Annotated in this window: 51 protein-coding genes and 7 pseudogenes (1 of these 58 running past the window's edge); 34 read left to right on the top strand and 24 right to left on the bottom strand. The window is 38.2% G+C overall.

The features are described 5' to 3' along the window. The 9 genes from AC0VZ4_RS20590 to AC0VZ4_RS20550 all read left to right on the top strand — a co-directional run. Positions 1–239, top strand: partial view of a DsbA family protein gene (locus AC0VZ4_RS20590; RefSeq protein ID WP_475441989.1) — the final stretch only. 376 nt of this gene lie to the left of the window's left edge; the window shows 239 of its 615 coding nt (coding positions 377–615); its start codon lies off the left edge, out of view; it ends in the stop codon at positions 237–239. Positions 240–470: 231 nt separating this feature from the next. Continuing rightward, positions 471–1,223 (top strand): DUF3450 domain-containing protein, encoded by a 753-nt coding sequence (locus tag AC0VZ4_RS20585; RefSeq protein WP_007377602.1) that lies wholly within the window; start codon positions 471–473, stop codon positions 1,221–1,223. A gap of 10 nt (positions 1,224–1,233) precedes the next feature. Beyond that, the gene (locus tag AC0VZ4_RS20580; protein WP_475441988.1) at positions 1,234–2,601 is read left to right on the top strand and encodes a MotA/TolQ/ExbB proton channel family protein; all 1,368 of its coding nucleotides are present in this window, start codon (positions 1,234–1,236) and stop codon (positions 2,599–2,601) included. Between the two features lie 3 nt (positions 2,602–2,604). Beyond that, on the top strand, positions 2,605–3,132 hold the full coding sequence (locus AC0VZ4_RS20575) for a MotA/TolQ/ExbB proton channel family protein (RefSeq protein ID WP_007377600.1): 528 nt from the start codon (positions 2,605–2,607) through the stop codon (positions 3,130–3,132). A gap of 51 nt (positions 3,133–3,183) precedes the next feature. Next, a complete protein-coding gene (locus AC0VZ4_RS20570) occupies positions 3,184–3,594 on the top strand; it encodes an ExbD/TolR family protein (protein WP_007377599.1) in 411 nt (136 codons plus the stop codon). Between the two features lie 9 nt (positions 3,595–3,603). Beyond that, positions 3,604–4,209, top strand: a complete 606-nt coding sequence (locus tag AC0VZ4_RS20565; RefSeq protein WP_457934748.1) for an energy transducer TonB — start codon at positions 3,604–3,606, stop codon at positions 4,207–4,209. 51 nt (positions 4,210–4,260) lie between these two features. Then, positions 4,261–5,601 carry a tetratricopeptide repeat protein gene (locus tag AC0VZ4_RS20560; protein ID WP_306723939.1) on the top strand — a complete coding sequence of 447 codons (1,341 nt, stop codon included), beginning with the start codon at positions 4,261–4,263 and terminating at the stop codon, positions 5,599–5,601. Between the two features lie 298 nt (positions 5,602–5,899). Beyond that, positions 5,900–8,695: a hypothetical protein gene (locus AC0VZ4_RS20555; protein ID WP_475441987.1), complete on the top strand. Its 2,796-nt coding sequence runs from the start codon at positions 5,900–5,902 to the stop codon at positions 8,693–8,695. Positions 8,696–8,769: 74 nt separating this feature from the next. Further along, complete coding sequence (locus tag AC0VZ4_RS20550; RefSeq protein ID WP_475441986.1) at positions 8,770–11,403, top strand: TonB-dependent receptor domain-containing protein; 2,634 nt, start codon at positions 8,770–8,772, stop codon at positions 11,401–11,403. A gap of 57 nt (positions 11,404–11,460) precedes the next feature. Here the strand turns inward: AC0VZ4_RS20550 and AC0VZ4_RS20545 are convergent, their stop codons facing one another. Beyond that, on the bottom strand, positions 11,461–11,919 hold the full coding sequence (locus AC0VZ4_RS20545; protein WP_475441985.1) for a hypothetical protein: 459 nt from the start codon (positions 11,917–11,919) through the stop codon (positions 11,461–11,463). A gap of 268 nt (positions 11,920–12,187) precedes the next feature. Between AC0VZ4_RS20545 and asd the strand changes: the two genes are divergently transcribed. Together asd and AC0VZ4_RS20535 are read left to right on the top strand one after the other, a co-directional pair. Beyond that, entirely contained in the window at positions 12,188–13,327 is a 1,140-nt protein-coding gene (asd, locus tag AC0VZ4_RS20540) for an aspartate-semialdehyde dehydrogenase (RefSeq protein WP_475441984.1), read from the top strand. A gap of 253 nt (positions 13,328–13,580) precedes the next feature. Beyond that, positions 13,581–14,588, top strand: a pseudogene (locus tag AC0VZ4_RS20535) (DUF748 domain-containing protein); the annotation flags it as partial. Between the two features lie 8 nt (positions 14,589–14,596). Here AC0VZ4_RS20535 and AC0VZ4_RS20530 read toward each other — a convergent pair. Beyond that, complete coding sequence (locus AC0VZ4_RS20530; protein WP_475439694.1) at positions 14,597–15,856, bottom strand: IS256 family transposase; 1,260 nt, start codon at positions 15,854–15,856, stop codon at positions 14,597–14,599. Between the two features lie 86 nt (positions 15,857–15,942). Between AC0VZ4_RS20530 and AC0VZ4_RS20525 the strand changes: the two are divergent. The 8 genes and pseudogenes from AC0VZ4_RS20525 to AC0VZ4_RS20490 form a co-directional block, all read left to right on the top strand. Next, positions 15,943–16,086 (top strand): annotated as a pseudogene (locus AC0VZ4_RS20525) (DUF748 domain-containing protein); the annotation flags it as partial. Between the two features lie 98 nt (positions 16,087–16,184). Further along, complete coding sequence (locus AC0VZ4_RS20520) at positions 16,185–16,901, top strand: ion transporter (RefSeq protein WP_008139024.1); 717 nt, start codon at positions 16,185–16,187, stop codon at positions 16,899–16,901. A gap of 145 nt (positions 16,902–17,046) precedes the next feature. Further along, the gene (locus AC0VZ4_RS20515) at positions 17,047–17,259 is read left to right on the top strand and encodes a hypothetical protein (protein ID WP_007377590.1); all 213 of its coding nucleotides are present in this window, start codon (positions 17,047–17,049) and stop codon (positions 17,257–17,259) included. A 17-nt stretch (positions 17,260–17,276) separates the two neighbouring features. After that, the gene (locus AC0VZ4_RS20510; RefSeq protein WP_007377589.1) at positions 17,277–17,558 is read left to right on the top strand and encodes a hypothetical protein; all 282 of its coding nucleotides are present in this window, start codon (positions 17,277–17,279) and stop codon (positions 17,556–17,558) included. 69 nt (positions 17,559–17,627) lie between these two features. Further along, a complete protein-coding gene (locus AC0VZ4_RS20505) occupies positions 17,628–17,819 on the top strand; it encodes a YwbE family protein (protein ID WP_007377588.1) in 192 nt (63 codons plus the stop codon). Then, entirely contained in the window at positions 17,819–18,337 is a 519-nt protein-coding gene (locus AC0VZ4_RS20500; protein ID WP_007583221.1) for a DUF4240 domain-containing protein, read from the top strand. Before AC0VZ4_RS20505 ends, AC0VZ4_RS20500 begins: the two co-directional genes overlap by 1 nt. Positions 18,338–18,706: 369 nt before the next feature. After that, positions 18,707–19,966: an IS256 family transposase gene (locus AC0VZ4_RS20495; protein ID WP_475439694.1), complete on the top strand. Its 1,260-nt coding sequence runs from the start codon at positions 18,707–18,709 to the stop codon at positions 19,964–19,966. A 189-nt stretch (positions 19,967–20,155) separates the two neighbouring features. Beyond that, entirely contained in the window at positions 20,156–20,617 is a 462-nt protein-coding gene (locus AC0VZ4_RS20490; protein WP_475441983.1) for a hypothetical protein, read from the top strand. A 27-nt stretch (positions 20,618–20,644) separates the two neighbouring features. On the opposite strand, the gene AC0VZ4_RS20485 is transcribed toward AC0VZ4_RS20490, so the two are convergent. The 3 genes from AC0VZ4_RS20485 to AC0VZ4_RS20475 form a co-directional block, all read right to left on the bottom strand. Beyond that, on the bottom strand, positions 20,645–21,904 hold the full coding sequence (locus AC0VZ4_RS20485) for a Y-family DNA polymerase (protein WP_475441982.1): 1,260 nt from the start codon (positions 21,902–21,904) through the stop codon (positions 20,645–20,647). Further along, positions 21,892–22,305, bottom strand: coding sequence for a S24 family peptidase (locus tag AC0VZ4_RS20480; RefSeq protein WP_007377584.1), 414 nt, complete (start codon positions 22,303–22,305; stop codon positions 21,892–21,894). Before AC0VZ4_RS20480 ends, AC0VZ4_RS20485 begins: the two co-directional genes overlap by 13 nt. Before the next feature lie 80 nt (positions 22,306–22,385). Next, a complete protein-coding gene (locus tag AC0VZ4_RS20475; RefSeq protein ID WP_475441981.1) occupies positions 22,386–22,805 on the bottom strand; it encodes a MarR family winged helix-turn-helix transcriptional regulator in 420 nt (139 codons plus the stop codon). A 134-nt stretch (positions 22,806–22,939) separates the two neighbouring features. On the opposite strand from AC0VZ4_RS20475, the gene AC0VZ4_RS20470 reads away from it, so the two are divergent. The 3 genes from AC0VZ4_RS20470 (at position 22,940) to AC0VZ4_RS20460 (ending at position 26,111) form a co-directional block, all read left to right on the top strand. Beyond that, positions 22,940–23,683, top strand: a complete 744-nt coding sequence (locus AC0VZ4_RS20470) for a siderophore-interacting protein (RefSeq protein ID WP_475441980.1) — start codon at positions 22,940–22,942, stop codon at positions 23,681–23,683. 141 nt (positions 23,684–23,824) lie between these two features. Further along, on the top strand, positions 23,825–24,814 hold the full coding sequence (locus AC0VZ4_RS20465; protein WP_475441979.1) for an LLM class flavin-dependent oxidoreductase: 990 nt from the start codon (positions 23,825–23,827) through the stop codon (positions 24,812–24,814). Between the two features lie 283 nt (positions 24,815–25,097). After that, on the top strand, positions 25,098–26,111 hold the full coding sequence (locus AC0VZ4_RS20460) for a patatin-like phospholipase family protein (protein ID WP_475441978.1): 1,014 nt from the start codon (positions 25,098–25,100) through the stop codon (positions 26,109–26,111). Positions 26,112–26,212: 101 nt separating this feature from the next. On the opposite strand, the pseudogene AC0VZ4_RS20455 reads toward AC0VZ4_RS20460, so the two are convergent. After that, positions 26,213–26,643: pseudogene (locus AC0VZ4_RS20455) on the bottom strand (Lrp/AsnC family transcriptional regulator). Between the two features lie 171 nt (positions 26,644–26,814). Between AC0VZ4_RS20455 and AC0VZ4_RS20450 the strand changes: the two are divergent. The 4 genes and pseudogenes from AC0VZ4_RS20450 to AC0VZ4_RS20435 form a co-directional block, all read left to right on the top strand. Next, positions 26,815–27,885 carry an ornithine cyclodeaminase gene (locus tag AC0VZ4_RS20450; RefSeq protein WP_475441977.1) on the top strand — a complete coding sequence of 357 codons (1,071 nt, stop codon included), beginning with the start codon at positions 26,815–26,817 and terminating at the stop codon, positions 27,883–27,885. Further along, the gene (gene ctlX / locus AC0VZ4_RS20445) at positions 27,882–28,793 is read left to right on the top strand and encodes a citrulline utilization hydrolase CtlX (RefSeq protein WP_475441976.1); all 912 of its coding nucleotides are present in this window, start codon (positions 27,882–27,884) and stop codon (positions 28,791–28,793) included. Before AC0VZ4_RS20450 ends, ctlX begins: the two co-directional genes overlap by 4 nt. Before the next feature lie 121 nt (positions 28,794–28,914). After that, a complete protein-coding gene (locus AC0VZ4_RS20440) occupies positions 28,915–30,321 on the top strand; it encodes an alanine/glycine:cation symporter family protein (protein WP_475441975.1) in 1,407 nt (468 codons plus the stop codon). A 128-nt stretch (positions 30,322–30,449) separates the two neighbouring features. Beyond that, positions 30,450–31,145 (top strand): annotated as a pseudogene (locus AC0VZ4_RS20435) (patatin-like phospholipase family protein); the annotation flags it as partial. A 9-nt stretch (positions 31,146–31,154) separates the two neighbouring features. Here AC0VZ4_RS20435 and AC0VZ4_RS20430 read toward each other — a convergent pair. Next, the gene (locus AC0VZ4_RS20430; protein ID WP_475441974.1) at positions 31,155–32,414 is read right to left on the bottom strand and encodes an IS256 family transposase; all 1,260 of its coding nucleotides are present in this window, start codon (positions 32,412–32,414) and stop codon (positions 31,155–31,157) included. Between the two features lie 97 nt (positions 32,415–32,511). Here AC0VZ4_RS20430 and AC0VZ4_RS20425 point away from each other — a divergent pair. Beyond that, positions 32,512–32,862 (top strand): annotated as a pseudogene (locus AC0VZ4_RS20425) (patatin-like phospholipase family protein); the annotation flags it as partial. Positions 32,863–33,066: 204 nt separating this feature from the next. On the opposite strand, the gene AC0VZ4_RS20420 reads toward AC0VZ4_RS20425, so the two are convergent. The 12 genes and pseudogenes from AC0VZ4_RS20420 to AC0VZ4_RS20365 form a co-directional block, all read right to left on the bottom strand. Continuing rightward, entirely contained in the window at positions 33,067–33,228 is a 162-nt protein-coding gene (locus AC0VZ4_RS20420; protein ID WP_008139000.1) for a hypothetical protein, read from the bottom strand. 2 nt (positions 33,229–33,230) lie between these two features. Then, positions 33,231–33,413, bottom strand: coding sequence for a hypothetical protein (locus AC0VZ4_RS20415; protein ID WP_008138997.1), 183 nt, complete (start codon positions 33,411–33,413; stop codon positions 33,231–33,233). Positions 33,414–33,417: 4 nt separating this feature from the next. After that, positions 33,418–33,702, bottom strand: coding sequence for a BrnT family toxin (locus AC0VZ4_RS20410; RefSeq protein ID WP_475441973.1), 285 nt, complete (start codon positions 33,700–33,702; stop codon positions 33,418–33,420). Positions 33,703–33,993: 291 nt separating this feature from the next. Continuing rightward, on the bottom strand, positions 33,994–34,401 hold the full coding sequence (locus tag AC0VZ4_RS20405; protein ID WP_475441972.1) for a hypothetical protein: 408 nt from the start codon (positions 34,399–34,401) through the stop codon (positions 33,994–33,996). After that, the gene (locus AC0VZ4_RS20400) at positions 34,402–34,818 is read right to left on the bottom strand and encodes a hypothetical protein (RefSeq protein ID WP_475441971.1); all 417 of its coding nucleotides are present in this window, start codon (positions 34,816–34,818) and stop codon (positions 34,402–34,404) included. A gap of 191 nt (positions 34,819–35,009) precedes the next feature. Beyond that, complete coding sequence (locus tag AC0VZ4_RS20395) at positions 35,010–35,195, bottom strand: hypothetical protein (RefSeq protein WP_475441970.1); 186 nt, start codon at positions 35,193–35,195, stop codon at positions 35,010–35,012. A gap of 80 nt (positions 35,196–35,275) precedes the next feature. After that, a complete protein-coding gene (locus AC0VZ4_RS20390; RefSeq protein ID WP_475441969.1) occupies positions 35,276–36,481 on the bottom strand; it encodes a zonular occludens toxin domain-containing protein in 1,206 nt (401 codons plus the stop codon). Between the two features lie 3 nt (positions 36,482–36,484). Then, positions 36,485–36,802, bottom strand: coding sequence for a DUF2523 family protein (locus tag AC0VZ4_RS20385; RefSeq protein WP_475441968.1), 318 nt, complete (start codon positions 36,800–36,802; stop codon positions 36,485–36,487). 1 nt (position 36,803) lies between these two features. After that, positions 36,804–38,333: a hypothetical protein gene (locus tag AC0VZ4_RS20380; RefSeq protein WP_475441967.1), complete on the bottom strand. Its 1,530-nt coding sequence runs from the start codon at positions 38,331–38,333 to the stop codon at positions 36,804–36,806. A 111-nt stretch (positions 38,334–38,444) separates the two neighbouring features. Further along, complete coding sequence (locus AC0VZ4_RS20375; protein ID WP_475441966.1) at positions 38,445–38,579, bottom strand: hypothetical protein; 135 nt, start codon at positions 38,577–38,579, stop codon at positions 38,445–38,447. Between the two features lie 250 nt (positions 38,580–38,829). Next, positions 38,830–39,153, bottom strand: a complete 324-nt coding sequence (locus AC0VZ4_RS20370; protein WP_475441965.1) for a hypothetical protein — start codon at positions 39,151–39,153, stop codon at positions 38,830–38,832. Between the two features lie 39 nt (positions 39,154–39,192). Next, a pseudogene (locus AC0VZ4_RS20365) lies at positions 39,193–40,989 on the bottom strand (replication endonuclease). 686 nt (positions 40,990–41,675) lie between these two features. On the opposite strand from AC0VZ4_RS20365, the gene AC0VZ4_RS20360 reads away from it, so the two are divergent. After that, a complete protein-coding gene (locus AC0VZ4_RS20360; protein WP_475441964.1) occupies positions 41,676–42,029 on the top strand; it encodes a hypothetical protein in 354 nt (117 codons plus the stop codon). Between the two features lie 92 nt (positions 42,030–42,121). On the opposite strand, the gene AC0VZ4_RS20355 is transcribed toward AC0VZ4_RS20360, so the two are convergent. Beyond that, complete coding sequence (locus AC0VZ4_RS20355) at positions 42,122–42,685, bottom strand: lipid-binding SYLF domain-containing protein (RefSeq protein ID WP_475441963.1); 564 nt, start codon at positions 42,683–42,685, stop codon at positions 42,122–42,124. Between the two features lie 149 nt (positions 42,686–42,834). Here AC0VZ4_RS20355 and AC0VZ4_RS20350 point away from each other — a divergent pair, with 149 nt between their 5' ends. Beyond that, entirely contained in the window at positions 42,835–44,046 is a 1,212-nt protein-coding gene (locus tag AC0VZ4_RS20350) for a tyrosine-type recombinase/integrase (RefSeq protein WP_007583195.1), read from the top strand. Next, complete coding sequence (locus AC0VZ4_RS20345; protein ID WP_475441962.1) at positions 44,046–45,245, top strand: cation:proton antiporter; 1,200 nt, start codon at positions 44,046–44,048, stop codon at positions 45,243–45,245. Before AC0VZ4_RS20350 ends, AC0VZ4_RS20345 begins: the two co-directional genes overlap by 1 nt. A 141-nt stretch (positions 45,246–45,386) precedes the next feature. Here AC0VZ4_RS20345 and ydiJ read toward each other — a convergent pair whose 3' ends face one another. After that, complete coding sequence (ydiJ, locus tag AC0VZ4_RS20340) at positions 45,387–48,434, bottom strand: D-2-hydroxyglutarate dehydrogenase YdiJ (protein ID WP_475441961.1); 3,048 nt, start codon at positions 48,432–48,434, stop codon at positions 45,387–45,389. 145 nt (positions 48,435–48,579) lie between these two features. Here ydiJ and AC0VZ4_RS20335 point away from each other — a divergent pair, with 145 nt between their 5' ends. Next, positions 48,580–48,789: a PGPGW domain-containing protein gene (locus AC0VZ4_RS20335; protein ID WP_475441960.1), complete on the top strand. Its 210-nt coding sequence runs from the start codon at positions 48,580–48,582 to the stop codon at positions 48,787–48,789. 114 nt (positions 48,790–48,903) lie between these two features. Here AC0VZ4_RS20335 and ppsA read toward each other — a convergent pair whose 3' ends face one another. Then, a complete protein-coding gene (gene ppsA, locus AC0VZ4_RS20330; RefSeq protein ID WP_475441959.1) occupies positions 48,904–51,279 on the bottom strand; it encodes a phosphoenolpyruvate synthase in 2,376 nt (791 codons plus the stop codon). Between the two features lie 157 nt (positions 51,280–51,436). Between ppsA and ppsR the strand changes: the two genes are divergently transcribed. Beyond that, positions 51,437–52,246, top strand: a complete 810-nt coding sequence (gene ppsR, locus AC0VZ4_RS20325) for a posphoenolpyruvate synthetase regulatory kinase/phosphorylase PpsR (protein WP_007583184.1) — start codon at positions 51,437–51,439, stop codon at positions 52,244–52,246. A gap of 63 nt (positions 52,247–52,309) precedes the next feature. Here ppsR and AC0VZ4_RS20320 read toward each other — a convergent pair whose 3' ends face one another. Then, complete coding sequence (locus tag AC0VZ4_RS20320; protein ID WP_008134407.1) at positions 52,310–53,659, bottom strand: class II 3-deoxy-7-phosphoheptulonate synthase; 1,350 nt, start codon at positions 53,657–53,659, stop codon at positions 52,310–52,312. A gap of 589 nt (positions 53,660–54,248) precedes the next feature. On the opposite strand from AC0VZ4_RS20320, the pseudogene AC0VZ4_RS20315 reads away from it, so the two are divergent. Continuing rightward, a pseudogene (locus AC0VZ4_RS20315) lies at positions 54,249–55,126 on the top strand (IS30 family transposase). Positions 55,127–55,514: 388 nt separating this feature from the next. Next, complete coding sequence (locus tag AC0VZ4_RS20310; RefSeq protein WP_475441958.1) at positions 55,515–56,390, top strand: DNA replication terminus site-binding protein; 876 nt, start codon at positions 55,515–55,517, stop codon at positions 56,388–56,390. A 66-nt stretch (positions 56,391–56,456) separates the two neighbouring features. Here AC0VZ4_RS20310 and AC0VZ4_RS20305 read toward each other — a convergent pair whose 3' ends face one another. Further along, positions 56,457–57,671 (bottom strand): hypothetical protein, encoded by a 1,215-nt coding sequence (locus AC0VZ4_RS20305; protein ID WP_008134405.1) that lies wholly within the window; start codon positions 57,669–57,671, stop codon positions 56,457–56,459.

Raw genomic sequence — 57,671 nt, 5'->3', positions numbered from 1 at the left:
ATAGTGTTTTAATTTGTTTAGCTGAACAAATAGGTTTAAATAAAAATGAATTTACCGTCGCTTTACTATCGGATGAAGTTAATTATGAACTCAAAGTTGAATTACAATATACACGGAGTTTACCTATTCATGGATTCCCATCTTTAGTATTTCTTCGTGGGGATAAGCTGTATTCAATTGAGATTAATTATAAAGACTGGCGCCACACGTATAATCAAATTATTAAACTGTTAGATTAATTTATCTCTTTATTGTGAGTGTTTGCTCAATAAATGCTCACTCCTTCCTTTTAAGTCTTAATTATTTCAACTGTCATAAAATAGACTTTTTTGCGCAACATCCCTGTCATGTTTTATCTATAAACTTCTGCTCATTGGAAATCTCAAGCCATAAACTATTTGTCTAACAAAGTTTTTGGCCTTGAAAAATAAACTAGCAAATCTGCTAATTAACGAGTGAAGGTGTATGCGATGAAAGGCGTTAAACCATTAATCTTAGCTGGTATTGTGGCCGCAAGTGCAGCAGTACAGGCAAACGATTTAAATAAGGTTATTGATAAAAGCAGTGAAATTAATATATCCGCTGCGCAATCACAAACAAAAATAGACAAGATTGCAGATTCAATGCAGGGACGTTTACAGCAATTTAAAACCCTAAATAAAGAAATTGACGGCTTAGCTGTTTACAACTCTCAGCTAACTAAGCAATTAAATAATCAAATCGAAGAAATGGAATCATTGAATTTATCAATGGATCAGGTTTCGATTATTGAACGTCAAATAACACCTTTAATGATGCGCATGATCACTGGTCTTGAACAATTTATATCACTCGATGTGCCATTTTTACAAGATGAACGTGCAAAACGTTTAACGTCTTTAAAAACGATGATGGATCGTGCTGATATTACTTCCAGCGAAAAGTTTCGTCGTGTTCTCGAAGCGTACCAAGTAGAAGTTGATTACGGCCGTACAATTGAAGCGTACACCGCTTTGTTAGAAGTTAGTGGCAAAGAACGTGAAGTTGATTTCTTACGCATAGGCCGTTTAGAGCTTATTTACTTAACACGTGATGGCAAACAAGCAGGTAGCTGGAATATAGAAACGAAATCGTTTGCAGCACTGCCTGATTCGACAATAAGTCAAATTAACAAAGGTTTGCGCATAGCGCGTAAACAACTTGCCCCAGATATGCTAACTCTGCCAGTACATGCAGCAGAATAAGAGGTTGAAAATGAAATTGTTTACTCAAATGACAAAAATGGCTTTATTCGTTGCAAGCCTTAGCTTTACCGGTTCGAGTTTAGCCGCTGAGCCAATGAACCTTGATTCATTACTTAAAACGTTAGAAGAGGGTAAATCAGCCCAAAGCGTACAAAACCAACAACGAGAGCAAGCGTTTGCAACGCGTCAAAATGAACAAGTGCAAATGTTAAAAAACACACAAGCAAAACGTAATCAAATGCTTGTTGAGTCAGAGCGATTGGAAACGCAGTTTGAAGAAAATGAAGTTAAATTAGCCAATTTAACGGATGCCTTATCAAAGCGTATGGGCTCACTTAAAGAACTATTTGGTGTATTACAGCAGGTTGCTGGTGATTCGAGTAATAAATTTGCGACATCTGTCGTATCGGCGCAAATCCCTGGTCGCAGCGCATTTATGGATGAATTAGCACAAAAAATGGGGTCAACGTCTAAACTTGCATCAATCGAAGATATTGAAAAAGTATGGTACGAATTACAACGTGAAATGACTGAGCAGGGCAAAGTAAGTCGCTTTAATACCACCGTCATAGTCGAAGGTGGTAACAAGGCAGAGCAAGAAGTACTTCGTGTTGGTGCATTTAATTTAATCTCAAATGGTAAATACTTAGAGTACAATCCAGGTACAAACACGTTAAGTGAACTTACTCGTCAGCCTGTTTCACGTTTTACCGCAACAGCGAGTGATCTACAAAATGCTAAAAGTGGTGCAGTTCAGTTTGCACTTGACCCGACAGGCGGTTCAATTTTAGGTTTATTAGTACAAGCCCCAGATACTGCCGAGCAAGTACACCAAGGTGGTGCGGTTGGTTATGTTATTTTAGGTGTAGGTTTACTTGCACTGTTGATTGCGATAGAACGCTTTGTATCTTTACTACTTGTTGGTGGCAAAATTCGTCGTCAGCTAAAAGATAATGTAGCGCGAGATGACAATCCACTGGGTCGTGTTATGAAAGTAAAAGACGACTATCCAAATGTGGCCTACGACACGCTTGAACTAAAATTAAGCGAAGCTATTCTACGTGAAATGCCAAAAATAACACGTAACCTTACTCTCATTAAAATCATCTCTGTTGTTGCACCGTTATTGGGTTTATTAGGTACGGTAACCGGTATGATTAATACTTTCCAAGCAATTACTTTATTTGGCACAGGCGACCCAAAACTCATGGCGGGTGGTATTTCACAAGCACTAGTAACAACGGTTCTGGGTTTAGTTGTCGCGATTCCTACTGTGTTCATATATACGCTGCTTAATACACGTTCAAAAGGGTTACTGCTTATTTTACAAGAGCAGAGCGCAGGTATTATCGCAGAGCGAAGCGAGAAGGGAGCATAAACCATGGTGCTATTGATTGATTCAATCAATGCTATCCGTGATTTTCTCGACACCGGTGGCCAAGTTTTGTTGGTCATCGGGGTGTTAATCTTCGCGATGTGGTTATTGATACTCGAGCGATTTATTTACTTTTTCAATGGTTTTCGCAGTTATAAAAAAGGTGTTAAAAGCACATGGACTATTCGTGATGAGCGTAATAGCTGGAATGCTGAACAAATACGTCAAGCTATGATCTCGCGAGCAAGTATGCGCCTTAATACCAATTTGCCTTTAATTAATGTGATGGTGGCGTTATGCCCGCTACTCGGTTTATTAGGAACGGTAACCGGAATGATAGAAGTATTTGATGTTATGGCAATTACAGGTACCGGTAGTGCTCGTTCAATGGCGTCAGGTGTATCTAAAGCAACTATTCCAACAATGGCAGGTATGGTAGGTGCGTTATCAGGAGTGTTTGCCTCAACGTACTTACAACGTAAAGCTAAGCGCGAAGTAGAGCTTCTTGAAGACAGCATGGTGTTAGACCATTAAATAAATTTTGATAAGCGCCTTACAAGTTCGCTTATCCTAGGAGAATAAAAAATGAGAGCCCCTTTAGGTAATTTAATGCAAGAAGATGAAGCAGAAGAAATAAACATGACACCTATGTTAGATGTTGTTTTTATAATGCTTATTTTCTTTATTGTGACAGCATCGTTTGTCAAAGAAGCTGGTATTGATGTAAATCGTCCAGAAGCTGCAACAGCTGTAAAAAAGGAACGTGCAAACATACTAGTGGCTATTTCAGACAAAGGTGAGATTTGGATCAATAAACGTCAAATTGATATACGAGCTGTTCAAGCAAACATTGAGCGTTTAAAAGCTGAAAATCCTCAAGGCAGTGTTGTAATTCAGGCAGACAAAAAATCTACAACAGATACATTGATAAAGGTAATGGATGCAGCACGTGCCGCAGGTGTGTTTGATGTGTCGATTGCAGCTCAAGAAGCATAAGGGTTAGCAATGCGTTATTTAGTAGCATTAATTATAGCTGGTGTAGTGACTTTCATGCTTTTTTTAGGCATGCAAGCACTTATAACTGGCGGCGATGGAGCGATGAGTGAACCCGCTAAAGGGAACGTACTTGATTTTGTAAGGCTTAAAAAAGAAGAAAGCGTACAAAAAAAAGAACGTAAACCACAAAAGCCACCCACACCAAAAGAACCGCCTCCACCAATGGAGTCACCGCAAATGCAAAGTAGTGATGCTAATGCAAATGCTAACAACTTTGACTTTGGTGCCAATGTTGATGCGGATGTCAATTTATCAGGTGGCTTATCGCTGGACTCAAGTGATGGCGAATATTTACCGATAGTAAAAGTAGCTCCAGTTTACCCGCGCCGTGCATTGTCACGTGGTATTGAGGGTTACGTTATTGTTGAATTCACTGTAACTAAACAAGGTACTGTGCGTGAGCCCCATGTTTTAAAAGCAGAGCCTGAGTCACTATTTGATAAAGCTGCAATGGATGCAGCCCTTAAATTTAAATACAAACCGCGCGTAGTTAATGGCGAAGCTGTTGAAGTTGCGGGTGTTCAGAACAAAATTTCTTTCCAGATCAATGGTTAATTTAGCGATTAATTAAACCTACGAGTAAATGGTTCGAAAAGCGAGGCGACTATGAAATCAATGACAACATTACGACCTGTGGCAAAACTTTTAAAATTAACACTGTTTTGTACCGCAGCGATAAGTACAAGTATTATTACTCCTAGTGCACTGAGCATTTTACCTAGTGTAGATGTAGCTACAGCCAATGCGGCGCAAGAGCAAAAAACTAAACGTGTGCCAGCTTTACGTGAAAAAGTATACAGCCAGCTGGCACGTGCACAAAAGCTCGCTGATGATGGCGATGTTAAGGCAGGACTTGAAGCACTTGATAGCATAAATGAGCGCTCATCGAGTATGAATTCGTACGAAATTGCGATGATGCATAATTTTTATGGTTTCATATATTACAATGAAAATGACTTACCAAAAGCTATTGCAGCGTTTGAAAAAGTAGTTGCTGAGGAAGGTATTCCAGAATCACTGCGTGTGAGCACGACGTTCAGTTTAGCTCAATTGGCAATGGCTAATAGTGACTATGAAAAAGTGATTGCATTTTTAGACCAATGGGATGCTATTAATACTAAACCGATTACTGATGGTTATTATGTATTGAGAGCACAAACCTATTATCAGTTAAAAGATTTTAAGCAAGGCCTTAATTATATTACCCAAGCAATTACTTTAAGCGATAGTGAAGGTAAAACACCTAAAGAAAATTGGCTAGTCTTACAGCGTGCAATGTATTACTCGCTTAACCAAACAGATAAAGTGGTTGATGTATTGGAACGTATGGTAAAGCTTTACAACAAACCTGAATACTGGGTTCAGTTATCGGGTATGTATGGTGAATTAGGAAAAGAAAGGCAACAGCTTAGTGTTATTGAAGCCGCGTACCAGCAAGGTTTTTTAACCTCTAAATCTGATTTACGCCAATTGGCTCAGGTGTATTTATATAATGGCTTAGCGTATAAAGCCGCCACTGTTATGAGTAAAGCTATAGATGCTGGAATTGCAGAGCAAACTGCAAAAAATTATGCTTTTGTTGCTGAGGCGATGATCCAGGCAAAAGAAGATGAAAAATCAATCACGTATTTTGCTAAGGCGGCTGATTTATCGCCAAGTGGTAAGTACGACCAACGTTTAGCCGAAGTGTATGTAAATACTGAGCAGTTTGAAGAAGCCGCCGATGCTGCGCGTAAAGCGCTTGATAAAGGTGACCTTGATTTTGAATCAAACGCTTTTGTTGCTTTGGGAATGGCGCAGTACAATTTACAAAATTTTGATGCATCAATTTTAGCGTTTGAACAAGCCCAAAAGCATAAAAAGTCACAGCGTTTAGCACAGCAATGGATCAAATATGTCAAGCGTGAAAAAGTACATGCAGAAACACTCAGAACAGCGTTACTTTAATTTTTAACTAGCGTGATTATTTGGTAACAGGTATACACGTCAAGCTATTTCATAATCGCACTATGCAAACCGCCTTAAATTTATTTTTGGTGGTTTTTTTCTAATTAACCATTTGAAATTTATGAAAATAACTTTGTCATCTTATGTTTATTAAAGTGTAACGGCTCTGTCATACAGCTCCCGTAAGGTAATCGCAGCTAAGAACTCAAGTGACCTTAATGCATTAAAAAGTGCCTTAAGGTGACTTGAGTTTAATAAAGCGCTAACAAAATAATTAAATACTTTAACGGAGTGAACAATGAAATTATCTGACTTATTCAAGGTCAGCCTTGTGGCTACTGCAATTACATTAGCCGGCTGTGGCGGTGATATAAATCTAAATGTTGAAGAAACGGTTGAACAACCAAATTCATCTACAAATCCAACACCACCAACAGCTGAAGAGTTACCCGGTACATTTAGCCAAAGTTTATCAACTGAGGTATCTACTGCCTTAGGTCGTTCTGTTACTGTTCAGGTTCTTTCTGGTGTTATAACACAAGATACAACACTTTCAACTGATGCAATTTGGGCACTTGATGGCGCTGTTTTTGTTGGTAAAGATAAAGCAGAAAGTGCAACGCTTACTATTGAGCCAGGCGCTGTCGTCTTTGGTAATAATGGAGGCGATTACATTGTTGTTAGTCGCGACTCAAAAATTGAAGCGTCAGGAACTAAAAACGACCCAATTATCTTTACATCTAAGCAAGATGTTTTAGGTGAAACAACTGCTGCAGGTCAATGGGGCGGTATGGTGTTATTAGGCAATGGTATTTCAAATAAATGTCCTGCTGAAGGCGATTGTGCACTTCAAGTAGAAGGTGTTGAGTCTGGTGCTGTGTTTGGCGGTACTGATAACACTGATAGTTCAGGTACTCTTAAATACGTAGTTGTTAAAAATGCCGGTTTTGAGCTTTCTGTTGGTAATGAGTTAAACGGCATTACATTTGGTGCGGTAGGCTCTGGTACAACAGTTGATTACTTACAAGTTCATAATAATGCGGATGATGGCGTTGAATTTTTTGGTGGCGCGGTTAATTTAAAACACGTTGTTTTAACAAGTATCGATGATGATAGCATTGACTGGGATAATGGCTTCCAAGGAAAAATGCAGTTTGTTTACGTCGAGCAAGATAAAAACTCTACTGATGCAAACCGAGGAATTGAAGCTGATAACGACGGTAAAATCCCTTCTAAAGATCCAAAATCGTTGCCTATGATTTCTAATTTAACCATTGTTGGTAATAACTTTAATGGTGAAGACGATGCTGAAGGTATTTACTTACGTGAAGGCACCGGTTTACACCTATACAACTCAGTGATCACAGGCTCTGATGAAATGGGTGAGTGTTTAGAGCTTGAAGGTATTGCATTGGCTGATGATGGCACGGCTTTATTTTCTGATAGCGAAACAGTAAATAATGCTAACGATGGCACTATATTAATGCAAAACACTTTTATGTCTTGTACTAATGGTGAAAACTTTAAAGACCCTAAAGGTGCAGATGGTTCAGTACTTTTAGCGTTAGAAGGGTGGTTTACGGCGCAATCTGGTAACGTTATTAATGACAAACCTATGCTAGGTGTTAATGGTCAGCCTATTGCCGGCTCTCCTTTGTTAGGTGCTGGTCAGGATGTTGCTAATACCGTTGACGCATTTTTCGACACAGTTGATTTTGCGGGTGCATTGAATGATTCTGATGATTGGCGTGAAGGCTGGGCATTTGGTTATGGTGGCGGAATTGTTACCGCACCTGAAGCCGTTGCAGGTTGCCCTACAGGAACAACTTCAATTTCACCAGGTGATGGCACAACGACAACGTGTGAAATATCGGGTCGTATTACAGCTGATTTAACACTAACCGCTGGTAACCTTTATGCACTTGACGGCGCTGTATTCGTTGGGGGTGATAAAACAGACTCAGCTACTTTGACAATTGAACCTGGTGTTACCGTTTATGGTAGAAACGGTAAAGATTATTTAGTTGTTGGTCGTGATTCTAAAATAGAAGCTAACGGCACAAAAGATAAGCCTATTTCGTTTACATCTAGTCAAGATGTAGCTGGCGAAGCAACAGCTGCAGGACAATGGGGTGGTTTAGTGCTTCTTGGTAATGCCCCGTCTAATAAATGCCCAGATACTGGTGATTGTGCTCTTCAAGTAGAGGGCGTAGAAAGTGGAGCGGTATTTGGTGGTACAGAGACGACTGATAACTCAGGTACTTTGCGTTATGTTCGCGTAATGAATGGTGGCTACTTACTTTCACCGGGTAATGAAATAAACGGTATTACTTTTGGCGGTGTTGGCTCTGGTACAACCGTTGAATACTTACAGGTTCACCAAAATGCAGATGATGGAATAGAGTTTTTTGGTGGTAACGTTCAAGCAAAATACGTTGTGCTTACAAGTATTCAAGATGACAGTATTGACTGGGATAATGGATTCCAAGGTAAATTACAACATGTACTTGTAAAGCAAGCTGCGGATAATTCGGATGCAAACCGTGGTATTGAATCAGATAACGATGGTAAATCACCGTCAAAATTACCTAAATCAAATCCGACTATTGCTAACTTAACTATCATAGGTAATACCTTTGATGGTGAAGATGATAGTGAAGGTATGTATTTCCGTGAAGGCACAGGCGCTCAAATCTATAACACTATTGTTACCGGTCCAGTAGGGATGGGTGAGTGTTTAGAAATTGAAGGTATTGCAAAAGATGACTCTGGAACCCCATTATTTACTGAAAGCGAAACAGTGAATAATGCCAACGACGGAACTTTATTGATTAAGTCTTCAGTTATTGCTTGCTCAGAAAACTTTAAAGACCCAAGTGGCGTTACTTTTGATACGCAAAACTGGTGGACGACAACCTTAGGTAATCTAGTTGCAACAGGACAACCTGATGTTGTAAATGGTATTTTTACAATAGATACAACAGTTCCAACAGACGTAAAGGCAATCGATAGCTTCTTTGATACTACTGACCATATAGGTGCAGTTTCAAGTACTAATGATTGGACCGCTGGTTGGACTGTAGGTCTGGAATAACACAGTAAGAACAGGTGTTAAATTTGTTTAACACCTTTTTATAACTTTCTGTTTTATATCAGATAGAGGTAAACATGAAACAATTTTCCAAACATTTTAGTTTATCAGCTTTAAGTACCGCAATTTTATGTAGTCTAAGCATGTCAGTTAATGCTGCTGAAGTTGATGATGAAGCTGTACTCGAAGAAGTTGTGGTTAGTGCTAGTCGTTTAAAAGGCACTGCAACGGCTGTACTTGAAGAGCGTAAGCAACAAGCATTTGTTGCCGATATCATGGGAGCAGAGCAAATATCCCGTAGTGGTGACAGCGATGCTGCGGGCGCTTTGCGCCGTGTAACGGGTCTTACATTAGTTGACGGTAAGTTTATATATGTACGGGGTTTAGGCGAGCGCTATTCGAGTACGCAATTAAATAGTGCTGCTGTGCCAAGTCCTGATCCAACACGTTCAGTTATCCCTTTGGATTTATTTCCTGCAGGTATAATCGAGAGCTTATCAGTACAAAAATCTTATTCACCATCAATGCCTGCTTCATTTGGTGGTGGTAATGTAGATATAAGATTAAAAAGTATTCCGAATCAGTTTGTTTTTGATGTTACAGGTCAGTTAGGTTACAACAGCAACAATTTTGATGATGGCCTTGAATACAATGGCGGTTCTAATGATTGGTATGGTTTTGATGACGGCACACGTGAAATGCCCGATTCGATTAAAGCTATTTATAAATCAGGTCAATCAATTGATGATGTTACACCTGAGCAAAGTCGTGCATTGGCACTTGATTTAAATAGAGGTTATGACCCAACTGAAACAAGTTTAGACCCAAATACTAAATTTACTGTAACACTGGGTAATAGCTTTGAGTCAGGTGATTGGCGTTATGGGTTTTTATCTGCTGTAAGTTACGATAATAAATATTTTGTAGGTGAAGAATACCAAGGGCAAGATTTCCGTCTAGGGGAGTCTACTGCTGCGCTTACGCGAGGTTATGACAAAGTGACCTCTAGTGAGCATAACGTAAAGCTTTCTGGGATGTTTAATTTTGGTATTGAGTACGATAAGTCTCATCGTATTGATATTAGTTCGCTGATACTTCGTGATACTGAAGACAAAGTTAGAGACCGGTTAGGTATTGATGAGAACAACAATCAATCGGATAACAAACGCATTCGTTCTTACGATATTAGCTACGAAGAGCGTGAGTTAATTGTAAATCAGATCAAAGGCACGCATACGTTTGATTGGTTAAACTTTGCAGGCTTTGATTGGAAATACTCTAATGGTCGTTCAAATCGTTATGCACCAGGTAACTTAACAACGCGATTTATTGTTACTGATGAAAACGAAGATGGTAATTATGATGTTCAAAATGAAATCGCTTTAACTAATGCAACAACGGCAGCACGCTATACGTATCAAGATTTAAATGATGAAGTAGAGAATTACGGGTTTAACTTCACGTTCCCTATTATGCTTGATGGCGTTGATATTGAATTAAAATCAGGTGCTGATTTTATATCAAAAGAACGCTCAGCGTCTAATCGTCGTTTTGACATTAATACGCGTGCCTTTAGCGGTGTAGATTTAAATGGCAATAAATTAAACAGCATTTTATCTGACGATGTAATTGCTAATGCTCAGCTTAATTTACCTATTTTAAATGATACGACTGTTTCCGGTGATGATTATAGGTCGGCTCAAAAAACGGATGCTTATTATTTTGAAGCAGATTTTTTCTTTAATAATAAATGGCGTATAAGTGGTGGTATTCGTTGGGAAGACTTTAGGCAAGTGTCTGTCCCTTTAGATCCATTTACAGGGGGTCTTGACTCATCAATTGAGTACGACGAGCTTGCAGATTTAGCTTTTCAAGAAGATGATGTTTATGGTGCGTTAGCATTTACATATGTTTATGATGATGAAACCCAATATCGTTTAAGCTATGGTGAAACAGTTGTACGCCCTGATTTACGTGAGATTTCAGAATCAACATATATTGATCCACTTACAGAATATCCAGTAGGGGGAACACCGGGCCTGCGTACAACACAAATCAAAAACTATGATTTCCGATGGGAAAATTACTACGATACAGGTGAAAACTTTTCAGTAGGTTTATTTTATAAAGATATGACTGACCCTATTGAATCAGTGCAATCACCTTCTCAAGACGGTCCTCCATTAGTACGAATAGCGAATGCTGAGGAAGGTTATGTAGCAGGCATTGAATTTGATTACCTAAAAGATTTTACTTTTTTAGGTGGTATCGGCCAAGATATCTTTTTAAGTGGTAATGTTACATTAAGTGATTCTGAAATAAAGTTAGATCGACAAGCAATTGTGGATCAAACAGGGGTTTCAGCTGCTGTAACAAATACAAAGAGACGTTTAACCGGACACTCTAAATACGTGGTAAATATGCAGTTAGGCTACGATGCGCCAAGTGGAGAGCATGCGGCGACAATTATTTATAATGTATTTGGTGAACGTATCATTATACCGGGTATTGAAGGTCAAGAGGATTGGATGGAGCAGCCATTTCATTCTGTAGACTTAAACTATACTTACTTCCCTGATTTTAATTCGAGCATTAAGTTTAAAGTGTTGAATATTTTAGGCCAAGATCAAAAAATTGAAGCGGATGGAGTATTAACTCGTTCTAAGGAAAAAGGAACTGAGTTTTCGGTTGAGTATAAGTATCAATTTTAACGCATAGCTTTGCCCAAGGAAGGGAATTATAATAACCATAGTTACCGATTAGCCCCGTTATTTAACGGGGCTTTTTTGTGTCAATATTTTTTCTATTTGCACTTTATAGTTGCATAGAGCTGATAACATTGGTTTTTTTTTACTACCAGTACTTTTCATGCCCCATGATTGGTTATACCAATCGAAGTCTCCGTAGGCGCTTTCATCCTCTCCGCAGGTAATTGTGCTTCCAGAAATTTCTTGATTGTGACCACGCTCTTCACAAAATTGATTTCCATTTGTAGAACCCACAAAAAACAGCTCTAAGCGCCCATTTATCCAAACCTGTGGTGCGTAATAGGTTGTTGCAGTATTTACCAATATACCTTGTTGCTGTTCCATATTTATTTCTGCGCGCTCAAAGGATACTTTTTCATTTTCTTTTAGCGTTATTGTGCTTGCTGAAAGCGTAGTATCTGCAAATACATTAAGTGATACTGAACTTAAAGTAAGTAGAGCAAGAGTGAATGTCTTCATTATCTTTTCCTTTAGTTGAATGTAGAATTACACAAAACATCTTTATTCAATGTGTCTATTAAGCGTGGTAAATATAAGTTTCAACAAGGTTAAGCTTTTATTAAAGTTTAAAATAAGCACTGCATGCCTTTGCATTTTTTACACTATGAAAAAAATTTGAGTTCTACTTTATTCACTAGTTTTAGGGGGCTGGTGGTGTTATTTTGACGTTAATGAAAATTAAATCTCACGCAATGAATTTAATTTTTAATGTATTAAGGCATCTTTTATGAACAAAACAGTGGAAAAAACAATGAAAAAAGTAGGATTAGTCGGTTGGCGTGGCATGGTAGGCTCCGTGTTATTAGAACGTATGCAGCAACAAAGTGATTTTGCCCATATCGACACTACCTTCTTCACCACCTCGCAAGCGGGTCAGTTAGGACCGGACATTGCAGGCGATGCAAAACCATTGCTTGATGCAAGTGACATTAGCGAACTTGCTAAAATGGATATTATTGTTACTTGCCAAGGCGGCGATTACACCAATTCCGTATATCCAAAACTTAGAGAATCTGGTTGGGATGGCTACTGGATTGATGCCGCTTCAGCACTTCGAATGAGTGACGATAGCATTATAGTACTGGATCCTGTAAACAAAGATGTTATTGAACAAGGCTTAGCGCAAGGCGTTAAAACGTTTGTGGGCGGTAACTGTACAGTATCGCTAATGCTACTTGCATTAGGTGGTTTATTTGAGCAAGACCTAATTGAATGGGTAAGCCCAATGACTTACCAAGCGGCGTCGGGCGCCGGTGCACGAAATATGAAAGAGCTTATTGCACAAATGGGCGCTATTCATGCAAGTGTCGCAGATAAACTAGATAACCCAAGCTCTGCTATTTTAGAAATTGATAAGATAGTAAGCGAAAAAATGGCTTCAAGTGATTTGCCACAAGACCAGTTTGGTGTGCCATTAGCAGGCAGTTTAATTCCGTGGATTGACGTACCTATGCCAAGCGGTCAGTCTAAAGAAGAATGGAAAGCGCAGGTTGAAGCCAATAAAATTTTAGGCTCATCTAAGCAGCCAGTGCCAATTGATGGTTTATGTGTACGTATTGGTGCAATGCGCTGTCACTCACAAGCAATGACCATTAAATTACGTGAAGATATTAGCGTAGAAAAAGTTGAAGAAATTTTAGCCTCGCATAATGAATGGGTTAAAGTTATTCCAAATGAGCGCGAAATTAGCGCTACTGACTTAACCCCAGTTAAAATAACGGGGACATTAAGTATTCCTGTTGGCCGTATTCGTAAATTAGCCATGGGCCCTAAATACATAAGCGCGTTTACAGTGGGAGATCAGCTGTTATGGGGCGCCGCAGAGCCATTGCGCCGCATGTTACGCATTATTATTGATGATGAGTAAACATTGTTAGTAAATTTTATTTTTCAGGGTTAGCAATTTGCTAACCCTTTTTATTTAACCTGCTTTACCAGTTTATAAATCGGGCTTTATAAACTGGTACATCATTTGCTGTAATTCCCATGTTAACCAGCTAACTACAACAAACCTTATAGAATACGTATTTTACTCGCATTATATGTACTGCTATTACAAAATTGCGTAGTTTTTACATGTTTAAAATACTGCTTTGTAGGTGGAAATAAAGGAAATTACAATGCGTTCATTTTTAAATTCATTACACCGTAAATGGTTCAACTTTCTTGTCGTAATTGTATTGCTGCTAATTACCCTCAGAATAGCTGCGCCTTATGCAGTGCAACAGTATGTAAATTACCAGCTAAAACATACGCAAGGTATTACGGGACATATAGGTGATGTAGATTTGTTTTTATATCGTGGCGCTTATGCCATTGACGATGTAGAAATTTACGCTACTAACGCAACCACAGCACCTAGACCTTTACTTGCGGTAAAAACACTTGATTTTTCACTTGCATGGTCGGCGCTTTTAAAAAGGAATCTGGTAACAAATATGGCTTTTATGCGCCCCGAAATTGTTATTTATGATAAAAACCCAAACGCAGCAGAGCAAAATCAACGTGTAAAAGATGAAACAACTTGGATCGGACTCGCCAACGATTTAGTGTTGTTCTCAATCGATACCTTAACTATTGAACAAGGTAAGTTGTCCCTAGTTAATGCAACTAGTCAGGGTGAAAAACCCACTTTTATATTAAATATTAATGCCAGAATTGAAAACATAACGAATGCGCAAAACCTATCAAAAACACTTGTGACTACTCTAAACGTAGAAGGTGCGTTAATGGGGTAGGCGGCATTAAGGCTTAATGGCAAATTAGACCCTTTTAGCAAGCACGCTAATTTTGATTTTAATGCAGAGGTACAGCGCTTTTCAGTTGAAAATTTAGACACTGTATTTAAAGTATATACACCGTTTGATATTGAAGCAGGGGGTATCGATGGCGCTATGGAACTTGTGGCTAAAGACAATAACTTAAATGGTTATGTAAAAGCAGGCGTTCAAAACTTGCGTGTTTTTTCGTGGCGCGAAGATATAGAAAAAGATGATGACGGCATATTTACTGCCATGTTTGAAGGCAGTGTTGATTTACTCGGCTCTATACTCGAAAACGATGAATCTAAACGTGTTGCTGCACGCATTCCTATTGAAGGTCAACTAGATAATACGGATGTTTCGACGAGTTATTGTCAAATCTGGTGTATGAGCTCATCTTGATGCTCTGTTTGATCTTGAGTTATTCTTTCGCCGTCTTTAAATTTTACCCCTGTAATTACTTCAGCCAGTAACTTAAACCCTCGCAAGCGGTACCATTTTTTCTCTGCCGACTGCGCGAGTTTAAAAACCATCATTAAGGTGGTTGTCCGGCTGCCACAACTCTTCACTTTATGCGTTCTCAGCCTTACCGTCGCAAACGTTGACTCTATCGGATTACTCGTTCTTATGTGCATCCAATGCTCAGCAGGATAATCATAAAATGCCAGCATTTCATCTTTATCCTTCATCAAGCAATCCGTCGCTTTTGGGTATTTGACTGAGTAATTTTTAACAAATAAATCATACGCTTTATAAGCAGAAGCTCGACTCTCTGCCATCCAGATATCTTGTAAATTCGCTTTGATTTTAGGTTGCATTGATTTCGGCACTTTGTTTAGCACATTCGCGATTTTATGCACCCAGCAACGTTGATGTTGGGTTGTTGGCCATACTTTGGTGAGGGCATTCCAAAACCCCAGCGCACCATCCCCTATGGCCAATTTTGGTGGTATTGTTAGACCCTGTGAGCGCAACTGATTTAACACTTCAGTCCAGCTCTGCTCAGACTCACGAACCCCGTCAACCACCGCCAATAGCTCCTTTCTGCCCGTTTCATCTACCCCCATAATTACCAGTAAGCACAGCTTATCATCCATTCGAATTTTACTGTAAATCCCATCGGCCCAGATATACACATATCGACGTTTAGCCAAGGAACGTTTAGACCACTGCTGATACTCCGTTTCCCAGGTGGATTTCAACCGAGAGACACTATTGGCCGACAAACCTTTGGCTTGCTCGCCTAAAAGAGACACTAAAGCGGGCTGCATATCACCCGTCGAAATTCCTCGTAAATAGAGCCATGGGATCAGCTCTTCGATATTTTTTGTCCGTTTCAGATAAGGCGGGATCAAGGCACTATTGAATTTAATGCCTTCCTTTTTTCGATCCCTGACTTTAGGTATTTTGACCTCAATATCACCAAGGCCTGTTTGGATCGTACGCTCAGGCTGGTGACCATTTTTGACGATCCGCTGAAGTCCCTCGACGGTCTCATGCTGGTATTGAGCCAATAAAACAGCCAACTCAGCCTCAATCGCTTGAGCTAACAACTGCTGCGCCCCGCTTTTAAGCAACTGCTCTAACGGATTGTCTGGTTTTTCAATGGAAATAACATTATCATTTTCAGTCATTGCGATGTCTCTCTGGTTAATTGTTGATCTGGTCAAGATCAATTAACAGATTACATCGCAATGACTTTTTCTCATACACCAGAAACGACTATAGCTCTGTTTCGACTTTCCAAGCTGTTATTTCTGTACTAAAAAACGCATTTTTTGATGCCTTTAGCATGAAGGTCGATAACGTCGTTTCTTTCGAAAACTCAAGTAATAGCGAACTTGCTAATAATGAAGGAGATTAAATTACTCTTATTAATTATTTAATAAAATCATGTTGATAGAATTTTAATAACGATTTATGTTAAACTGCTAACTTGAAACTTGTCTAAAGGATGTAGCGGTGGTAGGAAAAGATTTTTTTACAGATTTATTAGATAATACTAATACATTACGAGGAAAGGTTTTCGCTTTACTAATTCAATTCTTAATTATAGTTTCACTTGTTACTTTTTCTATCGATACATTACCTAATTTATCTGAAAATTTAAAATGGATTCTTTATCTTGTTGAAATAATTACAGTCGTTATCTTTTCTTTTGAGTACATACTAAGATGTTTGGTAGCTAAAAAAAAGTTAAAATTTATTTTTAGTTTTTATGGTTTAATTGATTTATTAGCTATCCTCCCTTTTTACCTATCTACTGGTTATGACTTACGATCTATTCGTATTTTTAGGCTCTTAAGGTTAGTTAGAATTTTAAAGTTATTTAAATATAATCAAGCAATTAAACGTTTTCATAGAGCGTTAGTAATAGCTAAAGAAGAACTAATTCTTTTTGGTTTTGTTGCTGCTATTATGCTTTATTTATCTGCTGTAGGTATTTACTACTGCGAAAGTGATGCTCAACCAGAACAATTTAGTTCTGTATTTCATTCTCTTTGGTGGTCCGTAACAACTTTAACTACGGTTGGGTATGGCGATATGTATCCGGTTACTGTCGGAGGGAAAATATTTACATTCTTTATTCTAACAATAGGTCTTGGTATTGTTGCTGTACCGACCGGGTTACTAGCATCAGCATTGTCAGAAGCGCGGAAACAAGATTTTGAGGACTGATATAGAGTATTTATGTCGTTAGCTGGCAATTGTTAGCATCGCTACATAAAAATAATAGTAGAACCTTTGAAAATTAAAATTTTAGGACGCTAATATACAATAATATTTTAACGCTTTTTCGATATCGAAAGTGTAAGGAAATTTAATGTTTATCAATAAACTAAAAAACAGCGCATTACTTATTATCGGATTTTGTATTTTGGCTGGTTGCAGCTCTGATGCACGTTTTCACGAAGTTCAATCTGCACGTCTTGATGAGTGCAACTATAAAGCGGATAAAGAATATTACGAATGCTTAAATAAACAGGACTCTAATTACGAAGAGTTTAAAAAGCAGCAGCAAGCCCAGACTAAATAAGTAGCGCTAGTACATTTATGACTAAAACTCAGAAACAACGCGATAAGCAAATTCGCTCAGTATTGACTATTGCGTGTGAAACAATAAAAGAAACCGTATTTGGCTTTCACTATTTAACGCATTCAGTGGATTTAAATAACGAAACAAACACGTTAAAAGTGCAGTGCTTTTTTAATGATGATATAGCTCTTGAAAGTGCAAAACCCCAGCTTGACGAATTAAAAGATATTATACTAAATCAGCTAGCAAGTATTAAACTGAATATTAAACCAGCACACATCTTATTTTTCGCCAATTAATAGTGGTTTAGTTGGTTTGACAGCACAGTGATGTTTATAATTACATAAATTACTTTAAAGGTTTCAATTATGGCCGTTCCTACGCGTTCGCAAATTTCACCAGGCATAACAGTAAATATTGTATTAAAAGAAGATCAACGCAGCGGTACATTAACCGAAGGTGTTGTTGAGCGTCTTTTAACAAAATCACCAAATCACCCGCACGGTATTAAAGTACGTTTAGAAGATGGTCAAGTTGGCCGAGTAAAAGAGATTTTATAATGGCAGCGTTAACAGAACAGGCTTTTTGGGAATTAGTAACCACGCCTGATTTAGGGCTCGATCCGCAAAGTGTGAGCGATAACCTAAAAACTAAACTTAATGATTTAAGCGATCAACACCTTATTGATTTTGATAAGCACTTTGGCATACATATGCGCAAATGCTTTACCTGGGATTTGTTTGGCGCTGCCTTTGTGATGGCTGGGTGTAATGACGATTACGGTTTTAGCGAGTTTAGATGTTGGTTAATTTCTCGCGGTAAAACAGTATTCGAAAACGCCTTAGAAAATGCTGACTCGATAGCGCAGTGTACACCTGTTTATTACTTAAACGAGCAGCCTTATCCGTATATTGATGAGTATGATTTAATAGCCGGTTTATTATTTGAAGAGCGTAACGAAGACGAATTGCCGTTTATTCCATCAGGCAGCGATGAACCCAAAGGTAAACGTTTTAAAGACAAACCTAAGTTTTTAAAGCAAAGCTACCCTTTATTATTTGCAAAGTACTGGCAATAAAATAAACAGTAATTTTTGTACTACCTAAACAATTTAATGAGTCCAATTTCTCCTTACAAGTAAGCGCATTGATATAAATCGTTTTGTTGTTTAAGTACGTATTAACTAAAGTACTTAACAGCAAAATGGTTTGTAATGCAGTATCTAGGAGGAATCTTTGTGGATTTAAACGTATTCAATCTAGAGGGATTTAATTGCGGCACGAGGTTTGTAACCTAGTGAGCTCGGTAATTGCTTCTGCGTTACCTTATTGGCTTATACACATGTAAGAAGAGCTATAGTCGTTTCTGGTGTATGAGAAAAAGTCATTGCGATGTAATCTGTTAATTGATCTTGACCGGATCAACAATTAACCAGAGAGACATCGCAATGACTGAAAATGATAATGTTATTTCCATTGAAAAACCAGACAATCCGTTAGAGCAGTTGCTTAAAAGCGGGGCGCAGCAGTTGTTAGCTCAAGCGATTGAGGCTGAGTTGGCTGTTTTATTGGCTCAATACCAGCATGAGACCGTCGAGGGACTTCAGCGGATCGTCAAAAATGGTCACCAGCCTGAGCGTACGATCCAAACAGGCCTTGGTGATATTGAGGTCAAAATACCTAAAGTCAGGGATCGAAAAAAGGAAGGCATTAAATTCAATAGTGCCTTGATCCCGCCTTATCTGAAACGGACAAAAAATATCGAAGAGCTGATCCCATGGCTCTATTTACGAGGAATTTCGACGGGTGATATGCAGCCCGCTTTAGTGTCTCTTTTAGGCGAGCAAGCCAAAGGTTTGTCGGCCAATAGTGTCTCTCGGTTGAAATCCACCTGGGAAACGGAGTATCAGCAGTGGTCTAAACGTTCCTTGGCTAAACGTCGATATGTGTATATCTGGGCCGATGGGATTTACAGTAAAATTCGAATGGATGATAAGCTGTGCTTACTGGTAATTATGGGGGTAGATGAAACGGGCAGAAAGGAGCTATTGGCGGTGGTTGACGGGGTTCGTGAGTCTGAGCAGAGCTGGACTGAAGTGTTAAATCAGTTGCGCTCACAGGGTCTAACAATACCACCAAAATTGGCCATAGGGGATGGTGCGCTGGGGTTTTGGAATGCCCTCACCAAAGTATGGCCAACAACCCAACATCAACGTTGCTGGGTGCATAAAATCGCGAATGTGCTAAACAAAGTGCCGAAATCAATGCAACCTAAAATCAAAGCGAATTTACAAGATATCTGGATGGCAGAGAGTCGAGCTTCTGCTTATAAAGCGTATGATTTATTTGTTAAAAATTACTCAGTCAAATACCCAAAAGCGACGGATTGCTTGATGAAGGATAAAGATGAAATGCTGGCATTTTATGATTATCCTGCTGAGCATTGGATGCACATAAGAACGAGTAATCCGATAGAGTCAACGTTTGCGACGGTAAGGCTGAGAACGCATAAAGTGAAGAGTTGTGGCAGCCGGACAACCACCTTAATGATGGTTTTTAAACTCGCGCAGTCGGCAGAGAAAAAATGGTACCGCTTGCGAGGGTTTAAGCTACTGGCTGAAGTAATTACAGGGGTAAAATTTAAAGACGGCGAAAGAATAACTCAAGATCAAACAGAGCATCAAGATGAGCTCATACACCAGATTTGACAATAACTCATGTAAGAATAAGTAATAGTCGAGCAAAGCTTCCGCTAGCTGCTCACGCCTTGGTTCCTGAATACGACTTCTCTCCTTTTATAGTAAATCTCTGTTATAGTTGTTAAAAGTTATAAAAGCTAAGTGATTAGGCATTTTGCTATTATTTAACACGCTGACTCACGAGGATACACCCACGAAATGAAATATTTAACACTCGCTTTATTAACTGTCGCTTTTACAAGTGCAAATGCTTTTTCTGAGCCGAGTAATAAAACACGATTTATACCGCTTTTAAAGTCAAAATTGGGAGCCTACGAAGTTGTGTCGGCCAATTCTGGATTATGTGTTAATAGTAATTTGAGTTTGACAGATGAAAGTGATGCAAGTGCGGGTTTTAAACTAGGTAAGCAAATTATATTTGGGTCGCTCCACAATGGTACCCGAACCATTAAAAAACCAAACTTTTGTTTTATAACCAGCACACTTAAATATAAAAGTGATGGCCTTGAAAACGGTTTAAGAATGAGCCGTTGTGAAGATGCAATAAACGAAAAAACAATTAGCCAAAGTATCCAATTTTTAGCTGATAACACACTAAAGTACACATTGAGCAAACCCAGTGTAGAGTGCACATTTAAAAAAGCAGATGAAAGTAAATAAAGCATCTAGTAAGTAGTAAGTAGCAAATCATTCGCAGTATATTTTAGGGATATCGCGCCAACGCGTGGTGTACTGCGGCGACAAAAAATCACGGTTCATGTGCCACCGGTCATTTAATTTACTACTAGCTAAACTAAGCATTCCTTTCCCATACCGTGTATTTATAGCATCTAGGCAACTCATTAATTGTGGGTTGTCAGTACGTTGGTTAAACAAATCACTTTGTTGAAATTGCTGTGACGTAAGTTCTAAAGCGCCTACACCACACTTGTAAAACCTAACTGCAGGTTGGTATATTTGATCAAATACCTCAGATACAGCATTAGCCATCACGCAGGTGTCGTTAGTGGGTGAGGGGAACTTATACACAAACGACTTTTTATAATATCTATTTTCGTGCGCGCCACTGGCTGCAAAAATATAAAGCTGGTGAGTGAGCGAACGTTGCGCTCTTAGTTTATTAGCCACTGTGGTTACATGGTTAATTAGCGCCGTTTTAAGGGCTGTTGGCTCACATATGCGCTCTCCAAAACTACGGGTCGAAAAAACCTCTCGCTTGTCTTGTCGTACATCATCCCAGTTTAAACATGTTATCCCGTTAAGCTCGCTTACTGTACGTTCAACAACCACACTAAATGCACGGCGCATTGCTTTAGGGTTTTGCTGAGCAAGATCCCAAGCGGTGTGTATATTCATTATTTTAAGCTTTTTAGCTAGTCGCCGGCCTATTCCCCACACATCTTCGCAGCTCATTCTCTGTAAAATAGCTTGGCGAGTTTGCTCGCTATTTATTACTGCTACACCATTAAAACCACTGAGCTTTTTAGCGGCGTGGTTAGCAGCTTTTGCTAAAGTAGGGGTTGGGCCAAAACCTACACCTACAGGAAGCTTCGTTTCGCGCCACACTGTGCGCCTTATTGTATGGCCGTATTGGTGCCAGTCTTTAATTAATGATGTGTAGCCATTAAAGTGCAAAAACGATTCATCAATACTGTATATGTGTTGTGTATCGCAAAAGCGGCCAATAATATTCATCATTTTGTCGCTTAAATCAGCATAAAGCTCGTAATTGCTAGAACGAATAACAACGTTGTTTTGCTCAAGTAAATGTTTAACTTTAAAGTACGGGCCAAATTTAGGAATATTTAAGCGCCGAGCAATAGGGCAAATAGCGCATACACAGCCATCGTTATTAGTAAGTACAACCACGGGTTTGGATCGAATAGCAGGGTCGAATACTTTTTCGGCACTGGCATAAAATGACACAGCATCAACTAAGGCATACATTTTAGTAACTCTGGGCTTTGCCTGTGCATTCTTATTGATAGCGTTACTACGCCTTCGAGCTGAAACTCGTCTGCAGAGGTTAGTTGTACAGGCTTATGTAAAGAGGAAGCTGAAAGCAGCCGCGCATTGGTTTTATCAAGCAGTTTGCATACAAAAAGACCATTTAAGTTAGCAACAATAACGTCACCATTTTTTACCGGCTCTGCACGGTCGATAACTAATAAGTCACCTTCAAAAATTCCGACTTCTTGCATAGAGTTACCCGATGCAATACCAATAAACGTAGCATCTGGATGTTTTATTAAAAGCTCATCAAGGGTTACACCTAGCTCGGTGTACTGCGCTGCGGGTGATTCAAAACCACACACGCCTGCTTCTATATAAATGGGAATGACAAACATAACACGACCTAAAACGCATATACTGTATAAGTGTACAGTATATGCGTTTTGTGTAAGTTATGCCAAGAATGTATGGCTGATCAATCCATGTTTTTGATCATTTGTTGTGCGGTATCTAAAAAGTCTTTGATTTGTTGAGGGTTTAAGTTTTTACACATTTGATTATTTATTTTTTGCTCTGAGGCTAATAACTTATCAAAAAGAACTTTACCTTGCTCTGTGAGCGATAAAATAAAGCAGCGTTTATCGTGCTCACTCGCCTGTTTATTAATTAAATTTAAGCCAATAAGATCTTTAATTAAACGTGCTATTTGCGCTTTATCGCGCTGCGTTTTAGTAACAATATCGTTAGCCGTACAGTTATTTACGTTCGCGATAATATGTATGCAGCGTACGTGCATAGCATTAATACCAAGTTCGCCTGCGTTAATTGCTTCTCGAATTGTTACACGGTAATTTTGCATTAATTCAAACAGCGTATTTGATAAAGGTGTATCCATAGAACTCTCAATATAGTTGACAAAGTCAATTAACTTGTTATAGTTGATTTTATCAACCAATGGGGCGTTGTGCAATGCCTGCTTTTTATAGCAGGTTGGTATTAAAGTCTAAGTTTTGTAAAACGAGGTAATACATGAGTAAACAAGTTCGCAAAGCCAACGTATTAAGTACAGAGCAAATCACACCGCATTTACAGCGCATTGTTGTAGGCTCTGAAGATTTTAACGACTTAACCTCACAGTACATTGGTAACTATGTAAAAGTACTATTTCCAAAAGATGGTGAAGTAGATTTTAACTTAAAAACAGCCTGTATGCGATCATACACAATAAGGCATGTAGATGCACAAACAGGCGCGCTAACACTTGATTTTGTTATAAATATGCACCAAGGCCCTGCAACTGACTGGGCTAAAATTGCAAAAGTAGGCGACGAGTTAGGTATTGCAGGTCCTGGCCCTAAAAAGCTAGATAATTATGAGCATTCGCATTATGTATTGCTCGGCGATTTAACATCGGTAAATGCAATAAAAGGGTATGTACAGCAATTACCTTTAATTTCAAAAATTGATGCCTTTGTACATGTACCCACCGAAAAAGATATTATTGATTTAGAAACAAGCCGCGATGTTAATTGGCTTGTTACCGACAACGCTGACGAAGCGCTACTTAGCGCGCTTCAAAATTTGCACATTACAGCAGAGCCTCCCATTGTATTTATGGCATTGGAAGCTGGGCTTGTTCGTAGGGCAAAAACATTGTTAACAGAGCAATTTAATATACCGCGCGGTAATATTGTTTCCTCAGGATATTGGAAAAAAGGCGTGGATTCAGAAGGCTATAAAAAGCAGCGCCAACGTGATGCACAGCTTGCCTGAATACCTTAGAGCAAAATAACATATACCTATTTTGCTTTAATACCTCTGCCTAACTTGAATTGACCTAATAGCAGACCCATTTAAGTGTTTTATGCTAATGATGTAATCCATTATTAGCATGCATTTTTAGGAGCTGCTATTTTGTTAAATTCCATTCCTTTTTCGTTATTAGAACTTGCCCCCATGATCAAAGGGGACAGCGTTACTAACACTCTTCATAAAAGTACTAAATACGCTCAACGTGCTGATGAGCTTGGCTTTAACCGTTTTTGGCTTGCTGAGCATCATAATATGCCAGGTATAATTTGTGCGGCCACTTCAATTTTGGTTGGTCACATTGCAGGTAATACCAAAAAGATACGCGTTGGATCGGGCGGTATTATGCTGCCAAACCACTCACCTTTAGTTGTTGCTGAACAATTTGGTACGTTAGAGAGCTTATATACAGGGCGAATAGATTTAGGGCTAGGGCGTGCCCCTGGTAGCGACCCTGTAACGAGTCGTGCATTAAACAACGATATGAGCCGTGCAGAAAACTTCCCAGGTGAAGTAACTGAGCTGCAAACATTGTTAGGTCCTTACAATGGTACGCATCCTATACGTGCTATACCGGGGGAGGACACAAACGTGCCTATTTGGTTATTAGGTTCGAGTTTATTTAGCGCGCAACTAGCGGCGCAAAAAGGGTTACCGTACGTATTTGCAGGGCATTTTGCACCGCGCTTTGTGCACGAGGCAATAGCGCTGTATAAGCGCGAATTTAAAGCATCAAGCGTACTTGATAAGCCATACGTAATGCTTGCACTGCCTTTAGTGGCAGCAGACACCGACGATGAAGCGCAATACTTGTCGACTACTTCTAAGCAACGTGTACTCGAACTTATACGCGGTAATGAGCTGTGGTTAAAACCACCCGTTGAAAGTATGGACGGGTTATGGAGCGAACAAGAACGCGCTCATGTAGAGAACTTTTTAAGTCTAAGCGTAGTAGGCGGACATGTAAGTATTAAACACAAGTTAGAGATGATAGCTAAACAGCTAGAAGTTGATGAGTTTATATTTACCAATGATGTATTCGATAGTGAAAAACGCCACCGTGCACTCGAAATTTTAATGGAAATAAAGCACTAAAATATAGTTAGTTAAGCAAGCGTACACTCTGGGCTTGTTAACATACAGACATCATCAAAAGTTAAACTTTTTTAACTCATTTTATTAACTTTAAGTGATGTCTGTATTTGTTATTTAAATATTCAAAGTAAATTTGATTGCTATTTTTAGTACATATTTTACTTTATATACCGTTCTGTTTTTTCAATTGAACTGATTTAAACAATCAATTTTAAGATATCACTTTTGTTTTTTATGATGTAGCTATTAAACCAGACATCATAAAATTAAAGGCAGGTACACCGTGAACTCTCTAAACACCGCAACAGCTAATTCAGTTAACAAAACAGCGCAGCCAAAAGTTGCTCTGATTGCTGAAGGTGGCGGGCAGCGAGGGATATTCACAGCTGGCGTACTTGATGCTTGGTTAGAGCAAAGCTATGACCCTTTTGATTTATTTATTGGTACTTCAGCGGGTTCGCAAAACTTAACTAGCTACTTAGCGCGCCAAAAAGGCTACGCTAAACGCCTGATCAGAGGGCTTTCGCGTAATAAGCGTTTTTTTCAGCTTGGTCGCGGATTAGTGGGTAAGCATATAGTTGATTTAGATTGGTACTTTGACAAAACCACCGAAGTAAACAGAGCTATAGATTTCAAAACAGCGAAAACTAGTTTAGGTGAGCGTGAACTACTTATAACAGCAACAAATGCACGAGACAGAAAAGCTTATTACTTATCGCCTACAGGTGATAGTGGTCAATGGCGTGATTTGTTAAAGGCTTCTAGCGCACTTCCGTTTTTATACAAACAAGGTGTAAAGTTAACACCTTGGTTAAACGCAAAAGCGGCTAACGAAATACACCTTGCTGAAGAGCAAGCACAGAGCGACTTTTATCTAGACGGCGGTTTAGCAGCACCACTACCCGTGCGTGAAGCTTACAACCGAGGCGCTCGTAAAATTGTGGTAATAAGAACAGTTGACGCAAATTTTCAAGCGCAATCTGCATGGGTACAAAAGCTAAGAACACTTGCTATTGCATCAGGTTATTGTCCAAAAACATTGGACTACTTAATACAGCACGAAAAAGCGTATTTAGATGAGCTTGAGTTTATTGCAAATCCACCAAGTGATGTGGAAATAATACAAATTTTTGCAGACGAAAAACTGCATAGCAAATTATTAGGTAGTTCAAATAACGATTTACGTTTTGATCATAAATTAGGCTTGGCTGCAGGTCGATCTTATTTAGCGCAGCAAAGCCAATTTGAGATCAGCAATACGCATAATTACTCACAAAGCGAGTATCGTTACAATTAAGCCAATCGGATACCCAAATCATGAATAATACTGGAACTTGAAGTTGCAGTATTATTCATTCCAAAATTTTTAAATTGAAATATTGAAATATTGAAAATAACTTAAGTTGATGAAAGTAATATGCTTGTTTCACTATTTAAAATACCGTCAATTTCACGTACTTGCCTTAACACTCCATCAAACTCACTTAAATTTGCAGCTTGAAGCTCTGCAACTAAATCCCATGCACCATTGGTGGTGTGTAATTTTATAAGCTCGGGTATTCCGCGCATTGTTTTAATAACTTGTGAGGTAGATTTACCAACGACTTCTATCACATAATTGCGCGCACGGCTTCTGTTTCTATGTGTTCGTGAACCCGTACAGTAAACCCTAATATAGCGCCTGAGCTAACTAATCTATCTAACCTATTTTGCACTGTCCCGCGTGATACATTTAAAGAACCGGCTAAAGCTGAAATAGAAGCGCGGCCGTCTTTTCGTAATTCTGCTATTAAAGCATTATCAAGAGAGTCATAAATATAGGGGGTCATAAATCAAACCTTTAAAGAAGTTACTGACTAAAATACATAAATTGTACATAATTGCATAGCAAAATGATAAAAAATAGTACTATTTGTGTAATTAATTGCCATATTAAATAGCACGTAGCCTCGTTAAACTTGTTTTAAATTAACTAATACATTTATTCAAGAGGTTTCAACATGAGTCATTTTATAGCACAGCCAAAACAAGGCGTTCCATTTGTTAGCGTTCAGGCAATGGCTAAGCTTATAAATAGCTTAGGGGTCGAAAACGTTTTGCTAGATCTAACACATAAATTAGAAACCGACTTTGCCCGTTGGACGGAGTTTGATAAGTCACCTCGCTATGCAGCACACTCACCAGAGGGTGTAATAGAGCTAATGCCAGTGAGTGATGGCCAAATGTTCAGCTGTAAATATGTAAATGGTCACCCAAAAAACACCTTTAGAGAACTTCAAACAGTCGCTGCATTTGGTATTTTAGCCGATGTAAATAGTGGCTATCCGGTTATGATAAGCGAAATGTGTTTACTAACAGCACTACGTACAGCCGCAACTTCTGCAATGGTAGCTAAATATTTAGCGCCTAAAAACTCAACAACCCTTACTTTAATAGGCAATGGTGCTCAATCAGAGTTTCAGGCACTCGCTTTTAAAGCGGTACTAGGTATTACGCATATTCGTTTATACGATATAGATAAAAGCGCCTCTAAAAAAGCATTTGCTAATTTAAGTGCATGCGGATTAAACGTGACTATTTGTAATAGTGTACAAGAGGCAGTAAAAGGGGCAGATATTATCACTACCTGTACTGCTGATAAAACTAACGCCACTATTTTAACAAATGACATGATCCCACAAGGTGTGCACATTAATGCCATAGGTGGTGATTGCCCAGGTAAAACAGAGTTAGATGCTAGATTGCTTGAGCGTGCTAATGTATTTGTTGAGTACGAGCCGCAAACTCGAATAGAGGGCGAAATTCAACAAATGAGTCCAAGCTTTACAGTAACTGAGTTTCATAAAGTTATTAATAAGCAGTCGCTTGGGCGTACTAGCCAAGATGAATTAACCATTTTTGACGGCGTTGGCTTTGCGAGCGAAGACTTTACAGCACTGGTATTTATACGCGATGAGTTAATTAAAACGGGCGAGTTTGCTTTGCTTGATTTAATTACACAACAAGCGGACCCTCGTAATTTATTTTCAGTGCTTAGTGATCAACCATTAGTAAAAGAGCACGTGGCATGAGCGAAGTAAACCAAGCCCCCAGAGCTGTAGTGATGGTAAGGCCGCATCACTTTACATCTAACCCCCACACAATGCTCGATAACGCATTTCAAAGTGAATGTTTAGCACAAAATCAAAGTGAACAAGCATTTAAAGAAGTGACTAATGCCGTACAAATATTAAAAAATGAAGGGGTAACAGTTCACCTTTTTGAAGATGAGCAAACACACACTCCCGATTCAGTTTTTCCTAACAATTGGTTTTCAACTCATCAAAGTGGCCAATTAATAATCTATCCAATGTTTGTAGAAAACAGAAGGTTAGAATATCGAAAAGATATTATTGATTTTTTAACGGATCACTATAAAGTGTCTTCAGTGACTGATTATTCATTTTTATCGAAAGAAAATTCATTTCTTGAAGGCACTGGTTCACTGGTTATCGATCATCAAAATAAACTCGCTTACGCGGTAGAATCAAAAAGAACTACCAAGTCGGTGGTTAATACAATATGTGAGCAATTAAAACTATCACCCATAGTGTTTAACGCATATGACGAGCAAGGAACTGCGGTTTATCACACTAATGTTTTAATGTGTATTGCTACAAAATTTGTAATGATCAGTTTAAATATGGTGCCAATTAATCAACGTGCACAGTTAGCTAAACATTTTTTAAAAAGCCATCACCAAGTTATCGATTTAACGCTTGAGCAAATTAATAACTTTTGTGGCAATGCTATTGAGCTACAAGGTAAAAATGGTCGTATTTTAGCGTTATCGCAAACTGCGTTTAATGCACTTACACCGGCACCAATAACAGTTATACAAAAAACGGCTAAGCTTGTGCCATTAACTATACCTACTATTGAGTCGGCTGGTGGTTCAGTTAGGTGCATGATTGCAGGAGTTCACTTGCAAAATAAATAATGTATAGTTTTAAGGCAGCTTAGCTGCCTTATTTGCATTAAATTTTTAGTCGATGTCGCAAGCAAATGCCGTTATACCCAAAACAGAGTATTAATATAAAAAATATAAGAAGGAATTAGCAATGTTCGATACCGTCGTCAAAAGCGTAAACAACCTTTTATGGGGAGAAGGGCAAGTACTTATTTATATACTCTTGTTTACGGGGGTATGGTTTTCAGTACGACTAAAAGCAATTCAAATACTTAAATTTAAACATATGTTTAGCCTTTTAAAAGGCAGTAGCAAATGTAAAAAAGACGACATTTCATCATTTCAAGCGTTGTGTACAGGGCTTTGTGCGCGGGTCGGTACCGGTAATTTAGCCGGTGTGGCGGTTGCAATTTCACTTGGCGGCAGCGGCGCTATATTTTGGATGTGGGTTATAGCCATATTGGGTATGGCTACAGGCTTTGCCGAAAGTGTACTTGGGCAAGTATATAAAGTGCGTGATAGTGGCGGCGAGTTTAGAGGCGGCCCTGCATATTATATTCAACAAGGTTTGGGTAGCCGGGCGTTTGCCGTTGTGTTTGCCGCGTGTTTATTTTTAGGTTACGGCTTTACGTTTAGCGCAATGCAAACGAACACAATTACCGACGCACTTAATTACGCGTTTGAAGTTCCTACATTTTATTCAGGCCTAGTTATTACAGTACTAGCAGGCTCAATTATACTCGGTGGCTTTAAAGCAATTGCCCGATTTGCAGAGCTTGTTGTGCCAATAATGGGCATTGTGTTTGTACTTGCCGCCGTTATTATTACGATTATAAATTTCACGCAAGTACCCGCCATGCTTAAAGATATATTTTTATCAGCGTTTGGTTTACAAGAAGCAGGCGCCGGTGCAATGGGCGCTGCGATTAAAAACGGTATTCAACGTGGTTTATATTCTAATGAGGCCGGTGCAGGTAGTGTGCCGCATGCTTCAGCAAGTGCCAGCCCAATTCCTAATCACCCAGTAACGCAAGGTTACATACAAATGCTAGGCGTATTTTTCGATACAATCGTACTGTGTAGCTGTACCGCGGTGATCATTTTATTAGCCGATATAGACATAAGCGGTGAAATGGAAGGCATTCGTTTAACACAAAGCGCGATGACCGCTCATTTAGCACAAGGTGGTGTTTATTTTGTCGCAGCTGCTATTACCTTATTTGCTTTTACATCGGTAGTGGCAAACTACGCCTATGCAGAGAGCAACTTGCACTTATTTAAACTCGACAACAAAGTAGGGCGCGGTATTTACACTTTGCTTTATTTATCAATGATGTTGTGGGGCGCGTCGGCCACATTAAAAGAAGTCTGGGATTTAGCCGATATTGCCTTAGGGTTAATGACAGTGGTTAACGTTATCGCTATTATACTGTTAACGCCGACTATTTTGTCTGTCACGAGCGATTACCACGCACAAAGAGACAAAGGTTTAGAGCCCGAATTTAAAGTAAAAGATGTAAAAGTACAGGGCAAATGCGAAGATGGCATTTGGGACTAATTCAGCACACTTAACTATAAAAAGCGGTTTTATGGCAACATAAATCCGCTTTTTACTTTGCATAAATATTCACTTTCAGTATTGTAAAAATAACTGAAGCAACCAAAATAAAAGGCATTATTTTTTAGATGATCGAGATTCACGCAGGGAAAACAGCGGCTAAAATTATTAACGAACAGGGCTTTAAACCTGAACTTTTCACCTCTTTTTTAGGTGCAAGTGGCGGTCCTAAATGGTTTACATTATTTGGCTTAGATAAATATATTTTTGGTGAATTTTTTAAAAACCGCACCCAACCACTTAATTTAATTGGCTCATCTGCCGGCGCTTTTCGATCTGCATGTTTTGCACAAAGCGATCCCGTTGCTGCCATTGAGCGACTAGCAAAATCGTATTCGCAAACCCGATATTCAAGTAATAAACCAACACCAAATGAAATAACAATAAAAGCGCGCGCATTACTTGAAGATGTTTTTGGCGATAACGGCGTAACCGAAATTATAAATAACCCAATATTTAAAGCGCACTTTATAGTAGCAAAATCGAATGGCTTCATTGCCAGCGAAAATAAACTTATACAACTACTGGGCTTGTCAAAAAGTTACATGCTTAACCGCGTTAACCGAAAATTATTAGGCTCACAGTATGAGCGTTTTATATTTGGCCCAGCAACAAGTGACTTATCAATTACCGACAGCTACAATTTTAAAACGCAAAACATAGCGCTTACTCAAAATAATTTAAAAGATGCATTACTTGCATCGGGCTCTATACCACTTGTTATGCAAGGCATAAAAAATATTGCAGGCTCGCCGCAAGGAATAGAGTTATTGTCAAATCTGGTGTATGAGCTCATCTTGATGCTCTGTTTGATCTTGAGTTATTCTTTCGCCGTCTTTAAATTTTACCCCTGTAATTACTTCAGCCAGTAACTTAAACCCTCGCAAGCGGTACCATTTTTTCTCTGCCGACTGCGCGAGTTTAAAAACCATCATTAAGGTGGTTGTCCGGCTGCCACAACTCTTCACTTTATGCGTTCTCAGCCTTACCGTCGCAAACGTTGACTCTATCGGATTACTCGTTCTTATGTGCATCCAATGCTCAGCAGGATAATCATAAAATGCCAGCATTTCATGATTATCCTTCATCAAGCAATCCGTCGCTTTTGGGTATTTGACTGAGTAATTTTTAACAAATAAATCATACGCTTTATAAGCAGAAGCTCGACTCTCTGCCATCCAGATATCTTGTAAATTCGCTTTGATTTTAGGTTGCATTGATTTCGGCACTTTGTTTAGCACATTCGCGATTTTATGCACCCAGCAACGTTGATGTTGGGTTGTTGGCCATACTTTGGTGAGGGCATTCCAAAACCCCAGCGCACCATCCCCTATGGCCAATTTTGGTGGTATTGTTAGACCCTGTGAGCGCAACTGATTTAACACTTCAGTCCAGCTCTGCTCAGACTCACGAACCCCGTCAACCACCGCCAATAGCTCCTTTCTGCCCGTTTCATCTACCCCCATAATTACCAGTAAGCACAGCTTATCATCCATTCGAATTTTACTGTAAATCCCATCGGCCCAGATATACACATATCGACGTTTAGCCAAGGAACGTTTAGACCACTGCTGATACTCCGTTTCCCAGGTGGATTTCAACCGAGAGACACTATTGGCCGACAAACCTTTGGCTTGCTCGCCTAAAAGAGACACTAAAGCGGGCTGCATATCACCCGTCGAAATTCCTCGTAAATAGAGCCATGGGATCAGCTCTTCGATATTTTTTGTCCGTTTCAGATAAGGCGGGATCAAGGCACTATTGAATTTAATGCCTTCCTTTTTTCGATCCCTGACTTTAGGTATTTTGACCTCAATATCACCAAGGCCTGTTTGGATCGTACGCTCAGGCTGGTGACCATTTTTGACGATCCGCTGAAGTCCCTCGACGGTCTCATGCTGGTATTGAGCCAATAAAACAGCCAACTCAGCCTCAATCGCTTGAGCTAACAACTGCTGCGCCCCGCTTTTAAGCAACTGCTCTAACGGATTGTCTGGTTTTTCAATGGAAATAACATTATCATTTTCAGTCATTGCGATGTCTCTCTGGTTAATTGTTGATCTGGTCAAGATCAATTAACAGATTACATCGCAATGACTTTTTCTCATACACCAGAAACGACTATAGCTCCAAGGAATATATCGCGATGGCGGAATAATTGATTACCACTTTGATTTAAAAATTAATAACCCAGGACTTATTTTATATCCGCATTTTAATTCAGAGCCAAAAGCAGGGTGGTTCGATAAAAATTTAAAACGTAAAGTATCACCACTTAATTACGATAATGTGGTGATGATCACTCCATCAAAAGAATTTATAGCAAGCTTACCTTACGGAAAAATCCCAGACAGAAACGACTTTACCGATCTCGATGCAGATACACGTATAAAATACTGGAATACTGTTTTTAGTGAAACTGAGAAATTGGCTGAGACGTTTGACAAGAAATTAAATAACTTAAAGTTTGATATTAAATAGTATTGGTAATTTACACTGAATGAAAACTTTAGAATTATTGTTCTATAGCAAATTGAGGTGGATATGAACTATAAGCCCATAAATTACGGTCTGCTATTAATAATAAAAGGGCAGAAAGCCCTTTTATTTTAGTGTATTAATTTAGAAATAATATTGTCGAAATGATAACTGTTGTACAAATTAAGCACTTTCATAAAGCGCTCTTTATTTATTTTTTATTACTTTCTTAAATTGTTTTTTACCAACTAATTCGGGATTTTCCTCATCTATTTTCGGCTCGTTAGAACTTACTACTACAGTTGACCAGTTAGTCTTGCCCGTAGATTTATTGCCCTTGATATAATTCTTAGTAATTTTATTTTCCATTATCAATCCTTTGATTTTTTAACTTTTTTGAATTTTTTCAGTTCTTCATCTGTTAAGAGTGGAGCATCGGGATCATCTTTTGCATTTTCCTCGATCTCACCTTCAGTCATTTTTTTTAGGCGCTCGTAGTCAGTCTTTCCATCTACAGAGTCATCTTTGTTTCTTTTAATATGAGTTTCTGACATAAATTTATCTCGCTTTCATACTTTGATACACAACACGTTCTTTTTGACTGGCAGTTCTAGCAGAAATCATTCGCCTTGAAGTACCACTTTTTCTCCATGTATAGACAACCATTAAAACACCGAGCTTAGCTTCTCCAATAACTTGTATCCGCTCTTCACCATAATCATTACGGTCATCTATAGCTTCAATTCTTTCATCATCATCAAATATAGTCACAGCATCATTGAAATCGATACCATGCTTATCTATATTTTTACTATTTTTATTATCATCCCATTCAAATAACACAACTATTTCCTTGTTAGTAAGTAATGATTAAAATCACTAAATTTTATTTTTCTAAAACACATACTGTTTTTGTATATATAATTTAGACATCTTTATAATTTTCCCATTTTTAGTTTCAATACGCAAATAACAAATATGTTTCAGAAAGTAACTTACCAAAAGTATATTTTTTCTGTTTAGGTGTAAATACTTAGATTCAGCCCATAGATTACGGTACGTAATATATAAGAAAGGGCTAAAAGCCCTTTTTTATTAATAGCTTAGGGTTTCTGTCGGGTGTGACAGCTTGACCTAGTTGTTACCTTTGAGATTAATAGTTGTAGTAGACATGCTTGGTGGTTTTGAAGCTCTTTCGCATGCTCCTTCCATCATTAATTTATTTCTGTCGGTATTTGAGGAGTTATATTGCCCTCTCCAGAATGAGCAAATTTCATTGTTCGTTCTCTGGGCATTCCTTATCACTGCTTCTCTTTGGGCGTTTTGCCTACTGATAATTTGATTACGTTTTTTTTCTTTCAAAGCTTGAGTTTGAGCTCTAATTGCTGCACTTTTAGCCTCTAACCTAGATTGCTTCATAGCTGAACTTGCAGCATCAGCAACAAGTTTTATTTTATATAAATCAACAGCTTCATCGACCCCCCAAATTGTTAAACCAGCAAGAGTAAGTGAGAAGTATAGTTTTAAATAGTTTAATTCCATTTAGCTTCCTGTCCTTTCAGATATTTCACCAATAATATTAAGTAATTGGTCTTGTAAGTCAGATAAATAATTATCCTGTGTTTTATGATTTTCCTTAAGGGTTTTGTACATATACTCTGATTTTCTAGCAGACCACTTATAACGATGAACCAACTGAACATCAGATGGTTTAACTTCGCCCCAAGGTGTACTCATTGTATGATCATCTACAGAAATTTTACAGTCAGCCCATGCTCCAGTAGCAGGTAAATAACCTCGATAAATAATAGCTGTTAGTTTTTCCACTGGGAGACTGGCTTTACCTGATTTCACATAGCGCCTTACTTGCCTTTCACTTACGCCCAGTTCTTTGGCACCTTTTGCATAATCATAGCCAAATAAAGAAAGAAACTGTTTATGAAATTCTGATTTAAACATTGTGATTTTTACTCCTTTTAAAAAAATCACAATGGTTAATCATTATCTAACTCCGAATAGGTTTATCAGGGGCGCAAGCGCGGTATCGAGTAACTAAGGGCAGGGGTTGCGCTTCGCTTAGTTACGACCGATTTACTCTAATGCTAAATTAATATTTGTGTACGGTCTACATGGCTAAAGCCATCAGTGTATTAAACAGCCTTTTTCATACGGCCAGTTGTAATACTGCGAGCCATAAAAGGTATATGGTCAGGATTATCAATTAAAAACTCTATCATCTGCTTTATCTCAATTTCTGAGTTATCAGGTATCCAAAGGGTTACTTTTTTTAACCCTTTGCCTTTTTGCTTTTGTTCGTACTTTTGATTTCTAGTCATAATGTCACCAGTGACGGGTTGTTAATTGAGTTGTATTGCCAGAGTCGCAAGGCCACCTCCCGCAAGCGGGTCCCTCCTCGCTACTCTGTCAATTCTCTTGGTGCTTCATCAAAAACGCCCACTTTCGGAGAATCACAAGTTAAGAAGTCATGGTATTTTTTATAACTTATTTCTATAACACAACTGGAACGAACAACAACGGCATAGCCAGCAAGTATCAAATCACGTAACGACAAGTCAAAAATATGCTGACCATTTTGGCTTGCGCTTAAATAATAATTCTTGGTTAATTTTCCCAGCTCCATGTATTCACCCCAGCCAGCAATATGAAGACCGACTTTATAAAATGGATGCTTTTTCTCTTCAGCTTCAATTTCTTTTTCGCGTTGCTGAATAATTTTTTCAGCCTCTTTTTGCTTAGCTAAATACTCTGGAGGTAAAACAATATTTTGCACTGGAGCAGCTGCTAAATTGTATCCTGGTCTAGCTCCAGAGCTAGATTGAAATTCACTATTACTTACAATTGCTTGCGTTGATTTTTTTGTTTCAATTTCGTTTTCAGACTGTTTTTTAAATCCCAAATAAAGTAAAAAAATGGCGAGTATAAAAAACACAACAGAGCCTTTAATAAACCAATTGTCGTACCATTTTTTTATATCACTTGGTGCTGCTTCTTTTACTGATTGATCGCTTTTAGTATGAGACTTATAAAACTTAAAATATTTCTTTTCATACTCTCGCTCATGAGTTGCAACAACAGTTGCATTGGTAGCGCCCGAGCCATCGTGAACTTTCAGTATGTATTTATCATCTTGGCCCATCATAGACTTTTTAATAGCGCGATAATGATTTGATATTAAATCCCTAATATCCCTATCAACTTTCCTAAAGTTTTGAGTTATCAGCATAATGTCAAAACCATAATGACGATGCATATCATAAAATTGCTTAACCTCCTTATCACAACCGCCACTAGGTAAAGCTAGGTGACATTCATCTATAAAAAAATAAACTCGGTTGCCCTGCTCGTTCTTCCAGTCTTCATATTGTAAGTAATGTTCTTTTTTAGAAAATGGACGTTGACCGCCATAATTATGAAATTCACCGTCAACAACTTCAATTAAAGCACGGCAATACTCACCATAAACAGCACAAAAATGGTCAACGTCTAAAGGTAAATTAGTAACAACTTTTCGTTTATGCTCAGTAACAGTGGGGATAATATGCCTAACAACAGCTTCATAACTCTTGCCCCCGCCCGTTCTTCCTGATATGCCGTGAATCATTTTCTAGCTCCCTAATCTAACAAATGGAATTAACTGTAATAACATTCTTATTGTGATAGAAATTATTATCATACCCATAGCCTGAGATAGACCAAGCGAGGATGCGTAATAACTTACCTCTGGTGGTAGCACGTTAATATATGAAGCAATATCCAACCCCGAAAAAAAGCTATCTAATCCATCAATGGCCAGTAGCGAAATATCTAAAAAGCTTTCAAAAAAGAATATGCCCATGTCTTTGAATATCGCTTGAACTGTTAAAACAATGCTGTATAAAAAAGCTTGAAATTCATTCCATGTTTCAGCTAACCAATCCAACATATTAACCTCCAAAAATTAAGGCGCGACATAGAAAAGCGGCCGTTATCAAAATAAATATCTTTAAAATTGCAAGTAACTGAGGGCTTGCTGTTGGAAGTTCTGAACAGCCAAAATCCATACTTGCACCTAAATTGAAGCACATTTGAGTGTCAGGGGCTGAACCCCCAGAATTAAATTTAAATTGCTGCAAAAAATCAAACATTTCAGTTTGTTTAAACGCTAAGCTTTTCTCATCCCAAACGCCATTAAAGCCCTCTTCATATTCAGACTCATAAAAGCTAGATGATGCGTCAGGATTAAATTCTGAGTTAATATCTGTTTCGCCAAAACCTTCGGCAAATTCATCAAAACTATCAGATAATGCTTGTGTATTTTTTGAAGTGTTCAAAGTGTTTTTTTCAATACCACCTAGTGCTTTGTTACCCTCCCCTTGAATTTTTTTAAGCCCTTCAATGCCTGAATTAATACCATCAAGTCTGCGATTAGAGCCATCTAGCTTAGTACCCAATCCATCTAAACGTGTATTTGTTCCATCTATTTTTGATGAAATGCCATTAAGTATATTATTAGTACCCTCAGTAGTAGGAGGTTCAGTAGTAGGTGGTGTTTCTGGTGTTTCTGGTGTTTCACTGGGAGGTTTACCATCGGGCCAGTCATCAGGGATTTTATTGCCATCATCATCATCATGCGAACAATAAAACTTACCATCAATTGAGCCGCAACCAGCAGGACATTGATATTGTACAGAGCCAGAAACTTGGAGAACATTGCACTCTTCATTCGGGTCAATTTCACACATTAATGTCTGATTATTTGCACCATACGAGTCGCATTTATCAGGCTGGTCAGGCTCTTTATCATTTTTTTCTGGCTTCTCACCATACGGCGGCTCTTCACCCGAACAATCCTTACCAGTGGCCTTATAACCAGCAATTGGATTTTTAGAAAACTGACACTGCTTACCAGTGATGGGATTTGTATAACAAACTGAACCACCGGATGAAACTTGGTCATTATTAGGAAGCCAATTATCCAAACCAAATTCACTGCAATCATCACCTAGGTCAAGAGGTGTTTCTAATTCTTTAGCACAAAAAGTATCAGAACCAACAGGAACGGGGAAAATATGAAAAGGGTCAGTAGGGGGCGGACAACTTACACCCTCTTCAGGCGCTGGATTATCAAAAGTTAGAGGAATATAAAAAGATGTAGGAAGTTGAGAGCCATCGGAATAAATTCTAAAACCAGATAATTTAATTTGGTAAATGAGACCAGAAAAAACACACTCGGCACTTTGCCAATTATACTCACCAGATGAGCTTGAAAGAGGAACTAAAGGAGCTGCTGCATTACAAGAATTATGCTTGTTTTCTTCAAGAGTCCGGCCGCATTCGCTCGCATACTGATTGCTACCGCAATATCTAAATGTCTTTTTTGCAGGCTTCAAATCATCCATATCTAAATCTATAGCTTGAACGTTAGAGACAAAAAAAGCGCTGATGAGCGCCATTATTAAAATTAAATATTTCATGGCTGTTATCCCCAACCGAAATTTTTACAAACTATGTAACCAGCTATTGCCCCTATCAATGCACAAATTGTGTAGATAAGGGCGACAATTAGGCCGCCCATATTCCGTTCCTTATGCTTTAGCAACTGCACGCTTAGCAAGAGTAATTCCCTTGTAAGCCAACGCAACGCCAACGATTACAACACCAGTAGCGCCTACGAATGTTAAAACACCAGCCATATCTACAGCACCAAAAATATCATTCATGTTCTTATTCCTTAAAGTTTATTTATAACCATTCGGGCGGCTTTCACTTTGAAAGACAGAAACCCGAAAAATATAATAAGGCCAAAGCCCCAAGTGAATGACTCCCCAATTTCGAGAGCCGTTATCTGAATGCTGTTAACATACGCAGCCGCATCATGGCTAGGCACTAAAACATATCCTGTACATTGTTCTAGTGTTTCGCTTGTTGGGCTTAATGTGCCGTCAGCATTCAAATAAATACATTGCATAACTAACTTTTAACCTGCTTTGTTTCTGTAGGTAAGCTATGTAAGCGGAAGCCTTTCCAATCCATTTGACGTGCTACGTTTGCACCTTCGTAATATTCAATATTGAGTAAAAAAGGCTTTAAGCCCCAGCCGTTAGGGTCTGACTGTAAGTGCTCAATTTGCTGATACGTGCCATCATTAAATTGGTCAGCAGATACCTTTACAGATAAAATCTGTGCAGGGTTCTTTGTGTGAAGTTTAAATTCGCCAGTTGTAGGCAGGGGAGCGCCTTTATCATCTGTACGATTAACTTTTACTAGGTCTGTAATAGCGCCTTCAATATTCATAATTTCTCCAGTTAGGTTTAATTTTATTAATAGTTACAGTTAATGACACAAGTCCAAGCTCGCGACTTCGTCGCTCGAAATGTTGCCAGCCAGAGCTTCGTAATCCATGAATAAGCACATGTTTTGATAATCCTCAAGAACGCACGCTTCAAGGAACTGCATATCCTCATCACTAGGTGCGAATAAGCGGCCGTCATCGTGCCAACCTTGTATTTGTTCAGACACACCACACATAATTTTACGCTGTGATTTAATATCTTTTTCAGTGAGTATCTGGGTTGTACCGCGTCGAGTAATTACCACAACAGCATCCCAAGCAACGCCTAAAATTCGGTTAGCTGGTTGGTCGCCATATTTAGTGGCAAAGTAGGGTGATTTAGATTCACTACGGCTAACCTCGCCAGTAATACGGTCAACGATATCGGGCAATTGGTAGTGAATGCGTAACGTTTGGTCTTTGCGTTTAACTTGTACGCCACCCATTGCAAGACAAAATGCTTTCCAGTCTGATGAATCAGCGGCTTGGCGTACCTTCTCAAGTGCGTATTTTGAAACTGTATCTAGTGTTGTATTCATCGCGTTTGCAACCTCACATTTGCCAGTATCGCCTTGGCCTAATCGTCTAAGTTCGCGCCAAAGAGTGACCGAAGGGCCGCCAATTTGCTGAAAACGTCTAATATCAAATGTACTCGCCCAAGTAGATGCACGTTCTGCGGCATCAGCTGGAAGTATTTTCATTTCACCCGCTTGAGAGCAAATCACTTTATCGATGCTGTCACCAGTCACTGCTTTAGTAATATATTTAGCAATGTAACCAGCAGCAGAGCCTTTACTTTTATTAATCGTAATAGCCTTGAAACGAGTGGTGCTTGTTCTAAATTCGGTTGGTGTATCTTCGGTACAAAGCTTTTTAAGGATTGCGCGAACTTGTATCGCATCACCTTTTTCCATGAATAAAAGCATGTGCCAGTGTGGGCAACCGTCATGATGTGGTTCAACAACGCGAAACCCATAAGGACGTAAATTTTGTTTTGAGAATAGGGCGCGGGCACGTTTCCAAATGCCATTAAAATATTCTTGTGCATCTTGAGGTGTTGAACCATCGTATTTATTATTTGGTCAACCTGTATGGTGAACAGCATGAAATCGACTTGGTGCTGATAATGTGTAGAACTCACCACGATGGCCATGCATGTCTGCTAGTTCTTCAAAGCCACGAATACGAACCATTAACTCTGCCGCTTGTTGTTTACCAGATGTGTGCGAACGTTCAATAATTGATTGAAGTGTTTCGAACTCATCAAACGGGTTTGCATCGTTTGGAACAACAAATAAATCAGACATTATTTCGGCTGATTTGCGCTTACGTTCTCGGCGGTTCTGGATGGTTGGTTGTGATACATAAGCACTTGCTTTTTTATGTACGAGTCTTAAATCACGTGCTAGTTGTTCAATAGTAAACGCTTGGATTTTACGTAATTTACGACGCCAGAAAATTGGGTCAGCAAAGCGGTTTAAAATACCTGTTAAAGAATCTGCTGAAAAGTGTGTGCAATAAGGTGAAACTAGTTCAGGCTCTTGAATATCAAAGGAATTTAAGTATTTAACAAGGATGTTAAATACAGATAAAGTGTGACCGTTTTTACTTGTTTTCAGCTCACAATAACGGGCTTTTTGCTCTGCAATTTCACATAATTCATCGTCTGAGCATGATAAATTTATATGACCGTGTTTAAAATTCCCAAGGGTTAAAACGGTATCAGCAGATTTTAACCGCTTGTTTGCTTCAGCTAAATTGTTGAATTTTTCAGCCAGAAAATAGCCAGTACTGAGCATGTGAGCAAGGTTTGAATGACGCTCAAAAATACGATTTCGCCATGATTCAAAGTCAAAAAAACGTTCTTTCATTGGCTTAGAAAGGTTCTCGAAAACGTCTTTCGCAGTGTTCGCAGGGTGCAAATTTGCAGTTAAATTCATTGCTGTATTTAGCGGAAAGACTTGAGCGTATTGGGCGTTAGATAATGAGTTCATTTTGAAACCTCATCATCTGAATAAAAAGTTTTGTTAACTTGATACTTTGCTACTTGAAATAAAATTTCACATAGAACACCAAGAGAAAAAACAAAAATAGATGACCACATCAGTACAGTATGTTGAATAAGCAGAGAAAGTTGAAATATGACGAACGAAACCAAAATTGGAACAATATTAAATAATTTTAAAGTTGAGCTCATATTCTTATTTCCCTGTTAAAAACTGTCATTCTGTCAATGCTGAAAGATTCTAGTACTTATAAATTGATTCTGTCAAGCACGAAAGAATTGTTTCTAGCAGTTCATTAGTTTTAAATGAATGGTTACGCATATTAGAATGTTAAGTATGATATTGTTTAGATTAGATATTTATTGAAATGGAATTATGTAAAAATAAATTGAGTTTTTTTAATTGATTTGAGTTGAAGTAATGAATTACTGGTTAAAAAGGTCAATAAAAACTAAAATAGGTCTAACGGAGGGATTAACATGACATTTAGCTCAGAATTTTTAGAAAAGTACAAAACGTTCAAGAATATTGATAGATATAATGATCTTGCTGTCTATTTCCCTGAGCTAAACTCAGGCAATATTTCTAGCATTAAAAACGGAAAACGCTCATTAACAGCTAACCAAGTAATTGCTATGGCTGAAGAAATGAACCTTGATTGGAAAGAGGCTTTAATTAGTTTATCTATAGAAAAGACTAAAGATAAAGAATTAAAAAGCCGCTGGTCAGAAATAAAAAAGAAAATAACTGCAGCATGTGTGGCGGTAGCAATGGCAATTGCGAGTGCAGCAGTTATGACTAATACAGTCCCGCCTTTGCGGTATCGCCAATAGCCCATAAATTACGTTATGTTAAATTGAGTGGGTTTTAATAAAGCGAGCGTGATTATACAAACCAGCTCGCTTTTAGGAGAGTAACTTGGTGGTTAATTAAGCTCTGAATCAACCCAAAACTTAGTTCCTTTTAATACAGCTTGTAGTGCAAGGCCGTTTTCGGTTACAGAATATACAGTAACTTGATCTGCAATCGCTTCGGCAACCAGTGCACCGCCTTTATCTTCATATTTTGCTGCTGCATCAGCGTTTCCGCCAAATGCCCAACCATGTTCAATAAATCTATTTAGTGCAGCTTGGTTATGAAAAACCATTACAACGTTAAAATCTTTAACGCCTAAACCAAGTCCTAAACCGGCTTCGCCCATATTCATGTAAGTCGATTTACCTGTGAGATTATTTCTAACAACACCGTAACCACCGCCAAAGCTAGCAAGCACTACATTTACATTTGCGTTATCGAATACAGCATAACCAGCAGAGTTAGCAATTTGTTTTTTAACGTCAGGTTTTTCAGCGTATAATTTATCTAATGTGTTTGCTTTCATACTTTGTACAAGTGAACGTTTTTCGCTTGGTGATGCACTACCTGTAGTAGCACACCCAGTTAATGCAACTGTTAAAGTAAGTACGCTTAGTATAATTAGTTTTTTCATAATGTTTTCCTTAATAAGATATAGCAACCAACAACCATAGAATAATCACGGTATTAAAATAATTAGAGCTTTACTATGTCCAATACTATACAGTATCGGACTTTAACGTTATTCTGTAAGTCTATTATTTAATTGAATATTTATACATTATGCTTGTTGCTTTGGTTGATACGTTAAAACAATTAAGATATCAAATTGCCCATCTAGATGACGGTACTCTCAATTCAGAATACCCAGAACTTGCATCCTTTATACAGGAAATTGGCTTGACTGTAACTGAATCAAAAGCTGATCTGACATTCTTGTATCAGTTTTTATATGTTTATGGCCGAAAGTCAGAAGCCACTTATAGTCGTTTTCGAAATGAGCTTGAACGCTTTTATTTATGGTCATGGTTAATCGCAGAAAAATCAGTATTCGATTTAAAACGTGAAGATATTGAAGCTTACGTTGATTTTATGGTTGAACCCGATAAAGCATGGGCTGCAACTTCAGTGCAATGGCGTTATAAAGATGAACAAGGAATTCGTCGATTAAACCAAAATTGGCGCCCTTTTATGCTTAAAGAATCCATTGCTAGTCAGCAAACTTTATCGTCTATGTTTACAGCATTAAATGTGTTTTATAAGTTTGCCTTACTAGAAGAAAAAACATTTGCTAACTTTGTCCCTGTTGTTAAAAAAAATAGTCCGTACTTAGTTGTTCAATCACAAATTCAAATTCCAGACACATTAAGCGATATTCAATGGGAATACGTTTTTGGTGTAACGCGTGATTTATGCGAACATAACCCTGATTTAGAGCGAAATTTATTTACGCTTGCCTGCTTAAAAGGTCTTTATTTACGAATTTCAGAATTATCTGAGCGCCCACAATGGTCGCCGGTGATGTCTCATTTTTGGCAAGATAATGATGGTTTTTGGTTTTTACGTATAATGGGAAAAGGTAATAAATTACGAGATGTAACCTTAAGCGATGATTTTGTTGAATATTTAAAACGTTATAGACTATACAGAGGTTTACCTGCCCTTCCCCGTGTTGATGAATCAGATCCTTTGGTTCATAAAATTCGCGGGCAAGGTGGTATGACCGTAAGGCAAATTAGGCGTTTAGTTCAACAAAGTTTTGATTATGCACAGCAATCATTACTTGATGATGGTTTTAAAGATGATGCTGAACAACTTGGCGCTGCAACTGCGCATTGGCTTCGTCATACTGGTGCAACTCATGATGCGCAAACCAGACCGCTTAAACATTTATCGGAAGATTTAGGCCATTCTAAAATTGCGACTACCGATCAAATTTATATTCAAACAAATATTAAAGAGCGAGCAAAGTCAGGACTTAAAAGGAAAATTTAATGGAGTATTTAGTAATAGCATTTATAGGCGGATTATTTTTAATTTATTCTTTAACACTTCGCCAGTTAGAAAAAACAGAAGTAACAGGCCCAATGTTTTTTGTTGTTGGCGGAATATGTTTAGCTTTAATGCTACCCAACGAAGGGCATAAAATAAAAGAAGGCGTTGATCTTTTATTACCATTTATAGAGCTTACGCTAAGTATTTTTTTATTTTCTGATGCAGCTAAATCAAAGTTGAGTGTATTAAGGCATAGTTTCCAGTATCCTAGTTTACTGTTGTTTGTTGCCCTACCCTTAACTTTGTTACTTGGTATTGCTGTTGCTTTATTTTTCTTTGCTGAGCTTTCACTTATTCAAGCAGCGTTGCTCGCTATTATTTTAACACCTACCGATGCGGCATTAAGTAAAGGGTTACTAGCAAGTACACAAGTGCCTGAAAAAATACGCGAAGGAATAAATACTGAAAGTGGTTTGAACGATGGATTATGCGTACCCATATTTTTAATATTTATATTACTCGCTACAAATCCTGATTCAGCTATTACCGCAACACAAACACTAAGTGTGTTTGGACGAGAGCTTGGCTTGGCTTTATTAATAGCTATTACAAGTATTGCTGTTTTTATACCGAGTTTAAACTTTGCAATGAAACGTCATTACTTTGCACAAAATACCAGTCCGTTTTTATTACTTGGTTTTGCTATGGCTGTGTTTTCTATAACTCAGTATTTTCATGGCAGTGGTTTTATTGCGGTGTTTATTGCAGGCTTATTATTTGATAAATTTTCGACCGAAGAAGTTAGAACAGAATTAATTGAAGACTCAGAGCATATCGCAGATTTCACATCGCTAATGATTTGGTGCTTGTTCGGGTTTGTTTGTGCTTACTTAGTTATTCCGAAATTAAATACTGAAATTATAATTTACGCTTTGTTAAGTACAACATTGATTAGAATAATTCCTGTTATGTTGTCATTGCAGTTTACGGCATTGAATATTAAAGAGCGTTTTACATTTGCGTGGTTTGGACCAAGAGGATTAGCATCAATTGTTTTTACATTGATGGTGATTGATACGCAAATAGAAAACAAATATCAAATAGCGACAATAGCAATGACGACTATTTTGTTTAGTGTATTTATTCACGGTATAAGTACAAAGCCAATTGCAGACAGTTTCGCTAAAAAATCTAAATAGCTTTTATAAAAATTAGTGAATTTTTTGCCGAGGTATCAAGGCGTTTTTCCAGCCTCAAAAACGATCATTTAATTAAGCGAATGGGTATTAATAAAAAAAGGCGTAACTTATTTTTAAGTTACGCCTTTTTTTTAACTTTTATTAGCTAAGTACCTGTGCGAGTAATTCAATTGGGTGTTTTGGTTTAAACTTCTCAAAACGTTTAACTTGGCTACGACAAGAAAAGCCCGTAGATAAAAGTTGCTCTGGTTTATTTTTATCTACAATTGGTTTCCAGCTCATTTCGTAAAGCGCACGTGAGTTATCTTGATTTTGTGCTTCGTGGCCATAAGTTCCCGCCATTCCACAACAACCTGTATTTGTTGTTTTTAATGTTAAACCAATATCATTGAAAATTGTTTGCCAAACATTTGCCGCTTTTGGCAATGCAGTTGTTTCAGTACAGTGACTCAGTAATGTAAATTCGGTATCTGTATTTTGCTGTGCGCTTAGTGATTTAAACGATTGGGTCTCTAACCATTCATGGGCAAGTTGCACGTTAAATTCACCACGGTTATTTTCTAAAATTGTATTATATTCATCGCGGTAACACATAACGAGTGAGGCATCTAAACCGACTAACGGTGCATTGATATCATTTAATTTATTTAAAAACTCGGCTGCATTTTTAGCTGTAACTTTAAATTCATGCAAAAAACCTTTTACGTGTTGCGGTTTACCATTTGGTTTAAAAGGTAATAGCATTGGTTTTTTGCCAAGTTGGGTTATTAAAGTAATAAAACTTTCTACTAATTCCGCTTCGTAAAAGCTCGTAAATGGGTCTTGTACTATTAATACATAGTTACTTTGTTGCTCTGCATTTAATTTATTTAATAAATCAAAATCAAATTTTTGTGTTTTAGTAACACGCTTTGAAAGTGCAGGAATACTTAACTGTGGTGTATCAACATAGCCAACTGTTTTTTTAATAACATTGCTTACTAATGATGTTTTAACAATTGGATTTATGACTTTAGCGAACTTTGCCATTAATGGCGCGCTGTTTTCTATGTTACCAACAAGGTAATCTTTTAGCGGGCGTGCATAATAACTATGATAATAATTTAAAAAGCGCGAACGAAAAGTGGGTACATCTACTTTAATTGGACAGGCAGTTGTACATGCCTTACACGCTAAACATTCATCCATTGACGCTTTTACTTCGTGAGAAAAGTCGTAAATACCTTTTCGTTTTTCGCGGCTATGAACGAAACGTTCCCACCAGGTAATGACTTCACCTTTGTTAAGTTGCTTTTCTACTTCGAGCAAATCTACATTTTTTGACTCTTGTAATCGAAGCCACTCGCGCATTAAACTTGCGCGTCCTTTTGGTGAATTACGGCGATCGCCAGTTACTTTATACGATGGACACATAGGTGAATTTTCATCGTAATTAAAGCATATGCCATTACCATTACAGGTCATTGCATTGTTAAAACTGGTTTTAACTTCTATTGATATTTGCTTATCGAAGTGCGATCTCTTTTGTCCATCTACACTAACTAGTGAGTCTTCACTATCGATAGGAGTGCATATTTTGCCGGGGTTAATACGGTTGTTAGGATCGAAAGCTGTTTTTATTTTACGAAGTTGTGTATATAAATGCTCACCAAAAAATTCAGGACTATATTCACTTCGGTAACCTTTACCGTGCTCGCCCCACATTAAACCGCCGTACTTAGCGGTTAGTTTTACGACCTGATCTGAAATAGTTCTAAGTAGTTTTTCTTGTTCTGGGTCGCACATATCAAGTGCTGGGCGTACATGTAAAACCCCCGCATCAACATGGCCAAACATACCATACTGTAAATTATGACTGTCGAGTAACGCTCTAAATTCGACAATATAATCTGCTAAATTTTCAGGCGGTACAGCGGTGTCTTCTGCAAAGGCGAGCGGTTTTTGGCTGCCTTTTACATTACCTAATAAACCCACTGACTTTTTACGCATTGCGTAAATTTTTAGTATATCGCTTTTATCACTGGTTAACTGATAACCAATAACGCCATTAGTTTGATTTATTACGCATTCATCTAGAAGCTTACAAAGCGTGTCTACTTTGTCTTTTATATCATCGTTTGATACTGCATTAAACTCGACCATGTTAAGGCCTTGCATATCTTTATTTGGTACGTCGGTTATTAAGTCCGATACTAAATTCCAAATGATGTCTTCACGCGCTAAGTTTAAAACTTTGCTATCTACGGTTTCTACCGATGTTGCGCGTGCATCAACTAAAAACGGTGAATGACGAAGTGCTGAGTCAAAACTATCGTACTTGATATTTATAAGGGTTTTAAATTCAGCAATCGGTGTTAGGTTTAATTTAGCTTCAGTTACTATACCTAATGAGCCTTCTGAACCTGTTATTAGTCGGCTCATGTCAAAAGTAAGTAAGTCATCACTTAGTACATGCTCTAGGTCGTAGCCGGTTAAAAACCTATTTAACCGTGGAAACTTAGCTAAAATAGCTGCGCGTTCATTAACTGAAATATCTAAAACTGTTTTATATAAACGACCAATTAGAGAGTCTTGCTCGGCTATAATTTTTGCTTTGTCGATGTCTATTGGGGAGGTACACATAGGTGTGCCATCGACTAAATAAGTTGTAAGCCCTAAAACATGATCGCTTGTTTTTCCGTAAACTAACGAACCTTGCCCAGAGGCGTCAGTACTTATCATTCCACCAATAGTTGCCCTGTTACTAGTAGATAAATCGGGTGAGAAGAAAAAACCATAAGGTTTTAAGAAGTCATTAAGTTGATCTTTTATTACGCCGGTTTGAACGCGTACCCAGCTTTCTTCTACATTTATTTCGAGGATTTCGCGCATATAGCGAGACAAATCTACAACAATACCAGGTGTTAACGATTGTCCGTTAGTGCCTGTTCCACCGCCACGAGGACCAAAAGTTAATGATAAAAACGGGTCGCGAGATGCTGTTTGCAATGCGAGCTGAATATCTTTTTCACTTTTTGGAAAAATAACACCTTGCGGTATTTGCTGATACACACTGTTATCGGTTGAAGCGGTAATACGCGTTGCATAACTTGCGTCGGTATCTCCGGTAAAACCTTGGTTTGCAATGGTATTTAGGTAGTTAGCGACAAGTTCTGTCGCGGCATCTTGCTGTGTAATTGTTGCTATCATGACGGCGATATTTTAGGGCATTTGACTAATTATATCATGGTGATGGCGAATAGAAATTGAAGATTTTACAGTTTGTAACACTCTTTTAGTCGATTTTAATACAGCTTAAATTATACTCAAGTTAACGAGTAATGAGGTGTGTTATATGAAAAAATTACTATTACAGATCAGTGGCGTGTTATTTATTTTGCTAGGGCTATTTTTTGCGATTGTACCTGGCCCTTCACTTATATTTTTTATAGCGGGTTTATTGTGTTTTTCGTTTTACTACCCTAAAGCGCGACATTACTTATCACTTTGTCAAAAGGCGTTAACTAAATCATGTGCTTATTTAGATAAAAAATTAGCCCGTTAATTTACTTTTAATTGAGTATAAAAAAATGCCAGCAATTTATTGCTGGCATTTTTATAGCTTACCTATTTATAGCTTACCTATTTATAGCTTACCTATTTATAGCTTACATATTTATTACTTTGCTAATTTTTTAGCTAGGTATAACCATGTTTCTATTACTGTATCTGGATTTAGTGAAACAGAGTCAATGCCCTGCTCTACTAACCATGCTGCAAAGTCTTCGTGATCTGAAGGACCTTGACCACAAATACCTACGTACTTGCCTTTTTCTTTAGCTGTTTTAATTGCCATAGAAAGTAGTTTTTTAATTGCTGGGTTACGCTCATCAAATAAATGTGCGATTAAACCTGAATCACGATCAAGACCAAGCGTTAACTGTGTTAAATCGTTAGAGCCGATAGAAAAACCATCAAACATTTCTAAAAATTCATCAGCAAGTAATGCATTTGAAGGCAGCTCACACATCATGATTACTTTAAGACCATTTTCACCACGTTTAAGGCCATGCTCTTCTAGTAATTCAATTACGCGTTTACCTTCTTCAAGGGTACGTACGAATGGGATCATGATTTCTATGTTTTGCATATCCATGTCGTTTCTTACGCGTTTTATAGCTTCACATTCTAGTGCAAAACAATCGCGGAAGTCTTCAGAGATATAACGTGCGGCTCCACGAAAACCAATCATTGGGTTTTCTTCTTCTGGCTCGTATTGCTGGCCACCAACTAGGTTTGCGTATTCGTTTGATTTAAAATCAGACATACGCACAATTACACGCTCCGGTGCAAAAGCACAACCGAGCGTTGAAATACCTTCAACCAGTTTTGTTATGTAAAATTCTACTGGTGATTCGTAACCGGCAATCATGTCAGTAATTTCTGCTTTTAATGCATCTGTTTGAGCATCAAAATTTAATAATGCTTTAGGATGAACGCCAATCATACGGTTGATAATAAATTCAACTCGCGCAAGGCCAACACCCGCATGCGGTAAGCGTGCAAAGTCAAAAGCACGATCGGGGTTACCCACGTTCATCATAACCTTCATTGGCAGTTCTGGCATTTTATCAACGCGCGACGTTAATATTTCAAAATCTAAAATACCTTCGTAAATAAAGCCGGTATCGCCTTCGGCACATGATACAGTGACTTCTTGACCCGCTTTAATTAAATCTGTTGCGTTACCACAACCAACAACTGCCGGAATACCAAGTTCGCGTGCAATGATTGCCGCGTGGCACGTACGACCACCACGATTTGTAACAATAGCTGCAGCACGTTTCATGATTGGTTCCCAATCAGGGTCGGTCATATCGGTTACTAAAATGTCGCCTACTTGTACTTGATCCATTTCTTTGATTGAATCAAGAACACGAACAACACCGCTGCCAATTTTATGACCAATTGCACGACCTTCAACAACAACGTTGCTTGTGCCATTTAATTGAAAGCGTTCCATTACGTTAGAGTCTTCGTTTGAGCGTACAGTTTCTGGGCGTGCTTGGACTATATATAGTTTGCCGTCGTTTCCGTCTTTTGCCCATTCGATGTCCATAGGACGACCGTAATGTTTTTCAATGATTACAGCTTGCTTGGCAAGTTCTTGCACTTCTTCATCTGTAATCGAAAATTTATTAGAAAGCTCAGGGTCAACATCAACGATGTCTACTTGCTTACCATGTGCTTTATCTTCTGAGTAAATCATTTGTATGGCTTTAGAGCCAATATTACGACGTACTACTGAAGGTTTATTTTTAAGGAGTGTTGGTTTATGAACATAAAATTCATCAGGGTTAACCGCGCCCTGTACAACCATTTCACCTAAGCCGTAGCTTGATGTAATAAATACAACGTCTTCGAAACCAGATTCAGTATCGATACTAAACATTACGCCAGATGCTGATTTATCTGAACGTACCATGCGCTGTATACCTGCTGATAACGCAACACCACGGTGATCGTAACCTTGGTGAACACGGTATGAGATTGCGCGGTCATTAAATAATGAAGCAAATACGTGTTTAATAGCGACCATGACTGAATCGATACCGACAACGTTAAGGAAAGTTTCTTGTTGGCCTGCGAATGATGCATCAGGCATATCTTCAGCGGTAGCTGATGAACGTACTGCAAATGAAACATCTGCTGCAGTATCACCATGGAGTTGGCTATATGCGTCGCGAATGGCTTGATCTAGGTTTGGTTGGAATGGTGTGTCGATTATCCATTGGCGGATATCGGCACCGACTTTAGCGAGAGTATTTACATCATCAACATCAAGTGTATCTAGGATGTCATGAATTTTGGCGGTGAGTCCTGATTGATCTAGAAACTCATTAAAAGCATCTGCGGTAGTTGCAAAACCACCCGGTACTTGTACACCAGCGTTTGCGAGGTTTGAAATCATTTCGCCAAGAGACGCGTTTTTACCGCCAACTCGAGGAACATCTTGCATACCAAGCTCTTGATACCAGAGAACGTATTCTTGCACGGATCTTTCTCCAAAAAAAACAAATTGTAGGTCTAACTGTGAGAGTTAAGAAAGAAAACCTTTTATAAAGGTCGTCATCATTCTACACTGGCAACAGTCCTCACGTAAACCGTGGGAAACCCATTTTAGGGATTTAAACGCAATAAAAAGGTTAATTATGAGAACTGCTTTTTATATATCAGATGGAACAGCAATTACTTCAGAGGTGTTTGGGCATGCGACTTTGTCGTTGTTTCCTATCGATTTTAATCATAAAACAATTCCATTTGTAGAAACTGAAGAAAAAGCGCACGAAATTAAAGCTTTAATTAATGCAACTGCTGCAAAAACAGGTGAAAAGCCTTTCGTGTTTTTTACTTTTGTGAATCACAATTTAAGTGAAATTATAAAATCGGCTGATGCAGTTACGTATGATTTTTTAACTACGTATAGCGAAAAAATAGAAAAAGAACTCAATGTAGCCCCTGTTCCAAAAATGCATCGTACGCATTCTATCCACGAAAAAAGTTATGATTTTAGAATTGATGCGGTTAACTATGCTCTTATGAATGATGATGGCGGAAATATTAAAAACTTTTCCGAGGCAGACATCATTTTAATTGGCGTTAGCAGAAGTGGTAAAACACCGACAAGCTTATACTTAGCACTGCAGTACGGCATTAAAGCGGCTAACTACCCTATTACAGAAGAAGATTTAGATAATGAAGGTTTGCCTAAATGTTTAGTCCCTTATAAACATAAGTTATTTGGACTCACGATTGACCCTGAGAGGCTTGCGGCTATAAGGCATCGACGTATGGCTAACTCTAAGTATGCGTCTATTAAACAGTGCCGTATTGAGGTGCGCGAAGTGGAAATGTTGTATAAGCGGCACAAAATAGCTTACTTTAATTCTACGCATCATTCTGTTGAAGAAATTTCTGCAAAAATACTGATAGAAACAGATTTAGAGCGACGTAAGTACTAAATTACTCATCAGATTTGAAATAAAAAAACCGCAATTAAGCGGTTTTTTTAGTATTAACAAATATTATTTACGTGCGTCTTTTAGTAAATCTGCGACTAAAAAGCCTAACTCTAATACTTGGTCGGCGTTAAGGCGTGGATCACACTGCGTTTTATAACGCTGTGCTAGATCATCGTCAGATAAACCGTAAGCACCGCCTGTACACTCTGTTACGTGCTGACCTGTCATTTCTAGGTGAACACCACCTGCATATGAACCTTCTGATTTGTGTACAGCGAAGAACTGACTGATCTCACGCATGATATTATCGAAGTTACGCGTTTTGTAACCTGATGTCGCTTTTTCAGTATTGCCGTGCATTGGATCTGAGCTCCAAATTACTTTACGGCCTTCTTGTTGAACTCTTCTTACTAGCGCTGGGAGTTTTTCTGGCAGTACGTCTGCACCCATACGTGTAATTAGCGTTAAACGACCAGGAATGTTATCTGGGTTTAATGCATCAATTAAACGAATTAGATCATCTGGGTCCATACCTGGGCCAACTTTAACACCAATTGGGTTTTTAATGCCTTTAAAGAACTCAATATGCGCGTGGTCTAGTTGGCGTGTACGTTCACCAATCCAAACAAAGTGAGCAGAACAATCGTACCAATCACCCGATAAATGGTCGCGACGAGTAAGCGCCTCTTCGTAACCAAGTAATAAAGCTTCGTGAGAAGTGTATAAATCGGTTTCTTTTAAGCTTGGCGCAATTGTAGAGTTAATTCCGCACACTTCCATAAACTCTAGTGCGTCTTGAATTTTATCTGCAAGTTGTTGGTATTTTTCTTTAAGTGGATTTGCAGCAACAAAGCCCATGTTCCAGCGGTTAACCTGGTGAAGATCGGCTAGGCCACCTTGTGCAAATGCACGTAATAAGTTTAACGTAGCGGCACTGTGATGATAAGCCGTCATTAAACGTTGTGGATCCGGTATACGTGCTTCTTCAGTAAACTCAATATTATTAATGATGTCGCCACGGTAAGATGGTAAAGACACGCCATTAATTGTTTCTAAGTCTGCTGAACGAGGTTTAGCGTATTGACCAGCCATACGCGCTATTTTAACTACAGGGCATTTACCGCCGTATGTTAATACAACTGCCATCTGTAAAATTGTTTTGAATGTATCGCGAATGTTAGCTGCATTAAAATCGCTAAACGACTCTGCACAGTCACCACCTTGAAGTAAAAATGCACGGCCTTCGCACACATCTTCAAGTTGTTTAAATAAGCTTCTTGTTTCTTCAGCAAAAACTAAAGGCGGAGCCGTCTTTAATTGGCCTTCTACTGATTTAAGTATTTCTTGATCTGGGTACTGTGGTTGCTGCAGTATTGGCAGCTCTCTCCAGCTATTTGGGTTCCACGATTGCATGTTCTTTCCTCATTCCTACATTACCTGATAAGAAGAAATTACCGTATGCAGGCCCCTATGTTCAAGGACTAAATTCACTATTTACCAATTATTTAGTTATGAGTTAAGTATAATAGTAATCTTATTTAATCCATGTGGTTATATAACATACACTTTAGTTTTATCTTTAATAAACTAAAGTGTTTAAATACAAGCAATTATAGAGTGCTAATTGCAATTTTAGCGCATTGAGAATAAATAGAGCATAAGGGGTTATTATATGTAACTTAATGAAGAACACATCATACTTAAATGATGTGTAATGTAGCCTTAACTTTACAGTGAAATTTAATTAATAGTTAGCAACTACTATGTGCAGGCCTTAATGTATGATATGGCGGGTGTTAATCATTTATTTGCATAGTAAAGTATTCACAAACAGAACTAGATTCACAAGCGCCAAAACGTAAAGGTGTGGTACGCAATTTACGTTTTCTCTACCAACACGATAGTGTTTATCATCCTAAATTCGGATAATAAGTGCAATTTCTCAGATTAGATGGCCAGCTGTTATAATTCGGCCATTCTCTCGCCAAAGGAAATTGCTTTAATGAAATATAAACAGCTGACACAAGCAGAAAGATACCAGATTTACGCGTTAATAAAAGCAGGAAATAACCAAAAACAGATAGCTGATGAACTCACTCGTTCACCGTCATCTATCTCTAGAGAGTTAAAACGCAATAAAGGGCTTAAAGGCTATCGACCTAACCAAGCCAATAATTTTGCAGAGCAAAGACGCAAGTCATCTTTCAAAGCAAGTAAGTTAACAGATGATGTTACTGACTGGATTAATAAATTGTTGGTTGACGGACTTTCGCCAGAGCAGGTGGCAGGCCGCTTAGCTTTAGAGAAAAAGGTCGTTTTGCATCATGAAACGATTTATCAATATATTTACAGAGACAAGGCTCGTGGTGGTGAACTACATAAGACACTCACTCGTGCATGTAAAAAGTATAAAAAACGCTATGGAAGCTACGATAAACGTGGACAGATAGTTAATCGAGTCAGTATTGATGAACGCCCAAGTATTGTGGATTCAAAGTCTAGGATTGGTGATTGGGAGGGCGATACAGTGATAGGCAAAGGGCGTAAAAATGCCCTTGTTACAATGGTTGAACGTAAAACGTTATATACAGTCGTTCACAGAATTGAAAGCAAGCATGCGAAAATAACAGCCGATGCGCTGATCAAGTGTATGACACCCTATAAAGGTAAGGTTATTACCGTGACTTTAGATAATGGAAAAGAGTTTGCTCACCATGAGCATATTGCACAAAAATTAGAAGCGGATGTGTATTTCGCTCACCCATATTCATCATGGGAGCGGGGCATAAATGAGAATACCAACGGCCAAGAAAAACAAGAGGGTATAAAACCCCTCATGAGTTATTTACGGGGCAATCAGAAGTTCTGGTGGCTGCATAATGATTGCACTTAATACTTGAATTCAAGCATGATTAAAAACCCAAATGGTAGAGATATCTTTAGAATGATGCTGAAGTTAAAAACTTTTATATTTAGTCTCATTTCCGTGTTACTAATACGATATAAGTTCGTTTAACTCATCTTCCCTACTCTTAGTTAATCAGCCAATTCAGAACTAAGCGCATTAACTGGTTGATGTAATATACAAAGGTCTAATATGTAAAGTTTAATTCTTTGTTTAGGGATTTCACTTTAAACAAAGAACACATCATACTTCATTTGAATAATAGATAGAAATTAGCACTGAGTAAAATTTATTATTTATTTAGACAAAGCAAAGTGCATGTAATAATATTGACCTGGTAAGATGTGTTCTTTGAGGTGGGTAATGGTAACTAAGGTACAAATTAGAAGTCAGTTTGATTTAATGAACGAGTTAACTTTAAGGTTAATTGAAGAACTGAAAGAGTGTGAATTTTCCAAAGCAGAGTACTATCAGTTACCTGATGTTAGTAGTATAGATGAAAGTAAAGTTCCAGAATCTATAATCGTTTCTAAAATATCGGGCGCTCCGGCTCAAAAAGCAATCCTTAACTCCTTTTCTGACATTTATAAAAAATCGGGCTTAAGCAGTCGTGTTTTAAAAAGGCACCCAGGCTTGCTTGTTATTAAAAATGCAGATAAACATGCTTTAAATAATCGTATAGCCCAAGTGAATAAAGCTAAAGCTACATTTAAAGAATGTATTTTAGCTATTGATAGCAACGATGCGCGATTTGAAGCTGTTCACAATGCTATACCAAATTTAATAACGCTTGCTGCATATCGTAAAATTCATAGTGAGAGTGAATCCCCATTTTCAGTTAGGTTTACCTGGATGCACAAACATGCAACAAAAACACTTACTAAAAAAATGGCACTAGAGATGCTCGATAAATCGGCCTGTTATCGAAACCCAAGAATGATCGATCAGCAAAAGTGGCAATTACTTGTAGCTCAAGAACAAGCACGAGTTGCTAGTTTAGGTGAAAAAGAAAAACTACGAATACGCCGCCCTACTCGCGTAAGTCCCCAAGTAAATGTAAGATACACGGCACAAAATAGGTATCACGTTAGTGCAGCATTGCCATTTATCTTAATTAATCCGGAACCCGATGTAAAACTTGGCATATTACAAAACTATGAAAAACCATTAAGCCATCCACGCAAACGAGATTATGACTTTTTAGTCAACAGACTTTACTTAGAACAAGTAGATAAATGATTATGTTAAAAAGGCCACATTAAGTGGCCTTTTAGGTAGTTATTGGATAATAAAATAAATTCGTTGCTATTTTTCTACTATCTCTTCAATTTTATCTTCATCTATCAAAACCGCATTTTCAACAATGCGTTTACCACCTTGAATCTCAATACGTTTGTTATGCTTATTTAATGTCAGTATTTCGTCACAAAACTGATCAGACGGGTGCATTTCGTATGTGTAATCAATAATGTTACCAGTTTTGTCATCTTTGACGTTTGTAATGCTGTATTCTGATATCGCACCTTTTTCAATCAAATCTTTCATTGTTGTTGTCATATCACGGCGTAATGCTTTTAATTTATTCTCAGTAATATTGTCAGTTGAATAAATAGAACCGTACTTTTCCATAATAGAAAGCAATCTAAAATGATATGTTTTACCTGGAGCAGCATATCGCCAAAGATGGTACAAACGAAGCATCATCCAACGCGACAATCCCCGTTTTAATTCTTGTGCGCTATTAAAGTAATACCCTTTGTATTCAAGGTTATCAATCATGTTATGAACAAATGCATTTAAACAAGCTACACATTTAACATTGCCGCCTTGACCTTTTTTCCCACTAAAATGTAGTGACGATAAAAAGTTCATGTTTGATTCGTAAAAGGAATCATCAATGTCAGAGTTTTTTGTATCTGTTGCCGAATATTTAAACGAAAGTTTAGAGCCTTGTAATGCTTCAAGTGATTCTTTAATTGCAGGATACGGCATTGATTGCCCTACCGCTTTGAGTTCTTGCGCTAACTCGTTCATAGAAAAAACCACGGCATATTGAATACCGGACTTAAAATTAATTTTTACTATTTTACCTTTTGAAGCCAAACGAATTAAGGCTCGCTCTACTTTTTCTTCTCTATCTGATGGCCAAACCAAATATTCTACGTCTTCGCCATCTTTACGAGTACTCACAACAGCAGGTGTTATTTTTATTTCGCCATCGTATAAAATACCGTCCACTTTTTCTGATATTTTACGTGTAATGATTGTTTTTTTCGGTGCTTCTTCAAGCGGCAATTTCTTATGGCCAGAACGAACAAAGCGTCCCCATAAATCATAGTGATTAAACGTATTTGAATAAGCACGTAATCCATGAGCAGCATTTTCAATAGAAATGCGAACATCTTTATTATCTGTAAATAGTGCTAAACTCTCGTTATCAATTGCACTTTCCACCCCGTGAATTTGGCCTCTTAGTGTATCAGGCAAGTTATCTACCGAGATGTTGACCTTTCGGCTCAT

The sequence above is a fragment of the Pseudoalteromonas sp. QJM3NY_22 genome, assembly GCF_056173065.1.
This window is presented reverse-complemented; position numbering and strand designations above follow the sequence as displayed.

Excerpts from the sequence above, each read along its gene's own strand:
- AC0VZ4_RS20585 (WP_007377602.1), top strand. The coding sequence starts at position 471 with ATGAAAGGCGTTAAACCATTAATCTTAGCTGGTATTGTGGCCGCAAGT.
- AC0VZ4_RS20580 (WP_475441988.1), top strand. The coding sequence starts at position 1,234 with ATGAAATTGTTTACTCAAATGACAAAAATGGCTTTATTCGTTGCAAGC.
- AC0VZ4_RS20575 (WP_007377600.1), top strand. The coding sequence starts at position 2,605 with ATGGTGCTATTGATTGATTCAATCAATGCTATCCGTGATTTTCTCGAC.
- AC0VZ4_RS20570 (WP_007377599.1), top strand. The coding sequence starts at position 3,184 with ATGAGAGCCCCTTTAGGTAATTTAATGCAAGAAGATGAAGCAGAAGAA.
- AC0VZ4_RS20565 (WP_457934748.1), top strand. The coding sequence starts at position 3,604 with ATGCGTTATTTAGTAGCATTAATTATAGCTGGTGTAGTGACTTTCATG.
- AC0VZ4_RS20560 (WP_306723939.1), top strand. The coding sequence starts at position 4,261 with ATGAAATCAATGACAACATTACGACCTGTGGCAAAACTTTTAAAATTA.
- AC0VZ4_RS20555 (WP_475441987.1), top strand. The coding sequence starts at position 5,900 with ATGAAATTATCTGACTTATTCAAGGTCAGCCTTGTGGCTACTGCAATT.
- AC0VZ4_RS20550 (WP_475441986.1), top strand. The coding sequence starts at position 8,770 with ATGAAACAATTTTCCAAACATTTTAGTTTATCAGCTTTAAGTACCGCA.
- AC0VZ4_RS20545 (WP_475441985.1), bottom strand. The coding sequence starts at position 11,919 with ATGAAGACATTCACTCTTGCTCTACTTACTTTAAGTTCAGTATCACTT.
- asd (WP_475441984.1), top strand. The coding sequence starts at position 12,188 with ATGAACAAAACAGTGGAAAAAACAATGAAAAAAGTAGGATTAGTCGGT.
- AC0VZ4_RS20530 (WP_475439694.1), bottom strand. The coding sequence starts at position 15,856 with ATGACTGAAAATGATAATGTTATTTCCATTGAAAAACCAGACAATCCG.
- AC0VZ4_RS20515 (WP_007377590.1), top strand. The coding sequence starts at position 17,047 with ATGTTTATCAATAAACTAAAAAACAGCGCATTACTTATTATCGGATTT.
- AC0VZ4_RS20510 (WP_007377589.1), top strand. The coding sequence starts at position 17,277 with ATGACTAAAACTCAGAAACAACGCGATAAGCAAATTCGCTCAGTATTG.
- AC0VZ4_RS20505 (WP_007377588.1), top strand. The coding sequence starts at position 17,628 with ATGGCCGTTCCTACGCGTTCGCAAATTTCACCAGGCATAACAGTAAAT.
- AC0VZ4_RS20500 (WP_007583221.1), top strand. The coding sequence starts at position 17,819 with ATGGCAGCGTTAACAGAACAGGCTTTTTGGGAATTAGTAACCACGCCT.
- AC0VZ4_RS20495 (WP_475439694.1), top strand. The coding sequence starts at position 18,707 with ATGACTGAAAATGATAATGTTATTTCCATTGAAAAACCAGACAATCCG.
- AC0VZ4_RS20490 (WP_475441983.1), top strand. The coding sequence starts at position 20,156 with ATGAAATATTTAACACTCGCTTTATTAACTGTCGCTTTTACAAGTGCA.
- AC0VZ4_RS20485 (WP_475441982.1), bottom strand. The coding sequence starts at position 21,904 with ATGTATGCCTTAGTTGATGCTGTGTCATTTTATGCCAGTGCCGAAAAA.
- AC0VZ4_RS20480 (WP_007377584.1), bottom strand. The coding sequence starts at position 22,305 with ATGTTTGTCATTCCCATTTATATAGAAGCAGGCGTGTGTGGTTTTGAA.
- AC0VZ4_RS20475 (WP_475441981.1), bottom strand. The coding sequence starts at position 22,805 with ATGGATACACCTTTATCAAATACGCTGTTTGAATTAATGCAAAATTAC.
- AC0VZ4_RS20470 (WP_475441980.1), top strand. The coding sequence starts at position 22,940 with ATGAGTAAACAAGTTCGCAAAGCCAACGTATTAAGTACAGAGCAAATC.
- AC0VZ4_RS20450 (WP_475441977.1), top strand. The coding sequence starts at position 26,815 with ATGAGTCATTTTATAGCACAGCCAAAACAAGGCGTTCCATTTGTTAGC.
- ctlX (WP_475441976.1), top strand. The coding sequence starts at position 27,882 with ATGAGCGAAGTAAACCAAGCCCCCAGAGCTGTAGTGATGGTAAGGCCG.
- AC0VZ4_RS20440 (WP_475441975.1), top strand. The coding sequence starts at position 28,915 with ATGTTCGATACCGTCGTCAAAAGCGTAAACAACCTTTTATGGGGAGAA.
- AC0VZ4_RS20430 (WP_475441974.1), bottom strand. The coding sequence starts at position 32,414 with ATGACTGAAAATGATAATGTTATTTCCATTGAAAAACCAGACAATCCG.
- AC0VZ4_RS20420 (WP_008139000.1), bottom strand. The coding sequence starts at position 33,228 with ATGGAAAATAAAATTACTAAGAATTATATCAAGGGCAATAAATCTACG.
- AC0VZ4_RS20415 (WP_008138997.1), bottom strand. The coding sequence starts at position 33,413 with ATGTCAGAAACTCATATTAAAAGAAACAAAGATGACTCTGTAGATGGA.
- AC0VZ4_RS20405 (WP_475441972.1), bottom strand. The coding sequence starts at position 34,401 with ATGGAATTAAACTATTTAAAACTATACTTCTCACTTACTCTTGCTGGT.
- AC0VZ4_RS20400 (WP_475441971.1), bottom strand. The coding sequence starts at position 34,818 with ATGTTTAAATCAGAATTTCATAAACAGTTTCTTTCTTTATTTGGCTAT.
- AC0VZ4_RS20395 (WP_475441970.1), bottom strand. The coding sequence starts at position 35,195 with ATGACTAGAAATCAAAAGTACGAACAAAAGCAAAAAGGCAAAGGGTTA.
- AC0VZ4_RS20390 (WP_475441969.1), bottom strand. The coding sequence starts at position 36,481 with ATGATTCACGGCATATCAGGAAGAACGGGCGGGGGCAAGAGTTATGAA.
- AC0VZ4_RS20385 (WP_475441968.1), bottom strand. The coding sequence starts at position 36,802 with ATGTTGGATTGGTTAGCTGAAACATGGAATGAATTTCAAGCTTTTTTA.
- AC0VZ4_RS20380 (WP_475441967.1), bottom strand. The coding sequence starts at position 38,333 with ATGAAATATTTAATTTTAATAATGGCGCTCATCAGCGCTTTTTTTGTC.
- AC0VZ4_RS20375 (WP_475441966.1), bottom strand. The coding sequence starts at position 38,579 with ATGAATGATATTTTTGGTGCTGTAGATATGGCTGGTGTTTTAACATTC.
- AC0VZ4_RS20370 (WP_475441965.1), bottom strand. The coding sequence starts at position 39,153 with ATGAATATTGAAGGCGCTATTACAGACCTAGTAAAAGTTAATCGTACA.
- AC0VZ4_RS20360 (WP_475441964.1), top strand. The coding sequence starts at position 41,676 with ATGACATTTAGCTCAGAATTTTTAGAAAAGTACAAAACGTTCAAGAAT.
- AC0VZ4_RS20355 (WP_475441963.1), bottom strand. The coding sequence starts at position 42,685 with ATGAAAAAACTAATTATACTAAGCGTACTTACTTTAACAGTTGCATTA.
- AC0VZ4_RS20350 (WP_007583195.1), top strand. The coding sequence starts at position 42,835 with ATGCTTGTTGCTTTGGTTGATACGTTAAAACAATTAAGATATCAAATT.
- AC0VZ4_RS20345 (WP_475441962.1), top strand. The coding sequence starts at position 44,046 with ATGGAGTATTTAGTAATAGCATTTATAGGCGGATTATTTTTAATTTAT.
- ydiJ (WP_475441961.1), bottom strand. The coding sequence starts at position 48,434 with ATGATAGCAACAATTACACAGCAAGATGCCGCGACAGAACTTGTCGCT.
- AC0VZ4_RS20335 (WP_475441960.1), top strand. The coding sequence starts at position 48,580 with ATGAAAAAATTACTATTACAGATCAGTGGCGTGTTATTTATTTTGCTA.
- ppsR (WP_007583184.1), top strand. The coding sequence starts at position 51,437 with ATGAGAACTGCTTTTTATATATCAGATGGAACAGCAATTACTTCAGAG.
- AC0VZ4_RS20320 (WP_008134407.1), bottom strand. The coding sequence starts at position 53,659 with ATGCAATCGTGGAACCCAAATAGCTGGAGAGAGCTGCCAATACTGCAG.
- AC0VZ4_RS20310 (WP_475441958.1), top strand. The coding sequence starts at position 55,515 with ATGGTAACTAAGGTACAAATTAGAAGTCAGTTTGATTTAATGAACGAG.
- AC0VZ4_RS20305 (WP_008134405.1), bottom strand. The coding sequence starts at position 57,671 with ATGAGCCGAAAGGTCAACATCTCGGTAGATAACTTGCCTGATACACTA.